We start from the raw sequence: 57,671 nt of genomic DNA, 5'->3' as shown, positions 1-57,671 counted from the left end.
CGAGCTGGAAAAGCACAAGGCCAAGACCATCATCGTGGTCGACGGCATGGGCCAGCACTCCGGTACCTGGTGCAGCGTGCTGCAGAAAGCCGGCTTTACCGCCGCCAAGCTCTCCGGTGGTATCGGCAGCTGGCGTGGCGACAACCTGCCCCTGGTGAAGTGAGATGCCGTCGATCTTGATCTACACCAGCGCGTGGTGCCCTTATTGCATCCGCGCCAAGGCCCTGCTGGACAAGAAGGGTGTCGCCTATGAGGAAATCTCGGTGGACGGCAAACCTGGCGTCCGCGCTGAAATGGCCCACAAGGCCGGCCGTACCTCGGTGCCGCAGATCTGGATCGATGGAACCCATGTCGGCGGCTGCGATGATCTTTACGCGCTGGAACGCGCGGGCAAGCTGGATACGCTGCTCACGGCGTGATCCCTCATTCTGAAACGATGCACAAGAAGGTTCCAAAATGACTGAACAAGCCACCGGCGCAGCCGAACAAGACAACAACCCGCAATTCTCGCTGCAGCGCATCTATGTGCGTGACCTCTCCTTCGAGGCGCCCAAGGCCCCGGAAATCTTCCGCCAGGAGTGGCAGCCGAACATTTCCATGGACCTCAATACCCGTCAGAAGCAGCTCGATGGCGACTTCCACGAGGTGGTCCTGACCGTATCGGTCACCGTGAAGAACGGCACCGAAACCGCTTTCATCGCTGAAGTGCAGCAGGCCGGTATCTTCCTGATCAAGGGCCTGGACGCTTCCAGCATGAGCCACACCCTGGGCGCGTTCTGCCCGAATATCCTCTTCCCCTACGCGCGCGAAACCCTGGACAGCCTGGTCGTTCGCGGCTCGTTCCCGGCGCTGATGCTGTCGCCGGTGAACTTCGATGCGCTGTACGCGCAGGAAATCGCCCGCATGCAGTCTTCCGGCGAGATTCCGTCGGTCCAGTGATCGCGGCGGTTGGAAAAAAGGCGCCTTCGGGCGCCTTTTTCTTTGCCTGCGATTCTTTCTGGTCGAAATTTGAACAGTTTCGAGCGAGCCATGCCCGCCTGGTTTCGCGTCGTTATCCACAGACGGTTCCGCTGTTTACTCAGGAGTGCTGTGGGTAAGCGGTGCGGCTCTTCGCAGGGGAAGATCGGTGTGCAGACGTTCAAGTTTGGTGCGTGCGCACTAGCAGGGCGCAGGCTGGGCGGCCCTCGGCAAGCTGCGAAATGGCCGGGGAATGGGGGCCTCAGTGCCTCTGATGCGCCGACTGAATATCGCTGAAAGCTGCGTACTGCAAGGTCTGTAGAGATTCTCTGGGCCTTGCCCGACTCCGTGTGGACGGCCCCGGGCTGATCTTGGCACGCCCTCTGCAATGCCCCTGGTAACAGCGATTTCAGGGGCCTCGGTACAGGCAGGCTGGGGAACCCCTCTTTTACACCTCGCGAGCGAGCCGTTCGAAGCAGCGGTCGTCGCAACCGGTTCGGGGGTCCTGGTACAGGCAGGCCGGGTAAGCCCCCCTTTTATGCCGCAGGCGCGCCCAGGCGCTCCTCGCACCCGTTAGGGGTCCTGGTACAGGCAGGCCGGGTAAACCCCTCTTTTATGCCTGCGAGCTTCCATCCGGAGGCTTCGCTTCCCGCTTCGGGGCCCCGGACCAGGCAGGCCGGGAAAACCCCGCTTTTATTCGGGCCGCGCGCTGACGCTCAGGCGCCACCGGCCCTCGACCTCGGCGCTGTCCCAGGCGCCTTGCAGACGGCGAGTCGACAGCAACGTCAGCTGCATTCCCTTCTCCGCAGGTTCCAGCTTCCAGCGCACCGGTGCATCGCCGGTCCGAAACTGACCTTGCTGCGCCTTGCCGACGGCCTCGATCTGTACCGCCAGCGCCCCCTCAAGATGGCCGGCGCGCACGGCCGGCTGGGCGTCGAGCGTGACAACCAGGCCATTTTCCGTCGGCTCGACGGACAGTATCGTCGGTGGGCCTTCGCGCGGCGGGTTCACCAGGCGGCCGAGCATCAATCCGACCAGCAGGCCCAGAACGCACAGCGAAACCATCACCTTCAACCATGGCCTGGGCCGCATTTGCGCCTGCGCGGGGGTAGAATGCCCGCCGTTCTCAGGCTCGGAGCGCTGCATGTTCCACGTAATCCTTTTTCAACCGGAAATTCCCCCTAATACCGGCAACATTATCAGGCTGTGCGCCAATGCGGGCGCCAGCCTGCACCTGATCGAGCCGCTGGGGTTCGAGCTGGATGACAAGCGCCTGCGCCGTGCCGGGCTGGATTACCACGAGTACGCCAGCGTGCGGCGCTACGCGAGCCTGGAGGAGTGCCTGGAACAGCTCGGCCAGCCGCGCCTGTTCGCCTTCACCACCAAGGGCTCGCAGCCGTTCCATGAAGTGGCCTACGAGCGCGGTGACGCGTTCCTCTTCGGCCCGGAGAGCCGTGGCTTGCCGGAGGAGATCCGTGACGCCCTGCCGCCGGAGCAGCGCGTTCGCCTGCCGATGCGCCCCGGCTGCCGCAGCTTGAACCTGTCCAACACCGTCGCAGTGACTGTTTATGAAGCCTGGCGTCAGCACGGCTTCGCCATGGATTGAGCGTTTTCTGTACGGCCCGCGCAAACCCGCGTGGGCCGTGAAGCGCAGCGGCTTGCCCCAAGCTTATCCACAGGCAGGCGCACAGCCGATGTGGGCAACCCGCAAATTCCTGCACAGAAACCGAGCAAACCCGCAGACCGCGCGTGCTCTGGGCTGTAGCACGTTCCTTCCCCGTTCCGTGCACAGTGTTATCCACAGGTTTTGGGGATGGATATTGCGGGGATGTGACCGTGTTCCCTCACCCTAACCCTCTCCCAGAGGGAGAGGGGACCGAACGGCGCGGGGCGAAGCTGCGCTCCCAGCCGGCACGAACGGCTCTCTCCCCGGGACCGAAAGGCACAGGATGAAGCTGCACTCCCAGCTGGCACGAACGGTTCTCTCCCCCGGAATCGAAAGGCACAGGATGAAGCTGCGCTCCCAGCCGGCACGCTCAACTCCCTCTCCCTCTGGGAGAGGGCGGGGGTGAGGGCAGTCAAGCGCACCGAAGCCCACCAGCGCCCGGCATTCCCGGGAGAAACGTTCCGGGAGCGCATGAAAAAGGGGCCTTGCGGCCCCTGTTGTCGTGCAGTGCTTCAGTCGTCGCCGTCCTCGTCCGGGCCGTCGATCTTCATGCCCAGTTCCTTGATCTTGCGCGTCAGCGTATTGCGGCCCCAGCCCAGCAACACGGCGGCGTCGCGGCGGCGGCCGGCGGTGTGCTTGAGCGCGGTCTCGATCATGATCCGCTCGAAGGCCGGCACGGCGGTATCCAGCAGGCTGGACTGGCCGCGGCCCAGGGCCTGGTCGGCCCAGTGGCGCAACGCCTGTTCCCAGTTGGCGGCGGGCAGGCTGTCCTGCGGCTGGGTCAGCAGCTCCGGTGGCAGGTCGTCGATGTGCACTTCGCGGCCGGATGCCATGACGGTGATCCAGCGGCAGGTGTTTTCCAGCTGGCGCACGTTGCCCGGCCAGCCGAGGTTCTTCAGGTAGTCCTCGGTTTCCGGCTTGAGCAGCTTGGGTTCCACCGCCAGCTCTTGCGCGGCGCGGGCGAGGAAGTGGCGGGCCAGCGCCGGGATGTCTTCGCGGCGGTCGGCCAGGCGCGGGATGTGGATGCGGATGACGTTCAGGCGATGGAACAGGTCCTCGCGGAACTTGCCCTCGCGCACCAGGTTTTCCAGATTTTGATGAGTGGCGGCAATGATCCGCACATCCACTTTCACCGGCGTGTGGCCGCCTACGCGGTAGAACTCGCCATCCGCCAGAACGCGCAGCAGACGGGTCTGTGTGTCGGCCGGCATGTCGCCGATTTCGTCGAGGAACAGCGTGCCGCCGTCGGCCTGCTCGAAGCGGCCACGACGCTGGTTGGCCGCGCCGGTGAAGGCACCTTTCTCGTGGCCGAACAGCTCGGACTCCATCAGGTCCTTCGGAATCGCCGCCATGTTCAGCGCGATGAACGGCGAGGCCGCGCGCGGGCTGTGGCGGTGCAGGGCATGAGCGACCAGTTCCTTGCCGGTGCCCGACTCGCCGTTGATCAGCACGGTGATGTTGGAGTGGGACAGGCGGCCGATGGCGCGGAACACCTCCTGCATCGCCGGCGCCTCGCCGATGATCTCCGGGGTGCGTGTCTGGTTGGCCGGCGCTTCCAGGCCCTGTTGTTCCTGAGCGTGCTGGTTGGCGCGCTTGACCAGGGAGACGGCTTCGTCGACATCGAACGGTTTGGGCAGGTACTCGAAGGCGCCGCCCTGGTAGGAAGCCACCGCGCTGTCCAGGTCCGAATGCGCGGTCATGATGATCACCGGCAGGCGCGGGTGCAGTTCGCGGATCTGGGCCAGCAGGTCCAGGCCGCTGGCGCCGGGCATGCGGATGTCGGAGATGATCACGTCCGGTTGCTGCCGGCCCAGGCGGCTCATCACGCTGTCGGCGCTGTCGAAGCTGACCGTGGTCATGCCTTCCTGCTGCAGGGCCTTTTCCAGAACCCAGCGGATGGAGCGGTCGTCATCGACGATCCAGACGGTCTCAGAGCGGCTCATGGTCAATGGACTCCTTGTTCCAGGGGCAGGAACAGACTGAACACGGTGTGGCCGGGATGGCTGTCGCATTCGATCAAGCCCTGGTGCTGGCTGATGATGTTCTGGGTGATGGCCAGGCCGAGCCCGGTGCCGTCGGCACGCCCGCTGACCATGGGATAGAAGATGGTGTCCTGCAGTTCGGCCGGGATGCCCGGGCCGTTGTCGATGATCTCCACCTTGCACACCAGGCGATGGCGCGTGTGGCCGATGGTGAACTGGCGCAGGGTGCGGGTACGCAGGGTGATGCGCCCCAGCTTGAGTTCGTTCTGTGCGGAGATGGCCTGCATGGCGTTGCGGACGATGTTGAGCACCGCCTGGATCATCTGCTCGCGGTCGATCAGCAGGTCCGGGATGCTCGGGTCGTAGTCGCGCACCAGCGGGATGCTGCCCTGGGTTTCGGCTTCCACCAGGCTGCAGACGCGCTCCAGCACTTCGTGGACATTGGTCACCGAGAGCTGCGGCAGCTTGTTCGAGCCGAGCATGCGGTCCACCAGGTTCCGCAGGCGGTCGGCTTCCTCGATGATGACGTTGGTGTAGTCCTTGAGCGATTCGTCCGGCAGCTCGCGAGACAGCAGCTGCGCCGCGCCGCGAATACCACCCAGCGGGTTCTTGATCTCGTGGGCCAGGCCGCGCACCAGCAGCTTGGTGGTTTCCTGCTTGGACAGCTGCGCCTCTTCCTTGGTGATCCGCAGCAGGCGGTCACGCGGGTGGACTTCCAGCAGCAGTAAGGTTTCGCGGCGATCGAGGATCGGTGTCACCGCGTAGTCCACGGTGATGGTCTGGCCGGTCAGCGAGGTCAGCGTCGCTTCGCGCTTGGTGAAGGGATGCGCCTCTTCCACCGCCTGGCGCAGCGACTGCAGTGCCTCCGGTGATTCGGTGAACAGCTCGCTGATGAACTGCCCGTGGCTGCGTTGACCGCTGACCGCCAGGAGCATTTCCGCCGCCGGGTTCATGTACTCCAGGCGCAGCTCGGCATTGAGCAGGATCACCGCCGTGGTGAGATTGTCGAGCAACAGGCGGAGCTGGGTTTCTGTAGGCATGGCGTAAGAGATGTCCCAAGACTGTGCGGGAAAATGCAAAAAGCAAACCAGGCCCTGAAAAGACGCGTAATTAGGCGCTTCGCGCTGATTTGCGGTGCGCAGGCAGGTAATCCGGCGGAGGAGAATGACCCGAAATGGGGAGAGTATAGAAAGTGGTGCAGGCGCTTGCACCGATATGGTGCATTTGTGCCCGCCAGCACGTCGGGGTCAGCGGCTGGCGCTTTGGAGGGCGTGACTGTCGTCGGCGTCGCCGAGGGAAACGCGGAACATGTGGAAGGGCTGATTGGGCGTCTGCTCCAGCGTCCGGCCCAGGGTATCGATGATTTCCACCGAGAGTTGGTGGGTGCCGCGGTCGATGTTGCTGAGTGGGAAGACCGGGCTGCGACCTGGTTCGCCCACCGGTTTGCCGTCCAGCAGCAGGCGGTACAGGTGGCCGGGCAGCAGGTTTGGATCGCTGGAGACGGATACGATCAGCCCGCCGTCGTTGGCGCGAACCGTCGCATCGGGCTCCGGCACGATGATGCGCAGCAACTGGTAAGCGGGCGGACCGGGCGGCAGCGCCGGCGTGGCAGGCGCGTAGAGCGGTGGCGGCATGCGCACGCCGTTGGGCGAGCCCGGCATCGCGTTGCGCGGTGTCAGTTCGAGTTTCTGCGCGTTGCCGCGCGGCGGCTGGTCGGTGAAGACGCGGTTGCCGTCCTTGTCGATGTAGGTGTAGACCTCGGCGCTGGCCGACAGGCAGCACAGCGCCGACAACAGGAAAATCACCAGGTGGCGCATGCTTAGCCGCCCGTCCTGGGTTGCACTTTCGGCCGCGCCGGGCTGTTGGTGCTGATGCGTTGCAGGGTGAAGCTCACTGGCGCACTGCTTTGCACGACATGGCTGCCTTGCAGCACCTGTACGGCAAGGGTGTGCTCGCCGCGATCGAGGTTCTGCATGGCGATGCTGGTGTCCCGCGCCGGTGTGCCGTAGGGCTTGCCGTCGAGAACCAGTTGCAGCAGGTGGTCCGGTTTCAGCCCGGGCTGCACCACCACGTCGACCTGGACGTTGCCGTTGTTGATGCGCAGTGCTTCGTCGTTGGGCAGGTTGCTCAGCGCGAGGATCGAATAGGCGCGGGCTGTCTGGTCCTGCGTACCGCTGGTAGGCGGCGCCGCGGCCGGTACCTGGGTGCCCACGGTGTTGGTCGGCGGCAGTTGCACCGGTTGGGCGCCGACATTGGTGGGCGGCTGATTGGTGAACACCGTCTTGCCGTTGGCGTCGGTGTACTTGTAGATCTGCGCGCTGGCTGGCAATGCGGCGGCGAGCAGCAGGGCGGTGAGGATCAGGCGCATGGGCAATCTCCGGATGGTCGTGGCAAGCCTTGCACTGCCGACGGCGGCTGGCAAGTTGCCTATTGTCTTTCAGTAGCGCTGCGCACGTTGTGCGCTGCTGCTCGCCGGGGGACCTTTCGGGCTGATCGTCGGTCCGAGCCAGGCGCTGGCGTCTGTATGATTGCGGACGAGTGTTCCTTCTTCCATTCCGGAGTGTGCCTGTGATTCCGATTCGTTACCTGCTTCGTCAGTGGCTGCTGCTGTGTTGTCTGGGCCTGGGCTTGTGCCTGGCCGGACCGGCGCTGGCGGCACTTCCCGGGCCGCTGGCCGGGGTGACGGGTAGCAGTGACGCGAAGGTCAGCGATGCCCAGTTGGAGCAGTCGCTGAACCAGGTGATCAAGACCCTGGAGAACGACCAGCAGCGCGCCGACCTTCTGAAGAAGCTCAAGCAACTGCGTGATGCGACCCAGAAAAGCTCGGAGGAACAGGGCGGGGTGCTTGGCCTGATCGGCGATACCCTGGGCAGCCTGGAGAAGCAGTTCGAGGGCGCCAACAGCCCGCTGGTGCGCTGGTCCGAGCTGTTCCAGGGGGCTGGTTACGAGCTGGAGGCCCGCACGCCGTCGCTGGCTGAGTGGCCGGGGATGATCCTCGATTTTGCGCTGGTAATTCTTGTCTGGGCCTGCGTCGCTATTGGCCTGCGCTGGGTCGCCGGACGCATGCGCAAGCGCTTCGGCCTCGAAGACGAGCTGCCGCAGCATCCCAAGACCCGCGACCTTCTGCTGTTCGCCCTGCGCAAGCTTGGCCCCTGGCTGGTCGCCTTCCTGATCACCGTTTACCTGTCCGTTGTGCTGCCCAGTTCGCTGGGCAAGCTGGTGGCGATGGTGATCGCTTACACCCTGGTGTGCGGCACGCTGTTCTCCGCACTGTGCGTGATCTGCCTGTCTCTGCTCAGTGGCCCGCATCGCATGCGCGCGCTGGATATCCTGCGCCGCCGTGCTTTCCGCCCGCTGTGGCTGATTGGCAGCCTGGCAGCGTTGGGCGAGGTGATGCATGACCCGCGTGTCATCGAAAGCCTGGGACAGAACATCTCGCTGTTCGTCGGCTCCATGGCCAACATCTGCGCAGCGCTGCTCACCGCGTTGTTCGTCCTGCAGTTCCGGCGGCCTATCGGCCACCTGATCCGCAACCAGCCGCTGGAGCGTCGCCTCAAGCGCCGGGGCCTGAGTGAGCTGGTCGAGCTGATCGGCTCGATCTGGTTCCTGCCGGTACTGGTGCTGGTCGGCATCTCGCTGTTCGCCACTATCGTCACGGCCGGCGACAGTAGCTACGCCCTGCGTCGCGCCCTGGTCTGTGCTGCCGTGGCGGTGGTGGCGATGACTGCCAACGGCCTGATCCGCCGCGCCCATCTGCGCTCGGCGAGACGCGGCGCGCGCCGCCATGCACCGTACGTCGAGCAACTGCAGAGCTTCGGCTATACCCTGTTGCACCTCGTGAGTCTGCTGTTCTTTCTCGAAGTCGGCCTGCGCGTCTGGGGTATGTCGCTGATCCGCTTCGCCGAGGGCGATGGCTCGCAGATCAGCCTCAAACTCTTCAGCTTCGGCACCACTCTGCTGGTCGCCTGGCTGGTCTGGATCCTCACCGACACCGCCGTACAGCACAGCCTCGGCCTGGGCGGCAAGAAGAGCGCCAACGCCCGCGCGCTGACCATGCTGCCGCTGATCCGCAACGTGCTGTTCGTGACCATCGCGGTGATCGCGCTGATCGTCGCGCTGGCCAACATGGGCATGAACGTCACGCCGCTGCTCGCCGGTGCTGGCGTGATCGGTCTGGCCATCGGTTTCGGCGCCCAGTCGCTGGTGGCGGACCTGATCACCGGCCTGTTCATCATCATCGAGGACTCGCTGTCCATCGACGACTACGTCGACGTAGGTGGCCACCTCGGTACGGTGGAGGGCCTGACCATCCGCACCGTGCGCCTGCGCGACCTGGACGGCGTGGTGCACACCATTCCGTTCAGTGAGATCAAAAGCATCAAGAACTACTCGCGGCAGTTCGGCTACGCCATGTTCCGCTGGCCGGTACCGGCGAGCATGCCGATCGACGACGCCCTGGCGCTGGTCAAGGAGGTTTCCGGCGAGTTGCGCAACGACCGCACGATCAACCGCGCCATCTGGTCGCCCCTGGAAATCCAGGGCATCGAGAGCTTCGACGCTGGCCAGGCGATCCTGCGTTTCCGCTTCAAGACCGCGCCGATTCGCCAATGGGAAGTGCAGCGCGCCTTCAACCTGCGTCTGCGCCAGAAGCTCGACAAGGCCGGCCTGGAGTTGTCCATGCCACGTCTCAACGTGCAGCTCTCGCGCATGCGCAAGTCGCGTCGTGAAGATGACGAGGAGCAAGGCGTACCGGCAGACGGCGGGATCTGATCCCGGCCTCACGTTGTGGGGACGAGCTTGCTCGCGAACCGTCTGCCACCGGAGTCGATGGAACATCCGTTCGCGAGCAGGTTCGCTCCAGCAGTGACGCCCGCACCCACCTGCAGGAGCGGCACTACCGTTGTTGCTGAGCCCATAAAAAAGGCCTCCCGAAGGAGGCCTTAATACTGAAGCTATTTATAGGTATTCGTGGATCAGACGCTGTAGTACAGGTCGTATTCCAGCGGGTGCACGAAGGTGCGCACCTTGATTTCTTCTTCCGACTTCAGCTCGATGTAGGCATCGATGAACTCGTCGGTGAACACGCCGCCCTTGGTCAGGAACGCACGGCCCTTGTCGAGTTCTTCCAGCGCCTCTTTCAGGCTGCCGCAAACCTGCGGGATTTCCTTCGCCTCTTCCGGCGGCAGGTCGTACAGGTTCTTGTCAGCAGCATCGCCGGGGTGAATCTTGTTCTGGATGCCGTCCAGGCCAGCCATCAGCAGTGCGGCGAAGCACAGGTAGGGGTTGGCAGCCGGGTCCGGGAAGCGCGCTTCGATGCGGCGGGCTTTCGGGCTGGAAACGTACGGGATACGGATCGAGGCGGAACGGTTACGGGCCGAGTAGGCCAGCATGACCGGGGCTTCGAAGCCCGGAACCAGACGCTTGTAGGAGTTGGTGGCCGGGTTGGTGAAGCCGTTCAGGGCCTTGCCGTGCTTGATGATGCCGCCGATGAAGTACAGGGCGGTATCGGACAGGCCGGCATAGCCTTCGCCAGCGAAGGTGTTCTTGCCATCCTTGGAGATGGACATGTGCACGTGCATGCCCGAGCCGTTGTCGCCGTACAGCGGTTTCGGCATGAAGGTCACGGTCTTGCCGTAGGCGTCGGCGACGTTGTGGATGCAGTACTTCAGGGTCTGAACTTCGTCAGCCTTGGCAACCAGGGTGTTGAACTTCACGCCGATTTCGTTCTGGCCGGCAGTCGCCACTTCGTGGTGGTGAACTTCGATGACCAGGCCCATTTCTTCCATGGCGTTGCACATGGCGGTACGGATTTCGTGGTCGTGGTCGACCGGCGGTACCGGGAAGTAGCCGCCTTTGACGCCCGGACGGTGACCTTTGTTGCCGGTCTCGATGTCAGCGTCGGTGTTCCAGGAAGCCTGCTCGGAGAAGATCTTGAACATCGAGCCGGAGATGTCGGACTTGAACTTCACTTCGTCGAAGATGAAGAACTCCGGCTCCGGGCCAACGAATACGGTGTCACCGATACCGGTGGACTTCAGGTATTCCTCGGCGCGCTTGGCGATGTTGCGCGGGTCGCGCTCGTAGCCTTGCATGGTGCTCGGCTCGATGATGTCGCAAACGATGATCAGGGTCGGCTCTTCGGTGAACGGGTCGAGCACGGCGGTGCTGTCGTCCGGGAGCAGGATCATGTCGGAGGCTTCGATGCCCTTCCAGCCTTCGATGGAGGAACCATCGAACATCTTGCCGGCTTCGAAGAACTCGTCGTCCAGCGCGTCGCGGGCGGGCATGGTGACGTGCTGCTGCTTGCCTTTGGTATCGGTGAAGCGCAGGTCAACCCACTTCACGTCATGATCTTTGATCAGTTGTTGCGACTTGTACGACATGCTGTCCTCCAGGAGGGATTAGAGCTGGGAGCTTTCTGTGCCCCAGTATCGGGTGATGCCGGCCGGAATACTCCGCCAGGGCAACCTGCCTCACAAGAGAGCAAGTTGCGTGCCAGTGCCCGTAATCGGGCAGAGGCCCTGATTTCAGGGCCCGCCGAAGGCGTAACGAGGAATTGCACGATATTAGTGCACCGTTTCGGTGCTTCGTCGTGGTGCGTCAGTCCATTTTGGTGCACGAAAAAGAAAGTGTCGGAAATCTGCTCAAGTCTTGAGCAATTTCGGATATAATTCCGCCCCTTTTTTTCTGTCCCATGGCAATCGCCCGGTCCGCATGAAACTCATCGTCAAGGTCTTCCAGGAAATCACCATCAAGAGCCGGCCAGTGCGCAAGCGCTTCATCCGGCAGCTGGCGAAGAACATTCGCACGGTGCTCCGTGACCTCGATCCCGAGCTGCTGGTGGAAGGCGAATGGGACAACCTCGAGGTCGAGACCAAGGTCACCGACCCCAAGGCCCTGCGCGAGATGATCGAGCGCCTGACCTGCACGCCGGGCATCGGCCACTTCCTGGAAGTGCACGAGTATCCGCTGGGCGACTTCGACGACATCCTCGAGAAGTGCAAACAGCACTTCGGCGACAAGCTGCCGGGCAAGATCTTCTCCATGCGCTGCAAGCGTGCCGGCAAGCATCCGTTCACTTCCATTGATGTGGAGCGCTACGTCGGTGGCGGCCTGCGCCAGCATTGCGGCGCGGCGGGTGTCTCGCTGAAAAACCCGGAAGTGGAAGTGCGCGTGGAAATCCGCCACGACCGCCTCTACGTGATCCACGCCCAGCACGACGGCCTCGGCGGTTACCCACTGGGTGCGCTGGAGCAGGTGCTGGTGCTGATGTCCGGTGGCTTCGACTCCACCGTGGCGGCCTACCAGATGATGCGCCGCGGCATGATCAGCCACTTCGTGTTCTTCAACCTCGGCGGCCGCGCCCACGAACTGGGCGTGATGGAAGTCGCGCACTACCTGTGGAAGAAGTACGGCAGCTCCCAGCGCGTGCTGTTCGTCAGCGTGCCCTTCGAGGAAGTGGTCGGCGAGATTCTCACCAAGGTCGACGACAGCTACATGGGCGTGACCTTGAAGCGCATGATGTTGCGCGCCGCCAGCCGCGTGGCCGAGCGCCTGGAGATCGACGCGCTGGTGACCGGCGAGGCGATTTCCCAGGTGTCCAGCCAGACCCTGCCGAACCTCTCGGTGATCGACCGGGTGACCGACACCCTGGTCCTGCGCCCGCTGATCGTCAGCCACAAGCAGGACATCATCGACACCGCGACCAAGATCGGCACCGCCGAGTTCGCCAAGCACATGCCCGAGTACTGCGGCGTGATCTCGGTGAACCCGACCACCCAGGCCAAGCCGCACCGCGTCGATTACGAAGAAACCAAGTTCGACATGGCCGTGCTCGACCGCGCCCTGGAGCGCTCCACCCAGATGACCGTCGACCGCGTGATCGACGAACTGGGCAAGGACCTGGCGGTGGAAATGGTCGACGAAGTGCTGGCCGGCCAGATCGTCGTCGACATCCGTCACCCGGATGCCCAGGAAGATGAACCGCTGGCCATCGATGGCATCGAAGTGCTGCCGATGCCGTTCTACGCGATCAACAGCAAGTTCAAGGAACTGGACCCCAACCGCCAGTACCTTCTGTATTGCGACAAGGGCGTGATGAGTCGCCTGCACGCCCACCACCTGGTCAACGAAGGGCACACCAATGTGCGTGTTTACCGTCCGCAATAAAGGCGCGGACCAACGCCGCCAGCCCGGACTGTTCGGCGGCAGTATCCGCCACCGACCTCCCGACACATTCGGTGCGTAGGCTAACGCCCAGACCTTTTGTACCGCCGCGCCACGGCCCGGCCCCCGCTGCCATGAGGCAGCCGAAGATTCACTATCGAGACTGACACTGTGATCGAAAAACTGCGCAATATCGCCATCATCGCCCACGTCGACCATGGCAAGACCACCCTCGTAGACAAGCTCCTGCGCCTGTCCGGCACCCTCGACCGCAAAGAAGCGGAAAACGAGCGCGTGATGGACTCCAACGACCAGGAAAAAGAGCGTGGCATCACCATTCTGGCGAAGAACACCGCGCTGAAGTGGAACGACTACAGCATCAACATCGTCGACACCCCCGGCCACGCCGACTTCGGTGGCGAAGTTGAGCGCGTAATGTCGATGGTTGACTCCGTACTGCTGGTGGTCGACGCCCAGGACGGCCCCATGCCGCAGACCCGTTTCGTGACCCAGAAGGCGTTCAAGGCCGGCCTGCGTCCGATCGTCGTGGTAAACAAGATCGACCGTCCGGGCGCGCGTCCTGACTGGGTCATCGACCAGATCTTCGACCTGTTCGACAACCTCGGCGCCACCGACGAGCAGCTCGACTTCCCGATCGTCTACGCCAGTGCCCTGAACGGCATCGCCGGCATGGACCACGAGAAGATGGACGACAACATGGACGCGCTGTTCCAGGCGATCATCGACCACGTCCCGTCGCCGAAAGTCGACGTCGACGGCCCGTTCCAGATGCAGATTTCGCAGCTGGACTACAACAGCTTCCTCGGTGTGATCGGCATCGGCCGTATCGCTCGCGGCAAGGTCAAGACCAACACCCCGGTCGTGGCCATCAGCGACGACGGCACCAAGCGCAACGGCCGCATCCTGAAGATCATGGGGCACTCCGGTCTGCAGCGCGTTGAAGTCGCCGAAGCCGAAGCCGGCGACATCGTCTGCGTCTCGGGCATGGACGAGCTGTTCATCTCCGACACCCTGTGCGACCCGCAGAACGTCGAAGCCCGCCCGCCGCTGACCGTCGACCAGCCGACCGTGAGCATGACCTTCCAGGTCAACGACTCGCCGTTCGCCGGCAAGGAAGGCAAGTTCGTCACCAGCCGCAACATCAAGGAGCGTCTGGACAAGGAACTGCTGCACAACGTGGCCCTGCGCGTCGAGCAAGGCGACAGCCCGGAGAAGTTCAAGGTTTCCGGCCGTGGCGAACTGCACCTCTCGGTTCTGATCGAAACCATGCGCCGTGAAGGCTTCGAGATGGCCGTCGGCCGTCCGGAAGTGGTGATCATCGAAACCGCTGATGGCGAGAAGCAAGAGCCGTACGAAAACGTCACCATCGACATCGAAGAGCAGAACCAGGGCTCGGTGATGGAGCAGATGGGCCTGCGCAAGGGCGATCTGACCAACATGATCCCCGACGGCAAGGGCCGCGTGCGCCTGGAATACACCATCCCGGCGCGTGGCCTGATCGGCTTCCGTAACAACTTCCTGACCCTGACCTCGGGCACCGGCATCCTGACCTCGACCTTCAGCCACTACGGCGCGATCAAGGCCGGCGAAGTGACCAACCGTCAGAACGGCGTACTGGTGTCCATGGCCACCGGCACCGCGCTGACCTACTCGCTGGAAACCCTGCAGAGCCGCGGCAAGCTGTTCCTCGGCCCAGGCGACGAGATCTACGAAGGCCAGCTGGCCGGCATCAACAGCCGCGACAACGATCTGGTGATCAACCCCACCAAAGGCAAGAAGCTCGACAACATGCGTGCTTCGGGTAAAGACGAAGTCATCGCCCTGGTTCCGCCGATCCGCTTCACCCTGGAGCAGGCGCTGGAATTCATCGCCGATGACGAGCTGGTGGAAGTGACGCCGAAGTCGATCCGTCTGCGTAAGAAGCTGCTGAACGAAAACGACCGCAAGCGCTACGAACGCGCCAAGGTCTGATTCGACTGGTAGCAAGGAAAAGCCGGGCATTTGCCCGGCTTTTTCGTTTTTTGAAGCCAGGAAGGCGGCAGGTTGTGTCTGGTCTGCTTATTTTTTCGTCAGATATTTCGTACGCGTGATGTCGAGCTGCGCCCGCTGAGGGGCGGTCGATATACTCAGGTTCCCGGACGTTGCCGTCCGGTTTGGGATGGACTCGCACAGAACCTCAAGGAATCGAAAGCATGCAATGGATTTTCATGCTGGTCGGCCTGGTCATCGGCGCCGCCGCGGGTGAGTCGATCACCGGGGCGGTGTTGGGCGCGGCCTTCGGGCTGGCGTTGGGGCAGACCTTCGCGCTGCACAGCCTGGCGCGGGAGAATGCCAGCCTTCGCAATGAGCTGAAGGTCTTTGGCGAACGTTTCGACCAGGGAACCAAGGTCCTGTACGAGCGCCTGCTGCAGGCCGAGCGCCGTGCCGAGCAAGCGCCGCCAGCGAGCGTCGAATTCGTTGCGCCGCCTGCCCCGGCCGCGCCATCCCAGCCGGAACCGCAGCCCGAAGTCGTGCAGGACGTGTCCGAGACGTCCGCGCCGGAGCTGGACTGGAACATCGAGCTGACCGCCGCTGAGCAAACGCCGACCCCGGCTGCCGCTGCGCGCGTGGAGGCGCCTATCGAGTGGTCCGATCTGGCCCTCGAGCCCCTTGAGCCCATCGAAACGCCCGTGGCCCAGGCCGAAGCGCCACACGCCCGTGTCGAACCGCCTCAGCCGCGGGTCGCTCCCAGCGCGCCGCCGCTGCCGCCCCGGCCACCGGAGCCGTCGCTGTTCCAGCGCGCCTTCGGTGCCGCACGCGATTGGCTTTTCGGCGGCAACACCGTGCTGCGGGTCGGTGTGCTGCTGCTGTTCCTCGGTCTGGCCTTCCTGCTGCGCTATGCCACCGAAGGCATGACCATGCCGCCGCAGGGCCCGTATATCGGTACCGCCGCTGCCGCCCTGGCGCTGCTCGGCCTGGGCTGGTGGCTGCGTCATCGCCGCCCGGCCTATGCGCTGGTCCTGCAGGGCACCGGCATTGCGGTGCTGTACCTGACGGTATTCGCCAGCATCAAGCTGTATCCGGCGATGAACCACGGTGAGGTGCTGATCGACCCGCAGGCCGGCTTCGTCCTGCTGGTCGCGGTCACGCTGTTCTCGGCGATCCTCGCCATCCTCCAGGATGCACTGGGCCTGGCCGCCGCGGCGGCGCTGGGCGGTTTCGCCGCGCCGATCCTGGCCTCCACCGGCGGCGGCAGCCATGTCGCGCTGTTCAGCTACTTTGCCCTGCTCAATGCCGGCATCTTCGCCATCGCCTGGTTCAAGGCCTGGCGGATGCTCAACCTGATCGGCTTCTTCGGCACCTTCGGTATCGGCCTGGCCTGGGGGCTGCGTTCGTACAAGCCTGAGCTGTTCGCCACCACCGAGCCGTTCCTGGTCCTGTTCTTCCTCACCTACGTCGCCATCGGCCTGCTGTTCGCCCGCCGTCGCCTGCGCGAAGCGGCTGGCGCGCCGGAGGACGACTCCCGCGAGGCGCTGCTGCGCTGGTCGGCGCGGCAGACCGACTACGTCGACGGCACCGTGCTGTTCGGCACGCCGTTGGTAGGCTTCGGCCTGCAGTACGGGATTATCCAGCACCTGGAATTCGGCGCTGCTTTCAGCGCCCTGGCGCTGGGCCTGTTCTACATGGTGCTCGCCCGCCTGCTGGCCGGGCGCACCGCCGGCCGCGCGTTGCTGCTGGTGGAAACCTGCCTGGCGCTGGGCGTGGTATTCGGCACCCTGGCGATTCCGCTGGGCCTGGATGCGCGTTGGACTTCCGCCGCCTGGGCGGTGGAGGGTGCCGGTATCTTCTGGCTTGGGCTGCGCCAACAGCGGCCGTTGGCGCGGATTTTCGCGCTGTTGCTACAGGTTGGCGCGGCGCTGGCGTTCCTCGCGGAATTGCGCGCCGATCCGTTGTCGCTGACGTTGCTGGAAGGCGCACCGCTGGGCGCACTGATGCTCGGTATCGCGTTGCTGTTCAGCTTCTGGAACCTGCGCCGGGCCGATCCTCAGACGCTACGCCGCTGGGAGCCCAACGCCCGCCCGGTGCTGGCGGCCTTCGGCCTGGCTTTCCTCTACCTGATCGCGCCGCTGCTGATGGGCGCGGACGGCACTGCCATGGCCTGGGCGCTGGCCGGGCTGGGCACGTTGTTCGCCGGCCTGCGCCTGCGTTCGCGCACCTTCCTGGCCTGCGCCTTCGCCGTGCAACTGCTCGGCGGGGCGGTCTTCCTCCTGCACCTGCACGGTGCGGAAGAGGGGGGCGGCGTGCTCGGTTCCGGCTGGCGCGGACTGGTCACAGCCTCGTTCATCGGCCTGGCGCTGATCGCCGGGATGCTGATCGCCGCGCGGGATTCGCTGGTGCGCGATGACCGCCGGCTGATGCTTGGCTTGAGCGTCGTCCTGCTGCTGGGCCTGGCGTTCATCAACCTGGCCGTGTTGTTCGTGCTGCCGTGGCAAACGGCGGCGGCGGTGTGGTCGGGCAGCGGTCTGCTGATTCTCTGGCTCAGCCTGCAATTGCAGCAGCGTGCGGCGTTCGTCTTCGGCCTCGTGCTGCAGGTGATCGGCGCGGGGGCGTTTCTGTTCGGTGGCTCGGCATTGTTCGGCGACCTTCCCAGCGCAGGCCTCAAACCATTGGCGCACATGGGCTTCTGGACCCCGGCGGTGCTGGCGCTGGCCGCGCTGGTCGGCGCCTGGCGCCTGCACCGGGCCAGCGAGCGCGAGCGTAGCCTCGCGCTGGGCGGACTCGGGCTGGAGCAGTTGTCGCAGTTGCTGCTGGTCTGGGGTGCCGGCTGGTGGGCGCTGACCGCGCTGTGGGAGATTGCCCGCTTCGTGCCTAGCGACATGCGCGAGCACGTGGCGCTGCTGGTCGCCGCAATCAGCGTCGGCCTCTGGTCGTTGCTGGCGCACCGCGAGCAATGGCGCGCGCTGGCGCTGCTGTGCCTGGCACTGGTGCCGCTGTCGTTGGTGGCGCTGGTCAGCGTCTGGTACAGCGCCTATGACCCGGTGGCGGAGATGGGCTGGCTCGGCTGGCTGGCGGTGTTCGCGGTGCACTTCTTCGTGCTGCGCCGTCTCGATGCTCTGCTGCCGCGCCTTGCCGCGCGAGCCGCCCACGTGCTCGGCTGCTGGCTGGTCATCGGTGTGCTGGCGCTGGAGCTGCGCTACCTGTTCCTCGCCCTGGCCGAGCACTACAACGCCTGGCGCTGGCTGGGCTGGGCGCTGGTGCCGAGCCTGTTCCTGATCCTCATGGGCGGCGTGCGCCGCCTGCCGTGGCCGGTGGCGGCGTTCGAGCGCGAGTACCGCGCCATCGCCGCCGCGCCGGTAGCGTTGGCGCTGCTGGGTTGGTTCTGGTTGGTCAATCTGTTCAGCAATGGCGCGGCCGATCCGCTGCCGTACCTGCCGCTGCTCAACCCGCTGGAGTTGGGCATGCTGATCGTACTGGCGGCCATCTTCCAGTGGACGCGCCTGGGACTGCCGCAATTTGGTCTGAGCGAATCCAGCCTGCGCCTGCCGGTGCAGGCCGTGCTGGGCGTTTCGCTGTTCGCCTTGCTGACCATGGCCGTGTGCCGCACCGCCCATCACTGGGGCGGCGTGCCGTTCGAGTTCGACTCCCTGAGCCAGTCCATGCTGGTGCAGGCCGGGCTGTCCATCGTCTGGGCGCTGATCGCACTGGGCCTGATGATCGTCGGGCACCTGCGCGGCCGCCGTGATTTCTGGGTGGTCGGCGTGGTGTTGCTGGCCGTAGTGGTGATCAAACTGTTCCTCGTCGACCGCGCCAGCGGCGGCAGCCTGGAACGCATCATTTCCTTCATCGGCGTCGGCGTGCTGATGCTGATCGTCGGCTACTTCGCACCGCTGCCGCCGCGCCGGCCAGCGGCCGAAGAACCATTGCAACAGGAGCAACCTTCCGCATGAAGCCCAACGCCCTTGTCCTGCTTGCCGGTGCCTGGCTGCTGAGCGCCAACGCCAGCGCCGCGCTGGCGCCGACGGACTTCTCCAATCGGGTACCGCTGGAGGTGTCCGGCAACGGCCCGTGGTACCGCGTGCAGTTGCCCATCGACGTACTGTTCGCCGCGCGCCATGGTGACCTGCGCGATGTGCGTGTTTTCAACGCCGAGGGTGAAGCGCTTCCCTATAGCCTGCGCAGCAGCGCGGCCAGCGAGAAGGAAGTGCGTAGTGAGCTGCAGGCGCGCATCTTTCCGTTGCGCGGGGCGGCCGGCAGCGCCGCGGCAGACAACCTGAAGATCGTTCGCAGCACCACCGGCACCATCCTTGAGATTTCCCCGAGCGCTCCCGCCCAGGACAAGACTCAGGTGCTACGCGGCTGGCTGCTGGAAACCGGCGCAGGCGACCTGCCGCTGGATCGCCTGCAGCTGGATTGGACCGCTGACAGCGACGGCTTCCAGCGACTGCGCATCGAGGCCAGTGACGATCTGGAACACTGGCGCTCGCTGGGTGAAGGGCAGCTGGCGCGGTTGGACTTCAACGGCCAGCGCATCGAGCAGAACGACATCGCGCTGCCCGGCGAGACGGCGCGCTACCTGCGCCTGTGGTGGGAGTCGCCCGAGCAGGCTGCGCAACTGGTGGGTGCCACGCTCAGTGGCAGTCGCAGCAGCACCGGTCCGGTGCCGATGCTGTGGTCCGAGCCGCTGGCGGCCAAGGCGGACAACAATGGCGACTTCACCTGGAGCCTGCCGCTGGCGTTGCCGGTGGAGCGCGTGCGCATCCCCCTGGTGCAGGACAACACTCTGGCGCCGGTGGTGATTTCCGGCCGCCACGACGGCAACGTGCAGTGGACGCCGCTGGCGCGTGGCGTGCTGTACCGGCTGCCCGGGCAGGGCGGCGAGATCACCCAGGAGGAACTGGAGCTGCCGGGCACCACGCTTGGCCAGTTGCGTCTGCAGGTGGATTCGCGCGGTGGCGGCCTGGGTGGCTCGACCGCCCACCTGAGCGTTGGCGTGCGCGCGACCGAGCTGGTGTTCCTGGCGCGCGGAGGAGCGCCCTATGAGCTGGCGGTGGGAAGTGCGTCGGCGACCGATGCGGGGCTGCCGCTCAGCACACTGGTGCCGGGTTATGAGCCCAAGCGCCTGGCGGCAATGGGCGACGCGCGCCTGAAGGGCACCTTGCAGGCACCAGCGCCGCAAGCGGCGGTGAGCGTGGCCAAGTCTGATACGCAGTGGAAACGCTATGGCCTGTGGGCCTTGCTGCTGGCCGGCGTCGGTCTGCTGGCGCTGATGGCGCTGAGCCTGCTCAAAGGCAATCGCCAAGCGAGCTGAATCGACGCTGATCGCCGCAAGATAGGGGTGCCGACTGTAGGAATTCTGTTACTGTCTTGTTGTTCTGATTGCCCGAATAACAACAAAGCATGGAGTAGCAGAATGATCAGACAGGCGCTCACCCCGCTGGCGGCCGCGTGCATCTTGGCCATTGCCTCGCAGGCCTCCGCAGCCCCCTCGCCGTATTCCACCATGGTCGTGTTCGGCGACAGCCTGAGCGATTCCGGCCAGTTCGCCGACGCCGGCGGTCCCGCTGGTTCCGGCACTCGCTTCACCAACCGAGTCGGCCCGACCTACGTCAGTGGCAATGGCGAAGCATTCGGCCCCACCGCCCCGATGATCCTGGGTGGCAAGCTGGGCATCAATGCCGCCGACCTGAATCCTTCGACTTCGCTGGTGCCCGGTGCCGTGGACGGTAATGACTGGGCAGTGGGTGGCTACCGCACGGACCAGATCTACGATTCGATCACCGCGCCGGGGGGCTCGGTGGTGACCTCCGGTTCCACCAGCCGGACCCGCGACGGCTATCTGGTGAACAACCGCGCCGACCCGAACGCGCTGTACTACCTCACCGGCGGCGGCAACGACTTCCTCCAGCTACGCATCACCAACGACCCCACCGCGCGTGCCGCGGCTGGCCGCCTGGTCGACAGCGTGGATGCACTGCACAATGCCGGCGCACGTTACATCATGGTCTGGCTGCTGCCCGACCTCGGCCAGACTCCGGCCACCAATGGGTCCGGGCTTCAGGCCATAGGCACTCAGCTTTCCGGCATCTTCAACCAGGAGCTGGTGACCCAGTTGGCCGCCTCCAACGCCAACGTGATTCCGCTGAACATCCCGGCGATGTTCAAGGAAGTGCTCGCCGATCCGGGCTCCTTTGGTTTGGCCACCGACCAGAACCTGGTGAATACCTGTTTCAGTACCTGCGCACCCGGTTCGACCAACCCGGTCTACGGCATCGGCGGAAGCAATCCTGATCCGACCAAGCTGCTGTTCAACGACGGCGTGCACCCGACCATCGCCGGCCAGATGCTGATCGCCGACTATGCCTACTCGGTGCTCTCCGCGCCGTGGGAAGCGACCATGCTGCCGGAGATGGCGCTGGGCACCTACAACGCCTACCAGGACCAGCTGCGCAGCCAGTGGCTGGCGGACTGGGAAAACTGGCAGGGCGTGAACCAGTGGCGCGGCTTCGTCACCGGCGGCGCGCAGCACCTGGACTATGACGACCAGGACAGCGCGGCAGACGGCTCCGGCTACGGCGCGAACCTGACCCTGGGCACCAGCTATCGTCTCGACGAGGCCTGGCGCGTGGGCGGGTCGCTGGGCTTCTACCGGCAGAAACTGGAGCTGGGCGCGGACGACTCCGACTACAAGCTCAACAGTTACCTGGGCAGCCTGTTCGTGCAGTTCCAGCAGAACCGCTGGTGGGCGGATGCTTCCGTGACCGGCGGCAAGCTCGACTTCGATGACGCCAACCGCAAGTTCTCCATCATCAACCACGAGGTCGAGGAGAAGGCCGACACCGACGGCAGCCTGCTGGCCTTCAGCGGTCGCCTGGGCTACGACATCGCCCAGGGCGGCGAGAACTGGCACCTGTCGCCCTTCGTCAGCGCCGACTGGGCGCGGGTGAAAGTGGACGGCTACGAAGAGGGCAGCGGTCGTTCCACCGCGCTGGCCTATGACGAGCAGAACCGCTACTCCCGCCGCCTCGGCGCCGGCCTGCAGGGCAAGCTGGACCTGTCGCAGGATACTCAACTGTTCGGTGAGATCGCCGTGGAGCGTGAGTATGCCGACGACACCCAGAACGTCGGGATGAACTTCACCAGCCTGCCGGACGTCGGCTTCAGCCTGCAGGGCTACACCCCGCAGAGCCACCTGCAGCGCGCCACCATCGGCTTCGCCCAGAAGCTGACCCCGGAGCTGTCGCTGCGCGGCGGCTACAGCGCGCACCGCAGCAGCGATGACCTGGCCCAGGGCGTGAACCTGGCACTGAGCCTGGACTTCTGATCGGCATGGAGTGATGGGCAAGGTCTGGTGCCAGGCGTTGCCCTCACCCCAACCCTCTCCCAGAGGGAGAGGGGGCTGATCGGAGCGCCTGGCGATAACGTGCGCAGCTTCGCTTCGACCGCTGTGGAGGAAGGGTCCCAAGCCGTGCTTTCGCTCCGGAGGGCGCCCTCTGCCTTGGGAGGAGGGCTGATCGGAGCGCCTGGCGATCACGTGCGCAGCTTCGCTTCGATCGCTGTGAAGGAAATGTCTCAAACCGTGCTTTTGCTCCGGACGGCGCCTTCTGCCTTGGGGGGAGGGCTGATCGGAGTTTCTGGTGATCACCTACGCAGCTTCGCTCCGACCGCTGTGAAGGAAGGCTCCCAAGCCAGGCTTTCGCTCCGGATGGCTCCCTCTCCCATGGGGAGAGGGCTGGGGTGAGGGGGTTGCTCTCGCTCCAGAGCCCGGCCGGTCCGCTCGTAATACCCCGCTGTTACCCCGCCTGATCTGCTCGCCGCTACACTGCCGGTCCGTTTCGCGAGGACCCGCCATGACCTTCACCACCGAGCTGCAACCCGGCGTCTGCGCCGAGCCTGAAGCCGTCACCCAGGACTACGTGTTCAACCACACCATGCTGCGGGTGAAGAACCCGGAGCCGTCTCTGGACTTCTACACCCGTGTGCTGGGCATGCGCCTGCTGCGCCGACTGGATTTCGAGGAAGGGCGTTTCTCGTTGTACTTCCTGGCGCACACCAAGGGCCGCGACGTGCCGGCCGACACCGGCGCGCGCCAGCGCTACACCTTCGGTCGAGAGTCGGTGCTGGAACTGACCCACAACTGGGGCACCGAGTCCGACGACAGCCAGTACCACAACGGCAACAGCGAGCCGCGCGGTTTTGGCCATATCTGCTTCAGCGTGCCGGATATCCACGCCGCCTGCGCCCGTTTCGAGGCGCTCGGGGTGCCGTTCGTCAAGCCGCTCACGCGCGGCATGAAGAACGTTGCCTTCATCGCCGACCCCGATGGCTACTGGGTGGAAATCGTCCAGGCCGATCTCAACGGCGAGCTGGGACGCGGCTGAAGGTCGCGGCGCCGGGCGCGGGTGGGGAACTGCCCACAGCCGGCGGGCTCCAAGCATTCGGCGAGGCTTCGTGCAAGGAGGCGTCGCCAGCGTTTCCACGCTAGAATGCGCCCTGATTTTTTCCATCTTCTCCCCTGGAGCCTTCCATGTCCCGCGTTACCCTGAGCCGCTACCTGATCGAGCAGACCCGCAGTCACAACACCCCGGCCGACCTGCGTCACCTCGTGGAAGTGGTGGCCCGCGCGTGCAAGGAAATCAGCCACGCCGTGTCCAAGGGCGCGCTGGGTGGCGTGCTGGGCAGCATGGAAACCGAGAACGTCCAGGGCGAGGTGCAGAAGAAGCTCGACGTCCTCTCCAACGAAATCCTCCTGGAAGCCAACGAGTGGGCCGGCAACCTGGCCGGCATGGCCTCCGAGGAAATGGACCATCCCTACCAGATTCCGGGCAAATACCCGAAGGGCGCGTACCTGCTGGTCTTCGACCCGCTGGACGGTTCCTCCAACATCGACGTCAACGTCTCGGTCGGCACCATCTTCTCCGTGCTGCGTTGCCCGCATGAGTACCTGAGCCAGAACGACAGCCTGCGTGAAGAGGCGTTCCTGCAGAAGGGCACCACCCAGGTTGCCGCCGGCTATGCCATCTATGGCCCGCAGACCATGCTGATCCTGACCCTGGGCAACGGTGTGAAAGGCTTCACCCTGGACCGCGAGCTGGGCAGCTTCGTGATGACCCACGACGACATCAAGGTTCCCACCAGCACCGCCGAATTCGCCATCAACATGTCCAACCAGCGCCACTGGGAAGCCCCCGTGAAGCGCTACGTCGACGAGCTGCTGGCCGGCAAGGAAGGCCCGCTGGGCAAGAACTACAACATGCGCTGGATCGCCTCCATGGTGGCCGACGTACACCGCATCCTGACCCGCGGCGGCGTGTTCATGTACCCGCGTGATTCCCGCGAGGCGGAGAAGCCCGGCAAGCTGCGCCTGATGTACGAAGCCAACCCGATGTCCTTCATCATCGAGCAGGCCGGCGGCGCCGCCACCAACGGCCGCCAGCGCATCCTCGACATCCAGCCCGACAGCCTGCACCAGCGCGTAGCGGTGTTCCTTGGCTCGAAGGAAGAAGTCGAGCGCGCTACTGCCTACCACCAGGAAGGCTGATGGCTACCGCGCCCTGGCAATCGCTGCTGGACTGGTGGTTCGGCACTGCGCTGGACGCCAACGAGGTGGCCGAGCAGCGCAACGCGCTGTGGTTCGGCAAGAGCGCCTGCCAGGACGTGGACTCGGAAAACCGTTTCGGCGGCCTGGTGCGCCAGGCCCTGGACGGTGGTCTGCAGGAGTGGGAGCGCGAGCCGCAGAGCTGGCTGGCGCTGATCCTGCTGCTGGACCAGCTGCCGCGCATGATCTTCCGCGACACCCCGCGCGCCTATGCCGGCGATGCCCGCGCCCAGCAATTGGTGCTCCAGGGTCTGGCAGCCGGCTTTGATCGCCAGTTGCCGCGCATCGAGCGGGTGTTCGTCTACATCGTGCTGGAACACGCCGAGGACCTGGCCAGCCAGGACGAGGCGGTGCGCCTGTACGAAGCATTGCAGAGCGAATCCAGCGACAGCGAGAAAGTGCTGTTCGCCGGTTACCTCGCCTACGCCCGCAAGCATCAGGTGGTAGTCGCTCGCTTCGGCCGCTTCCCGCACCGCAACCTCATCCTGGGCCGCGATTCCACGACCGAAGAAGCGCAGTTCCTCACGGAACCCGGCTCGCGTTTCTGACTCCAACCCGGCGGCCTTCCTGGCTGCCCTGTGCCAAGCTGTTGGCTGGGCCCCTCAAACAATGGAGTTGTCGATGTCCTTCCGCCGCCTCGCGCTCGTCGCGTTCTGTGTCGTCCTGGCCGCTTGCAGCAAAGTGAACCAGGAGAACTATTCCAAGATCAAAACCGGCATGACCAAGGCCGATGTGGAAAGCCTGCTCGGCAAACCCACCGAATGCTCCGGCGCGCTGGGCGTTTCCAGTTGCACCTGGGGCGATGAGAAAGCCTTCATCAGCATCCAGTACGCCGGCGACAAAGTGCTGCTGTTCTCCGCCCAGGGCCTGAAGTAATCGCCCGGGCAGGGCAGGCAGCCAAGGAGAAGCGAATGCGTCGATCCATCTGGCTGGCCTGCCTGGCCGCACCTTTTGCCATATTGTTGGGCGGTTGCGCGGGCTCGGCCCAACAACCGCCGCAAACCGTGCAGGTCGACCTCAAGCGCTACGGGGGCACCTGGTACGAGCTGGCGCGCAAGCCGATGTTCTTCCAGCGCCACTGCGCGCAGTCCGAAGCCCACTACCAGTTGCAGGCTGATTCGAGCATCGCGGTGACCAATCGCTGCCTGACCGCCGACGGTGAATGGGACCAGGCCACCGGCCGCGCCGAAGCCCAGGTGCCGGGCCGCACCGACAAGCTCTGGGTGCGCTTCGACAATACCTTCTCGAAGATTTTCCCCGGTCTCGCCAAGGGTGATTACTGGGTGCTTTACGTCGACGACGACTACCAGACTGCGTTGGTGGGCAATCCCAACCGTGAGTACCTCTGGCTGTTGTCGCGCAAGCCGGTGGTGCCGGATGCCACTCGCGACAAGCTGCTGGAACTGGCCCATGCGCGGGGTTACCAGACGGATGATCTGATCTGGCGGGCGGGGAACGCCTCCAGCACGCCGTAACGAAAAAACGCCCCGAGGGGCGTTTTTTCTTGCGCGACATTTCCCGTAGGAGCGGACCTTGTCCGCGATGCTCTCCTTCTTTCGCGGACAAGGTCCGCTCCTGCAAGGGCGATTACTCTCCTCAGTCGAGGAGTTCGCGCAGCACGCCAGCGAATTCGCAGGCGCTCTGTTCCTCCAGGGCGTGCCTGCCTTCGCGCACCCGCCATTGCCCGGCGACCATCACATCGCGCACCTGGCGGTCGCCACCGGCGAACAGCCAGCGGTTCAGGATCGCGTCACCGCGGGCGGTCTGCAGGTAAGGGTCGCCGCCATTGAGCACCAGCAGGTCGGCGCGCTTGCCAACCGCGAGTTCACCTGTAGGTTGGCCAAGGGCCTGGGCGCCGCCCGCGAGGGCAGCATCGAACAGGGTGCGGCCGACCATAGGTTGATCTTGCCCGTACAGGCGATTGCGGCGCTGGTCGCGCAGACGCTGGCCGTATTCCAGCCAGCGCAGTTCCTCGACCACGCTCAGTGACACATGGCTGTCCGAACCGATGCCGAAGCGGCCGTGTTGGGCGAGGTAATCCACCGCCGGGAAGATGCCGTCGCCCAGGTTCGCCTCGGTGGTCAGGCAGAGCCCGGCCACCGCGCCGCTACGGGCCATGGCGGTCACTTCGTCGGCCTCGGCATGGGTGGCGTGGACCAGGCACCAGCGCTCGTCCACTGCGACGTTCTCGTACAGCCACTGCAGCGGACGACGGCCGCTCCAGGCCAGGCAGTCGTCGACTTCCTTCTGCTGCTCGGCGATGTGGATGTGCACCGGGCAGCCGGTGGAATCAGCGCCCAGCACCTCGGCGATCTGCTGCGGCGTTACCGCGCGCAGGGAGTGGAAGCACAGCCCGAGGTCCTGCTGCGGCTGGCCTGCGAGGTGCGTACGCAGCCCAGCGATCAGCTTCAGGTAGCTTTCGGTACTGTTGATGAAGCGGCGCTGGCCTTCGTTCGGCGCCTGGCCGCCAAAGCCTGCGTGGGAGTAAAGAACCGGCAGCAGCGTCACGCCGATACCGGCATCCGTCGCTGCCTGGCTGACGCGCAGGGCCAGTTCAGCCGGGTTGGCGTAGGGCTGGCCGTCGACGTCGTGGTGCACGTAGTGGAATTCGGCGACGCCGGTGTAACCGGCCTTGAGCATCTCGATGTACAGCTGGCGTGCGATGACGCCGACCTGCTCGGGTGAGAGCCGGCCGACCAGGCGGTACATCAGATCGCGCCAGGTCCAGAAGCTGTCGTTGGGGTTGCCGGCGACTTCCGCCAGGCCCGCCATGGCGCGCTGGAAGGCGTGGGAGTGCAGGTTCGGCATGCCCGCCAGAACCGGCCCGGCGATGCGCTCGGCGCCTTCTGCGCTGGCGTCCGGGGTGATCGCGGTGAACAGGCCCGCGGCATCGATCTCGAAGCGGACATTGCGTGCCCAGCCGGAGGGCAGCAGGGCGGTTTCAGCGAACAGGACGGACATGCAGGGCCCTCGCAGGGTTCTTGTTAAGTAAGCGGGGAATTTGTATATACATATACAGACGTTTGCCGGGACCGTAAACTGCAAGGCAACCCGGCGGTCGTCAGAGGACTTGTATGCACGGGTCGAATCCGGTACATGCCGGAGTCAGACCGCAGTCGCTACGTACCGTCGCCACGACAAGGAGTTTCCCGTGCCCGCATCGCCCACGCCTACCTCGCCCGCCGAGGGTTCGTCGCTCGCCGCGCAGATGGGGGAAATTCCCGCGCCGCTGTACGCACGCGTCAAGCAGATGATCATCCAGCAGATCCAGTCCGGAACCTGGCCACCGCACCACCGCGTGCCGTCCGAGGCGGAGCTGGTCGCCGAGCTGAGCGTCAGCCGCATGACCATCAACCGCGCGTTGCGCGAGCTGACCGCCGACGGCCTGCTGGTGCGCATGCAGGGCGTCGGTACCTTCGTCGCCGAGCCCAAGGGCCAGTCCGCGCTGTTCCAGGTGCAGAACATTGCCGAGGAAATCACCGCTCGCGGGCACAAGCATCACCTCGTGGTGATCAGCCTTGTCGAAGAGCTGGCCAGTGCCGAGCGCGCTCTGGCGCTGGACGTGCGCGAAGGTCAGCGCATCTTCCATTCCATCATCGTGCATTACGAGAACGACATTCCGGTGCAGATCGAGGACCGCTACGTCAACGCGGCCGTGGCGCCGGACTACCTCAAGCAGGATTTCACCGGGCAGACGCCGTTCGCCTACCTGACCCAGGTCGCACCGCTGAGCGAGGGCGAGCACGTGGTCGAGGCGGTGTTGCCCAGCCCCGAGGAATGCAAGCTGCTGTCCGTCGACCGCCATGAGCCGTGCCTGCTGATCCGCCGGCGCACCTGGTCGGGACGCAATACCGTCACCAGCGCACGCCTGCTCTATCCGGGTTCGCGCTACCGCCTGGAAGGACGATTCAGTTCATGAGTGAAGTGCGAATTCTGCGCGCCGCCGACTACCCGGCGATGCCCTGGAAGAACGGCGCGGGCACGACCCGCGAGATCGTCCGCGATGCCGGCGATGGCCTGGAAGGTTTCGGCTGGCGCGTTTCCATCGCCGATGTCGGCGCGCCGGGGCCGTTCTCCGCATTCAGCGGCTACCAGCGCGTCATCAGCGTGCTGGAAGGCGAGGGTATGCGCCTGACGGTGGACGGCAGCGATTCCCGCGATCTGCGCCCGCTCGATGCCTTCGCTTTCGATGGCGCCAGCGCAGTGGAGTGCACCTTGCTGGGCGGCGCGATCCGCGACTTCAATCTGATCTATTCGCCGGCTCGTTACCGCGCTCGGCTGCAATGGCTGAAGCTGGATGGCGCGGCGCATTTCTTCAGCAGCGCCTCCACGGTATTGCTGTTCAGTGCGGGCGAGGGGGTTCACGTCAGCCTGCAAGGCAAGGCCAGCGGAGTGCTGGGACTGCATGACACGCTGATTGCCGAAGGCGACGGCGCGCTGCAGGAGTGGCGGCTGACAGTGGCGGGCAAGGCGGATATCTGCGTGATCGAACTCGATCCACGCTGAATAGAAAGGGCGCCTGCAGGGCGCCCTTGTTGTATCCGGCGGGACGGCGCCTGTCGGCGCTTTCGCGGATAAGATCCGCTCCTACCCATGGGCATGGTGTCGCTTTTTTGTAGGAGCGGACCTTGTCCGCGAATGGCGTAGAACGCCATCACCGTGGCGGGCAAGGCGGATATCTGCGTGATCGAACTCGATCCACGCTGAATAGAAAGGGCGCCTGCAGGGCGCCCTTGTTGTATCCGGCGGGACGGCGCCTGTCGGCGCTTTCGCGGATAAGATCCGCTCCTACCCATGGGCATGGTGTCGCTTTTTTGTAGGAGCGGACCTTGTCCGCGAATGACGTAGAACGCCATCACCGTGGCGGGCAAGGCGGATATCTGCGTGATCGAACTCGGTCCACGCTGAATAGAAAAGGGCGCCTGCAGGGCGCCCTTGTTGTATCCGGCGGGACGGCGCCTGTCGGCGCTTTCGCGGATAAGATCCGCTCCTACCAATGGACATGGTGTCGCTTTTTTGTAGGAGCGGACCTTGTCCGCGAATGGCGTAGAACGCCATCACCGCCCGATCATTCGTACAACCGCGAATAGCCAATCCACCGGCTCATCACTCCACCCTCCACCCACGCTCGCGCGGCGGCGATGTCCGGGGCGAAGTAGCGGTCCTGCACGTAGTGCGGCACTTCGCTGCGAATCAGCGTGCGCACTTCCTGCAGCTGCGGCGAGCTCTGCAGCGGCGCGTGGAAGTCCACGCCTTGCGCAGCGGCGAGCAGTTCGATGGCCACCACGCCAGCGCTGTTGGCGGCCATGTCCTGCAGGCGGCGAGCGGCGAAGGTGGCCATGGACACGTGGTCTTCCTGGTTGGCCGAGGTCGGCAGGCTGTCCACCGAGGCCGGGTGGGCCCAGGTCTTGTTCTCCGAGGCCAGGGCCGCCGACGTGACCTGGGCGATCATGAAGCCGGAGTTCAGCCCGCCTTCCTTGACCAGGAAGGCCGGCAGGCCGGACATCGCCGGGTCCACCAGTTGGGCGATGCGCCGCTCGGACAGCGCGCCGATCTCCGAAATCGCCAGCGCCAGTACATCCGATGCCATGGCCACCGGTTCTGCATGGAAGTTACCGCCTGACAGCACATCGCCGTCAGCGCTGAATACCAGCGGGTTGTCGGAAACCGCATTGGCCTCGCGCAGGAAAACGCCAGCAGCGAAGCGCAGGTGATCCAGGCATGCGCCCATCACCTGGGGCTGGCAGCGCAGGGAGTAGGGGTCCTGCACACGCTTGCAGTCGATGTGCGAGTGGTTGATCGGGCTGTCATGCAGCAACTCGCGGTACAGCGCGGCGACCGCGATCTGCCCCGGCTGGCCGCGCACTTCCTGGATGCGCGCATCGAACGGCACGAACGAGCCTTTCAGCGCCTCCACGGAAAGGCTGCCAGCGACCACTGCGGAGATGAACAGCCGCTCTGCCGCGAACAGTCCGCGCAGGGCCAGCGCTGTGGATACCTGCGTACCGTTGATCAGCGCCAGGCCTTCCTTCGGCCCCAGCACCAGGGGTTCGGCGCCGGCGATGGCGAGGCCTTCGGTGGCGTCGAGGATGCGCCCTTCATGGCGCACCTGGCCGACGCCCAGCAGGGTCGCGGACATGTGCGCCAGCGGCGCCAGATCGCCGGAGGCACCCACCGAACCCTGCGACGGAATGCACGGGTAGACGCGCGCCTTATAGAGCTTGAGCAGCGTCTCGATCACCGCCGGGCCGACGCCGGAGAAGCCACGCGCCAGGGAGCCGATCTTCAGCGCCATGATCAGCGCCACGCTGGCGTCGTCCAGCAGTGCGCCGGTGCCGGTGCAGTGGGAGAGGATCAGGTTGCGCTGCAGGGTGGCGAGTTGCTCCTCGGGAATCGAGGTGCGCGCCAACAGGCCGAAACCGGTGTTGATGCCGTAGACGGTACGCTGGTCGGCGATGATCTGGCTGACCGTTTGTGCACTGCGCAGGATGGCCTTGCGGCATTCGTCCGCGAGTTGCAGGTCGGGTTGGGACTGGTAGATGGCGCGCAATTGGCCGAGGTCGAACTGGCCGGGCGTCAGGAGCAGTGTTTCGGGCATGTCGGCATCCTGGATTCGGTGAAGTGTTACCGTGGATCGTTCCTGTATATACAGGTATAGCAATCGCTGTGCCATGGCGGGCCAGCGCCCGCTCCATGGTGGTTCACTCCGCTGTGCGGCGGTTCAGGGTTGAGTGAATGTCACCGCCGGTGGCATTTCCAGTCCGATGGTCGTGGGCAAAGCGCGGTTCGGCGGCTAAACCCTAAGGACACCAACGTGCCCGGAGACCGCCCCATGTCCGCCCCCCGTTGCCTGATCGCGCTGCTGCTGGCCTTCGGGCTCTGCGCCCAAACCCTCGCCGCCGGCTGCCCCTATCCCAAACCCGTGGTGTTCGCCGGGCTGAACTGGGAGAGCGGCATGTTCACCACCGAGGTACTGCGCTTCATCCTGGAGAAGGGCTACGGCTGTCAGACCGACGCCGTGCCGGGTAACACCGTGACCATGGAGAACGCGCTTAAGCAGAACGACATCCAGGTCACCGGCGAACAGTGGGCCGGGCGCAGCACCGTGTGGCAGCAGGCGGAGCAGGCCGGCCAGGTGTTCTCCGTAGGCGAGACGGTGAAGGGCGCCAGCGAAGGCTGGTGGGTGCCGGACTACGTGGTGCACGGCGATGCCAAGCGCGGGATCAAGGCCTCGGCGCCGGACCTGAAGTCAGTGAGCGACCTGCCCAACTACAAGGCCCTGTTCAAGGACGACGAGGAGCCCGGCAAGGGCCGCTTCTACAACTGCCCCACTGGCTGGACCTGCGAGATCGTCAACACGCAGAAACTCAAGGCCTATGGGCTGGACGGCAGCTATGTGAACTTCCGCACTGGCGCCGGCCCCGCCCTGGACGCGGCGATCACGTCGGCCATCGCCCAGGGCAAGCCGGTGCTCTTCTATTACTGGGCGCCGACGCCGCTGCTGGGACGCTTCAAGCTGGTGCAACTGGAGGAGCCGCCGTTCGACGAGGTGGCCTGGAAGACCCTGACCGACCCGAACAACCCCAATCCCAAGGGTTCGCGCTCGCTGCCGGCGAAGATCAGCATCGGCGTGTCGCGCGACTTCCACGACAAGGCGCCGCAACTGGTGCAGGTGTTCGAGAAGGTCGAGCTGCCGCTGCCGATGTTCAACGCACTGCTGGCGGACATGGCGCAGCATCATCGGGACGTGGCGGATGTGCGGGCGAAGTTCTTCCGCGAGCACCGGGAGTTGTGGTCGAAGTGGGTGACGGCGGAGGCGGCGGGGAGGATTGATGCGGCGTTGAAGTGAGCGTGTGCCAGATGGCTGGTAATTGAGCGGGGCGCGCAGCCAGGGCGGGGGAGAGGGTGTTGCAGGCTGTTCCCGTAGCCTGATGCTGGCAGATTTTCTTTCGCACTCATGCTTGTCTATACAACCTGTGTCCCTTCGTAGCGAGCGGTGTTACCGAACGCAACGAAACAGTGCAGCGAAGCCTTCTTCTGGTGCGGTTGTCTGAAAGGTGGCCGTTTCTGTCAGTCGACCAAGTTGAGCGTCCTTCAAGTTTTAATTCTTAAAAATCAATTAGTTAAATTTATTCAAAGGTGTGCTGATCGCCCCGTCAGTCAAGGTTGGCCTTTGCTTTGCTTATACTTGTACATACAAGCATAGACATGATGGATTCGAGCCTTTCGGAACCGTCGAACGAACCGCCAAAGCCCTCACCGGCTTACCGATCCGAGCAAGCGAAGGAGCCTTCCGTGACTAAATTCCGCGACGTCGAAATCCGTGCCCCGCGCGGCACCCAACTGAACGCCAAGAGCTGGCTGACCGAAGCGCCGCTGCGCATGTTGATGAACAACCTCGACCCGGAAGTCGCCGAGAACCCCAAGGAGCTGGTGGTGTACGGCGGCATCGGCCGCGCCGCGCGTAACTGGGAGTGCTACGACAAGATCGTCGAGACCCTGAAAGAGCTGAATGAAGACGAGACCCTGCTGGTGCAGTCCGGCAAGCCGGTCGGCGTCTTCAAGACCCACACCAACGCCCCGCGCGTGCTGATCGCCAACTCCAACCTGGTGCCGCACTGGGCCAACTGGGAGCACTTCAACGAGCTGGATGCCAAGGGCCTGGCCATGTATGGCCAGATGACCGCCGGCTCGTGGATCTACATCGGCAGTCAGGGCATCGTCCAGGGCACCTACGAAACCTTCGTCGAAGCCGGCCGCCAGCACTATGACGGCAACCTGAAAGGCAAGTGGGTGCTCACCGCCGGCCTCGGCGGCATGGGCGGCGCCCAGCCGCTGGCCGCGACCCTGGCCGGTGCCTGCTCGCTGAACATCGAATGCCAGCAGAGCCGCATCGACTTCCGCCTCGCCAGCCGCTACGTCGACGAGCAGGCCAAGGACCTCGATGACGCCCTGGCGCGCCTCGCCCAGTACACCGCCGAAGGCAAGGCCATCTCCATCGCCCTGCTGGGCAATGCCGCGGAGATCCTCCCGGAACTGATCAAGCGCGGCGTGCGCCCGGACATGGTCACCGACCAGACCTCCGCCCACGACCCGCTCAACGGCTACCTGCCGGCCGGCTGGACCTGGGAGCAGTACCGCGACCGCGCACAGACCGACCCGGCCGCCGTGGTCAAAGCCGCCAAGCAGTCCATGGCCGTGCACGTCAACGCCATGCTGGAGTTCCAGAAGCAGGGCGTGCCGACCTTCGACTACGGCAACAACATCCGCCAGATGGCCAAGGAAGAGGGCGTCGCCAACGCCTTCGACTTCCCCGGCTTCGTCCCGGCCTACATCCGCCCGCTGTTCTGCCGTGGCGTCGGCCCGTTCCGCTGGGCCGCACTGTCCGGCGACGCCGAGGACATCTACAAGACCGACGCCAAGGTCAAGGAACTGATCGCCGACGACGCCCACCTGCACAACTGGCTGGACATGGCGCGCGAGCGCATCAGCTTCCAGGGCCTGCCGGCGCGCATCTGCTGGGTCGGCCTGGGCCAGCGCGCCAAGCTCGGCCTGGCGTTCAACGAAATGGTCCGCAGCGGCGAGCTGAAGGCGCCGATCGTGATCGGCCGTGACCACCTCGACTCCGGCTCGGTATCCAGCCCGAACCGTGAAACCGAAGCCATGCGCGACGGCTCCGACGCCGTGTCCGACTGGCCGCTGCTCAACGCCCTGCTGAACACCGCCAGCGGCGCCACCTGGGTCTCGCTGCACCACGGCGGCGGCGTGGGCATGGGCTTCTCCCAGCATTCGGGGATGGTGATCGTCTGCGACGGCACCGACGAAGCCGCCGAGCGTATCGCCCGCGTGCTGACCAACGACCCAGGCACCGGCGTGATGCGCCATGCCGATGCGGGTTACCAGATCGCGATTGATTGCGCCAAGGAGCAGGGCCTGAACCTGCCGATGATCACCGGCAAATAATCGGATAGCAGCGTGTAGGGCGCATAACCTGGAACAGGTTATCCGCCGTTGTATCGGCGGATAACGCTGGCGCGTTATGCGCCCTACGTAGTTGCAGCGCGGTAGCAGAGACCAGGACCAGGGAGAGGGCCGCCGCACGGCGTGGTGCGACGGCCCGGTCCGTCAAGCAGCAGTACATCGACAGACAAGAATTCCCTTCGGGAGAACAATAACGATGTCCCAGGCCAGTGATAGCTCCAAACCCCTGATCGAGGTGCGCTCGATCAACTACATTCCCGAGGCCGAGCGCCACGGCAAGCTCTACAGCCAGTTCACCCTGTGGCTGGGTGCCAACCTGCAGATCACCGCCATCGTCACCGGCGCACTGGCCGTGGTGTTGGGAGGCGATGTGTTCTGGTCGCTGATCGGCCTGCTCATCGGCCAACTGCTGGGCGGTGGCGTGATGGCGCTGCACGCAGCCCAAGGGCCGAAGCTCGGCCTGCCGCAGATGATTTCCAGCCGCGTACAGTTCGGCGTCTACGGCGCGGCCATCCCGATCGTGCTGGTGTGCCTGATGTACCTGGGCTTCACCGCTACCGGCACGGTGCTTTCCGGCCAGGCGCTGGGCCAGCTGTTCGGCGTCAGCGACAGCGTCGGCATCCTGATCTTCGCCAGCGTCATCGTGCTGGTCACCGTGCTCGGATACCGGGTGATCCACGTCATCGGCCGTATTGCCAGCGTCATCGGAGTGATCGCCTTCGTCTACCTGTTCAGCCGCCTGATGAGCCAGACCGACGTCGGCGCGCTGCTGGAGATCCGTCACTTCAGCTGGAGCAGCTTCCTGCTCGCGGTGTCGCTGGCTGCATCCTGGCAGATCGCCTTCGGCCCCTACGTCGCCGACTACTCGCGCTACCTGCCAAGCAAGACGTCCTCGGTGAAAACCTTCCTCGCCGTGGGCGCCGGCTCGGTGATCGGCGCCCAGGTGGCGATGATCTTCGGCGTGTTCGCCGCGGCCGGTGCCAACGGGCAGTTCGCCGGCCATGAAGTGGCCTACATCGTCGGTCTGAGTGGCAGTGGCGCCGTCGCCGCGCTGCTGTACTTCACCATCGCCTTCGGCAAGATCACCATCTCGACGCTGAACTCCTACGGCAGCTTCATGTGCATCGCCACCGTGATCAGTGGCTTTCGTGGCCATCTGGAAGTGACGCGCCTGCAACGGCTGGTATTCGTGCTGGTCATCGTCGGCGCCGCGACCCTGATCGCGCTGCTCGGCCAGCATTCGTTCCTCGGTGCGTTCAAGTCCTTCATCCTCTTCCTGCTGGCCTTCTTCACGCCGTGGAGCGCGGTCAACCTGGTGGATTACTACTGCATCACCCGCGAGCACTACGACGTGCCGGCGCTGGCCGATCCCGATGGCCGCTACGGTCGCTGGAACATTCCGGGCATCAGCGTCTATGTGATCGGTGTCCTGGTGCAATTGCCGTTCATTTCCTCCAAGTTCTACACCGGCCCGCTGGTGGACGCCCTGGGCGGCGTGGATATCTCCTGGATCATCGGCCTCGTGGTTCCGGCCGTTCTCTATTACCTGGTCGCCCGGCGCGTTACGCGGGCAGTACCGGACCGGCTGATCCTGCCGGCCCGCGCCTGAACAGACCGGCCCGGCCGCGCAGCCACAAGCAGGCGCGGCCCTTGCACTGCCCAACCTCATTCACGTTTAGGAGCATCAGATGAACAACACCAAGAAGACGCTGCTGGGCCTGTTCCTGTCCGCCGGTCTGCTGGGCGGCACCATGGCATCGGCCCAGGCCGCCGGCTGGTGCGAGAGTGGCAAGCCGGTGAAATTCGCCGGGCTGAACTGGGAGAGCGGCATGCTGCTCACCGACCTCATGCAGATCATCCTGAAGAATGGCTACGGCTGCGAAACCGACAGCCTGCCGGGCAACTCCATCACCATGGAGCAGGCGCTGGCGAACAACGACATCCAGATTTTCAGCGAGGAATGGATCGGCCGCAGCGACGCCTGGAACAAGGCCGCCGCCGCGAACAAGGTGGTCGGCGTGGGCGCGCCCATCGTCGGCGCCACCGAAGGCTGGTACGTGCCGCGCTTCGTGATCGAGGGCGACAAGGCGCGCAACATCGAAGCCAAGGCGCCGAACCTGAAGGCCGTGACCGACCTGGCGCAGTACGCCGAGGTGTTCCGCGACCCGGAAGAGCCGGGCAAGGGCCGTTTCTACAACTGCCCGGCCGGCTGGACCTGCGAGCTGGAAAACTCCGAGATGCTGAAGAAGTACGGCCTCGAGGACAAATACACCAACTTCCGTCCCGGCACCGGCCCGGCCCTGGATGCCGCCGTGCTGTCGAGCTACAAGCGCAAGGAGCCTATTCTCTTCTACTACTGGTCGCCGACGCCGCTGATGGGCCAGGCCGACCTGGTGAAGCTGGATGAGCCGGGCGTGAACAAGGACGTGAAGATCCAGGTCGGCCTGTCCAAGGCCTTCCATGACCAGGCGCCGGAACTGGTGGCCGTGCTGGAAAAGGTCAACCTGCCCATCGACCTGCTGAACCAGAACCTGGCGAAGATGGCCAAGGAGAAACTGACCTCCGAACAGCTGGCCAAGGCCTTCCTCAAGGAACACCCGGAAGTGTGGACCACCTGGGTCAGCGAGGACGCTGCGAAGAAGGTCCAGGCCGCGCTCTGAGCGCCTGCGCCCTGATCGTCGCGAGCGACGGCCAGGCAAGGCGAAAGATGGCGAGGACGCGGAGTTTACACGCAGTAAATGAGCAGTCCGAGCCGGCTTTCAACGCCACCTGGCCGAGCGCAGCAGATCAGGGATAGGTGCTCGAGCCGCCGAACCCGGAAGGAGCCCGCTCCTTTCGGTGATGCCCACTCCTGACGAGTACGAGCCATGTTTCCCGAACGCTTCACCTTCTCCATCGCCGACTGGGTCAACGGTTGGGTCGATGCCCTGGTCACAAACTACGGCGACGTGTTCCGCCACATCTCCGACACCCTGCTGTGGGCCATCGTCAACCTGGAGAGCGTGCTGCGCGCGACGCCCTGGTGGCTGATGCTGGCCATCGTCGCCGGCATCGCCTGGCACGCCACGCGGCGCATCCTGCCGACCGTGGTGATCGTCGGGCTGCTGTTCCTGGTGGGTGCCGTGGGCCTGTGGGACAAGCTGATGCAGACCCTCGCGCTGATGATGGTCGCGACCATCATCTCGGTGCTGATCGGCATTCCGCTGGGCATCCTCGCCGCGCGCAGCGACCGCTTCCGGGCGATCCTGCTGCCGCTGCTGGACATCATGCAGACCATGCCCAGCTTCGTGTACCTGATCCCGGTGCTGATGCTGTTCGGCCTGGGCAAGGTGCCGGCGATCTTCGCCACCGTGATCTACGCCGCGCCGCCGCTGATCCGCCTGACTGACCTGGGGATTCGCCAGGTCGACCGCGAGGTGATGGAAGCCATCACCGCCTTCGGCGCCAACCGCCGCCAGCAACTGTTCGGCGTGCAGCTGCCGCTGGCGCTGCCGAGCATCATGGCCGGCATCAACCAGACCACCATGATGGCCCTGTCGATGGTGGTCATCGCCTCGATGATCGGCGCTCGTGGCCTGGGCGAGGACGTGCTGGTCGGCATCCAGACCCTCAACGTCGGCAAGGGTCTGGAGGCGGGTCTCGCCATCGTCATCCTCGCCGTGGTCATCGACCGCATCACCCAGGCTTACGGCCGCTCGCGCCACCATGAGGCCAGCAAATGAGCAAGATCCAGGTCAAGAACGTCTACAAGATCTTCGGCGCCAAGGCCGACGCTGCCCTGGCGATGATCCGCCAGGGCAAGAGCAAGGCCGAGGTGCTGGCCGCCACCGACTGCGTGGTCGGGGTGAACGACCTCTCGCTGTCCATCGAGGCCGGAGAAATCTTCGTCATCATGGGCCTGTCCGGTTCCGGCAAGTCGACCCTGGTGCGCCACTTCAACCGCCTGATCGACCCCACCAGCGGGCAGATCCTGGTGGATGGCGAGGACGTGCTCGGCTACGACGCGGCCGCGCTGGAAAACTTTCGTCGGCGCAAGATCAGCATGGTGTTCCAGAGCTTCGGCCTGCTGCCGCACAAGAGCGTGCTCGACAACGTCGCCTACGGCCTGAAGATCCGTGGCGAGAGCAAGGCGCTCTGCCAGGAACGCGCGCTGCACTGGATCAACACCGTGGGCCTGAAGGGTTACGAGAAGTCCTACCCGCACCAGCTCTCCGGCGGCATGCGCCAGCGTGTCGGCCTGGCCCGTGCCCTGGCGGCGGACACCGACATCATCCTCATGGACGAAGCCTTCAGCGCCCTCGACCCGCTGATCCGCGCGGACATGCAGGACCAGTTGCTGGAACTGCAGAAGACCCTGCACAAAACCATCGTCTTCATCACCCACGACCTCGACGAAGCGGTGCGTATCGGCAACCGCATCGCCATCCTCAAGGACGGCCAGCTGATCCAGGTCGGCGCGCCGACCGACATCCTGCACAAGCCCGCCGACGAGTACGTCGACCGCTTCGTCCAGCGCCGCGTCGCTGCGCTGTAAGGAGCCGCCTAAGATCGCATTACACGTGGGCCGCCCTCTCCCTAACCCTGGCTGCGCGCCCCGCTCCGAAGGGAGAGGGGACTGTCTGGCGCAGGATGAAACCAGAGCGTCAGCCGGCACGGGCAGCTCCCTCTCCCTTCGGAGCGGGGCGCGCAGCCAGGGCTGGGGAGAGGGGTCTTGTAGGCTTCATTGCCGTTCCGACCGTGGAAAGATGCTTCCACGGCTTTCACAGAAGGAGTTCTTCATGTCGTCCACCATCACTTTCGGCAACGGCCCACTGCGCTGGCAGGACCTGGTCGCGGTGGCGCGCCACGGCGCGCGCCTGCAACTGTCGCCGGCCGCCTGGGCGCGCATCGACAACGCCCACGGCATCGTCGAGCGCATCGTCAGCCGGGGTGAACGGGCCTACGGCATCAGCACCGGCCTGGGCGCGCTGTGCAACGTGGTCCTGCAGGGCGAGCAACTGGCGCAGCTGTCGCGCAACACGCTGCTCAGCCATGCCTGCGGTGTGGGGGAGCCGCTGAAGGACGAACAGACCCGCGCGATCATCGCTGCCGCCATCGCCAACTACAGCCACGGCAAATCCGGCCTGCACCGTCGCGTGGTGGAAGCGCTGGTCGCGCTGCTCAACCACGGCATCACTCCGCATGTGCCGTCGCAAGGTTCGGTCGGCTACCTGACCCACATGGCCCACGTCGGCGTGGCGCTGCTGGGCATCGGTGAGGTGAGCTATCGCGGTGAGATCGTTCCCGCTGCCCGCGCGCTGGCCGCCGAAGGCCTGGAGCCAGTGCAGCTGGGCGCCAAGGATGGGCTCTGCCTGGTCAACGGCACGCCGTGCATGACCGGCCTGAGCTGTCTCGCCCTGGATGACGCGACCCGCCTGACGCAATGGGCCGACGTGATCGGCGCCATGAGCTTCGAGGCCCTGCGCGGACAGATCGACGCCTTCGACGCCGAGATCATCGCGCTCAAGCCGCACCCGGGCATGCAGAAGGTCGGTGCCAACCTGCGCGCGCTGCTCGAAGGCAGCGAAGTCATCGCCAGCAGCAAGGGTATCCGTACCCAGGACGCGCTGAGCATCCGCTCCATGCCGCAGATCCACGGCGCTTGCCGCGATCAGCTGGAACACGCGGCGAAGCAGATCGAGACCGAACTGAATTCCGCCACCGACAACCCGCTGGTGCTGGGTACGCCGGACGACTACCGCGTGGTGTCCCAGGCCAACCCCCACGGCGAATCCGTGGCCATGGCCGCCGACCTGCTGGCCATTGCCGTGGCAGAGCTGGGCGGCGTGGCCGAGCGTCGCCTGGATCGCCTGATCAACCCGCTGGTCAGCGGCCTGCCGGCCTTCCTGGTGAGCCAGCCGGGCGTCAACTCGGGGATGATGATCGTGCAGTACGTCGCCGCCTCCCTGGCCGGCGAGAACCGTCAGCTGGCGCAACCGGCGGTGGTGGACAACTTCGTCACCTCCGGCCTGCAGGAAGACCACCTGAGCCTGGGTACCAGTGCCGCGCTCAAGCTCGGCCGCGCCATCGACAACACCCGGCGCATCTTCGCCATTGAATACCTGCTGGCCGCCCAGGCCTTCGAATTCCTCAAGCCGCAGCGATTCGGCGCCGGCACCGACTGTGCCTGGAGCCTGCTGCGCGAGCAGGTGCCGGCCTACGATAGCGACCGCTGGCTGGCGCCGGACATCGACCGCGCCACCGCGCTGCTGGCCGACCCGGCGGCGCTGGACGGCGTCGGTGCGAGCATCGGGAGACTGCAATGAAACACCTCTGGCACCACTGCCACGCGGCGACGATGAAGGATGGCCGCTACGCGATCATCGAGGACGCCGCAATCATCACCGAGGGCGAGCGCATCGCCTGGATCGGCCCGCGCGCCGAACTGCCTGAGCGCCCTGTGCAGAGCACCGATCTGGGCGGCGCCTGGGTCACGCCCGGCTTCATCGATTGCCACACGCACCTGGTGTTCGGCGGCGACCGTAGCGGCGAGTTCGAGCAGCGCCTGAACGGCGTCAGCTACGCCGAGATCGCGGCGGCTGGCGGCGGCATCGCCAGCACCGTGCGCGCCACCCGCGAGGCCAGCGAGGAGGAACTGCTGGCCAGCGCCATCAAGCGCGCCCGCCCGTTGTTGGCCGACGGCGTGACCGTGCTGGAAGTGAAGTCCGGCTACGGCCTGGACCTGGACAGCGAACGCCGCATGCTCCGTGTGGCCCGCCGCCTGGGGCAGGAGCTGCCGGTGACGGTACGCACCACTTGCCTGTCCGCCCACGCCCTGCCGCCGGAATACGCCGGGCGCGCCGACGAGTACATCGATCAGGTCTGCACCCACATTCTCCCGGCGCTGGCCGAAGAAGGGCTGGTGGACGCGGTGGACGCGTTCTGCGAACACTTGGCGTTCTCCCCGGCGCAGGTCGAGCGGGTGTTCCAGGCCGCCCAGCACCTGGGGCTTCCGGTGAAGCTGCACGCCGAGCAGTTGTCCTCGCTGCATGGCTCCAGCCTGGCGGCGCGTTACGGCGCGCTGTCCGCCGACCATCTCGAATTCATGGACGAAAGCGATGCCATCGCCATGGCCGAGGCCGGCACCGTGGCCGTGCTGCTGCCGGGCGCCTTCTTCGTCCTGCGCGAAACCCAGTTGCCGCCGATGGACGCCCTGCGCAAGCACGGCGTGAACATCGCCATCGCCAGCGACCTCAACCCCGGCACTTCGCCCGCGCTGTCCCTGCGCCTGATGCTGAACATGGCCTGCACCGCCTTCCGCCTGACCCCGGAAGAAGCGCTGGCCGGCGTCACCCTCAACGCTGCGCGAGCGCTGGGCATGGCCGACAGCCACGGCAGCCTGGAAGCGGGCAAGATCGCCGACTTCATCGCCTGGGACATCCAGCGCCCCGCCGAACTGGCCTATTGGCTCGGCGGCGACCTGCCCAAGCGTGTCATTCGTCATGGCGAAGAATTGTGAACTGCGACATTGCTCTTGTAGGAACGAGGGGGACGCCCAGTCCTTGCTCGCGAATAGCCTCCCTGTGAAAGCAAGAGCCCCTCACCCTAACCCTCTCCCGCAAGCGGGAGAGGGGACCGTTCGGTGCAGGATGAAACTGCAACATCAGCCGGCACGGACAGCCCCCTCTCCCTCGGGAGAGGGCTGGGGTGAGGGGGAAGCATTGGCACGGACTTTCAGCACGAAAATGAATTCATCTCGCTTGGTCTGGAGATAGCTACCCATGGATAACGTTCTCGAATTCAAACGCGGCCGTGTGCCGCTTCTGATCAGCATGCCGCACCCCGGCATCCGCCTGACTCCGGCCGTGGAAGCCGGCCTGGTGGACGAGGCCCGCGAGCTGGCCGACACCGACTGGCACATCCCGCAGCTCTACGCCTTTGCCGAAGAGCTGGGCGCCAGCACCTTGGCCGCTGGCTACTCGCGCTACGTCATCGACCTCAACCGCCCGGCCGACGACAAGCCGTTGTACAGCACCGCCACCACCGGCCTTTATCCGGACACCCTGTTCGACGGCCGCCCGCTGTTCAAGGAAGGGCAGACGCCTTCCACGGAAGAGCGTGCGCGTTACCTCAAGGAGGTCTGGACGCCGTATCACCAGACCCTGGCCGACGAGCTCGCACGGCTGAAGGCAGAATTCGGCTATGCGCTGCTGTGGGATGCCCATTCGATCGCCTCGGTGATTCCGCACCTGTTCGACGGCAAGCTGCCGGACTTCAATATCGGCACCAACAGCGGCGCGAGCTGCGACGCGGAGCTGGCCGAGCGGCTGGTCGCGGTGTGCGCCGATGCACCGGCTTACCGCCACATCCTCAACGGCCGCTTCAAGGGCGGGCACATCACCCGCCACTACGGCCAGCCGCAGGACAATGTGCACGCGGTGCAACTGGAACTCGCGCAGTGCAACTACATGGATGAGCACGCGCCCTTCGGCTACCGCGAAGACCTCGCCGCGCCGACCGCCCAAGTACTCCGACGCATGCTGGAAACCTTCATTGCCTGGGGCCGCGAACGCTACGGCCGCTGAGTTTTACACAGCCTCCTGCCGCGCCGGGGCTTGTCGGCGCGGCGCCGCCGGACCACGCATCCCGGCGGCGCTTCCCCGGTGCGGCAGGGGGCTGTCTTTTATTCGAAGCGGTGCTGCGCCAGTTGTCCTTCGGCATGCCGCACCAGCATCTCCAGCAGCAGCGCCTGGGTGTGCGGCGGTGTCTCATCGGCTCGGGTCAGGGCGTAGAGCGTGACCTTCACCGGAGGTGACAGCGGGCGCAGTGCGGTGAGTCTTTCGTCCGCGCCCAGTGCCGTGAAGGGATCGACCAGCGCCAATCCCGTTCCGGCTTCCACCAGCGTGCGCGCCAGTGCGTAGGTTTGTACCGAGATGCGCACGCGCGGCGGCGGTTCGACATTCGCCAGATGACTTTCCAGGCGCGCCGATAGTGGGTCGGACGTGGACAGCCCGATCATCGGCTCGCCGGCCAACTCGTCCAGCGTCAGCGCCTTGCCCAAACGGTCTTCCGGCCAGTGCCCACGCGGCGCCAGGGCCACCAGCGGGCCGGTGGCGATGACCTGCGAGCGCAGGCCGGGGTGGTCGGTCTGTTGCAGGGTCAGGGCGAGGTCCAGCTCGCGCATCAGCAGGTTCTGGATCAGCTCGCGGGAATGCTGGGTAGCCAGTTCGCAGCTGCTCTGCGGATAGCGGTCGGTCCATTCGCGGATCACTGGTGGCAGCAACGACAGCGCCAGGGCCGGCGTGGCGCCCACGCGCAGGCGGTTCTCCGGCTGGCCGCGCAGGCTCTGCGCCAGGCGGCGCACGCCCTGCAGGCTTTCCGTGACCTTGGCGACTTCGCGCTCCAGCTCCAGCGCCTCGGGGGTCGCCTGCAATTTGCCGCGTACGCGCAGGAATAGCGGAAAGCCAAGCTGCTGCTCGGCGTGTTGCAGCACCTTGGTCACCGCCGGTTGGGAGACGTGCAGCAACTGCGCGGCGCCGCTGACCGAGCCGGTCTCGCGGATGGCCTGGAACACTTCGATATGGCGCAGGCGCATGGCTTGCCTCCGTCAGCGGATTCGCCAAGGTATAACCCTGGTTTATGGGTTGCCCATGTTTATTCATTGTTCGCCAGCTGTCATCCGCACCTAAGGTCGAGGCCTGGAATCGTTTGGCGGTGAGACGGCAATGGCACAGCGGATTTGCATCATCGGCGCGGGCGTGGTCGGACTGGCCACGGCCCACGCGCTGGTCCAGGAAGGATTTGACGTGACCGTGCTGGAAGCGCGGGATGCGGCTGGCCTGGAAACCAGCTTCGCCAACGGCGGCCAGCTGTCCTACCGCTACGTGGCGCCGCTGGCCGACGCTGGTGTGCCGCAGCAGGCACTGGGCTGGCTGCTGCGCGGCGATTCACCGCTGCGCCTGCGCCCGCGCCTGGATCCGGCGCAGTGGCGCTGGCTGATGGAATTCACCGCGGCCTGTCGGCGCTCGGTGAACCAGGCCAATGCGAAACATTTGCTGCGCCTCGCGCTGTTCAGCCAGAGCACGCTGGCGCAGTGGCGCAACGATGGGCTGGACGATTTCGACTGGCGACGCAATGGCAAGCTGGTGGCCTTCCGTGAGGAAGGCAGTTTCCGCAGCGCGCGGCAGAACCTGTCGGACCCCTCGGTGCAGTGGGTGCTCGACGCTGAGCAGTGCCGGCAGCTTGATCCCGCCTTGGCAGCCGCGCCCTTCGTGGGTGGCGTCTACACGCCGGATGAGGAGGTCGCCGACTGCTTCCTGTTCTGCCAGCGGCTCGCCGAGAGACTTCAGGCATCGGGACGTTGCCGGCTGGTTTATGCCCGCCCGGCTTCCCGGCTGATCATTCGCAATGGCGTCGTGATCGGTGTGGAGGTGGGCGGGGAGAGCTTCGAGGCCGATCACGTCGTCCTCGCCGCCGGCTACCGCAGCGCGGCGCTGCTGCCGGGCGGGCCGCGCCTGCCGCTCTATCCGCTGAAGGGCTACAGCCTGACCGCGCCGATCCGCAGCAGCGACTTCGCGCCCGACGTGAGCCTCACCGACTACGACCGCAAGGTGGTCTATGCGCGCATCGGCGAGCGCCTGCGCATCGCTGCCATGGTCGACATCGTCGGCTTCGACCCGCGCCTGGAGCCTAAGCGCCTGGAGTTGATCCGCCAGCAGGCGGCGGACACCCTGCCCGAAGCCTGCGACTACGGCGCCGCCATCGAGTGGGCCGGCATGCGCCCGGCCACGCCCACCGGCGTACCGCTGGTGGGCGCCTGCGGGCCGCGAGGGCTTTGGCTCAACCTCGGCCACGGCGCGCTCGGTTTCACCCTGGCGTGTGGCAGTGCGCAATTGATCGCCGCGCAGATCGCCGGGCGCCGGCCGGGTATCGACACTTCCGGCCTGACGCCCGCGCGGCTGGCCGGCTGATTCCTTCGGATTGGGAGACTCACCATGCAACTCACACGCATCGCCACCAACGACCGCCTTTCCGGCGCTATGGTCTTCGGCTCGCTGGTGTTCCTCTCCGGGCAGGTACCCGGCCAGGCCACCGATATCCAGGGCCAGACCCGCGAAGTGCTGGCGAAGATCGACGCGCTGCTGGCTGACGCCGGCACCAAGAAGGCGAACCTCCTCAGCGCGACCATCTACCTGAAGGACATCGCCACCCATTTCGAGGCCATGAACGGCGTCTGGTCCGCCTGGCTGCCCGAAGGCTGCGCGCCGACCCGCACCACCGTGCAGGCGCTGCTGGCGCGCCCGTCTGTTCTGGTGGAAATCACGGTGGTCGCCGCGCGGCCCTGATCCTCAACCCGACTCACAACAACAAGAGGGATCGAACCCATGAAACGACTTGCACTGGGAATGCTGGCGGCGTCCAGCCTGGTCTGCGCGCTGGCGCAGGCGAACGAAGCGTTGGACGGCACGCTGAAGAAAATCGCCGACCGAGACACGATAACCCTGGGTTATCGCGACGCCTCGGTGCCGTTCTCCTACCTGGGCGATAACAGCGGCCAGCCCATGGGCTACTCGGTGGACCTGGCCGGCAAGGTGGTCGAGCGGATCAAGCAGAAGCTCGATAAGCCCGACCTCAAGGTGAAGTACAACCTGGTGACCTCACAGACGCGCATCCCGCTGGTGCAGAACGGCACTGTGGACCTGGAATGCGGCTCCACCGGTGTCACCGCCGAGCGGATGAAGCAGGTCGCGTTCTCCTACGGCTTCATCTACGTGAAGGGGCAACTGCTGACCGCCAAGGACAGCGGCATCAAGGACTTCGCGGACCTCAAGGGCAAGAACGTGGTGACCACCGCCGGCACCACCAACGAGCGCTATCTCAAGGCGTACAACGCCGAGCACAAGCTGGGCATGAATGTGGTCAGCGCCAAGGACCACGGCGAAGCCTTCCTGATGCTGCAGTCCGGCCGCGCAGTAGCCTTCTATATGGACGATGCGCTGCTCTATGGCGAGAAGGCCAAGGCCCGCGACCCGCACCAGTGGGTAGTGGTGGGCGAGCCGCAGTCGCGGGAAATCTACGCCTGCATGGTGCGCAAGGACGATCCGCAGTTCCTCGCCCTGGTCAACCAGACGCTGGCCGAGCTGTATTCCTCCGGCGAGATCAAGGGCATCTACCAGCGCTGGTTCGAACAGCCGATCCCGCCGAAGCACCTCAACCTGGAATTCCCCATGACCGCCGAGCTGCAGGCGATCATCGCCAAGCCGACCAGCGAACCGGTGCAGTGACCTAGCGCTGCAGGCCGAGGTGGCGGATCAGTGGCTGCGCCTCGGCCAGGCGCCCCCAGACATCGTCGAGCAACTCGGCGGGGTAGAAGGAGGGCAGGCGCGTGAGGTCCGCGCGCGGTATCCAGGCGACTTCGCGGATGTCGAACTCATCACCACCCAGGCCGCGCAGGTTGTCGAGGCTGACCCGCCCGTCCCAGGCATCGACGCGGTAGAACAGCTCCATGTGGAAGCGCCCGGCCACCGGTTCGGCGAATTCGCGTACATACACCAGCGGGCCGACATCCACGGTCAGCCCGGTTTCTTCCCGGCACTCGCGGCGCACGGTGTCGCGGGTGGATTGGTCCTTGTCCGACTCGAAGCCGCCGCCCGGTGGAATCCAGTACACATCGCCGGCCACCTCGTGGCGCACCAGCAGGATTTCGTCGTTGCGCACCAGCAGGCCGGCGGCGCGGATGCGGTGTTGCAGGGGAGACGTCATTGCCAGTCGAGCCTCGCGAGTTTCCATTCGGAGCCGTCGCGCCACCATTCCAGCTTCACGCTGTAATGCCCCGCGCTATCGGGGATCAGGTTCTCGGCGCCGGTGAGGGCGACCTGCGCGTCGGTACGGCCACGGCTGGGGGAGGCGGGATCAAGCTGGCTGTCGCTACTCAGAATGATCACCTTCACTTGCTGGTGGCGCAGGAACATCAGCGTCATGGTGCGCCGCGCCCAGTCACGGTCGAACTCGCCGTTGGCGCGGAAGTCGGCGTGCAGCTGCTCCATCACCGCGCCGCTACTCTTGGCTTCCAGGTTGTCCTGCAACTGCTTGACCGCGGCGTCGAGCTGCGCCCGTGGATCGTCCCGGCCACAGCCGGCCAGCAGGAAGATCAGCAGATAAAGAGAAAGAAACAACTTCCGTGGCATGGCGCACTAACTCCTTTATGGGTTTTCCGCTGGCCCGAGTATCATGCCCGACACCGTGAGGGCCTGAGACCCTTGATCGAAGTCGCGCTACGGCAACGCGACTTTCGACAAGCCGGCAACAGGCCCTAGGATGGTTACTGGTCCGGGAGCGACCGTACGCACTGATCCAGGAGCGAGCCATGCAATCTTTGTATCCGGAAATCAAGCCTTACGCCCGTCATGAACTGGCCGTCGAAGAGCCGCACGTCCTCTATGTGGATGAGAGCGGTATGCCCGACGGACTGCCGGTGCTGTTCATCCATGGTGGCCCGGGCTCCGGTTGCGATGCCATGTCGCGGCGCTTCTTCGATCCCAACATCTACCGCATCGTCACCTTCGACCAGCGCGGCTGTGGCCGCTCCACGCCTTACGCGAGCCTGGAGAACAACACCACCTGGCACCTGGTGCAGGACATCGAGCGTATCCGCGAGCACCTGGGTATCGACAAGTGGGTGCTGTTCGGCGGCTCCTGGGGCTCGACCCTGTCGCTGGCCTACGCCCAGACCCATCCCGAACGCGTGCTGGCGCTGATCGTCCGCGGCATCTTCCTGTGCCGCCCGCAGGAAATCCGCTGGTTCTACCAGGAAGGCGCGAGCCGCCTGTTCCCCGACTACTGGGAAGACTACCTGGCGCCGATTCCCGCCGACGAGCATGACGACCTGCTGCACGCCTTCCATCGCCGCCTGACCGGACCGGACCAGATCGCCCAGATGCACGCCGCGCGAGCCTGGTCCACCTGGGAAGGCCGCACCGCCACGCTGCGACCCAACCCGGCGGTGGTGGAGCGTTTCTCCGATCCGCACCGTTCACTGTCCATCGCCCGCATCGAGAACCACTATTTCGTCAACGACGGCTTCCTCGAGCCCGACCAGCTGCTGCGCGACATGCACAAGATCGCCCACCTGCCGGGCGTGATCGTGCATGGCCGCTACGACGTGGTCTGTCCGCTGGACAATGCCTGGGCACTGCACAAGGCCTGGCCCAACAGCGAATTGCAGATCGTCCGTGATGCTGGCCACGTGGCCGGCGAGCCGGGCATCACCGATGCGCTGATCCGCGCCACCAATGAAATCGGCCGCCGCCTGCTGAACCTGCCGCCGGAGGCTGAATGAAGGGGCTGATCCAGCGTGTGCGCGGCGCCCGCGTGGAGGTCGAGGGCGAGATCGTCGGCGCCATCGATCACGGATTGCTGGCGTTGGTGGGCGTCGAGCCTCAGGATGATGAAGACTCGGTGAACCGTTTGTTGCACAAGCTGCTTAACTATCGAGTGTTTGGCGACGATGAAGGTAAAATGAACCTTTCATTGAGCGATGTCGGCGGCGGACTGCTGCTGGTATCGCAGTTCACCCTGGCCGCGGACACCCGAAAGGGCTTGCGGCCAAGCTTTTCCAGCGCGGCGCACCCTGAAAAGGGCGCCGCGTTGTTCGATCTACTCGTGGAACAGGCGCGAGCCCGTCATCCCCTGGTCGCCACTGGCCGTTTTGGCGCCAACATGCAGGTCCACCTGGTCAATGACGGGCCAGTGACCTTTCTTCTGGAGGCTTGAACGCGCGGCAGCTTGTCATATCGCCGTGGGATGATGGTTAGGGCTTATGCATCTAGAACAATGTGTCTCCGGGAACCGGAATTACCCGCGGAAAAAATCGGGGAATCATTCAGGCTCACCGGGGTCGGAATTCAATCGCCGGCAAATTGGCATCGCCTTTGCTGGCTTTAATCGTTTTGTGTTCACGGACGAGGGGGACTCGTGATTTTCCGTTCCGTTCAACAACCGCTTTCGCGCCAAATCCTTCGCGGACTGGTCGGCTCCGCCCTGTTGGCGTTGAGCGCTACCCATGCCTGGGCCTTCAATCTCGACGACGTTGGCGAACAGGCCAAGGCGCTGGCTGCTGAAAAGTACAGCGCACCGACGAGCAACCTGCCATCGGAATTCAGCGAAATGAAATTCGCCGACTACCAGCAGATTCGCTTCCGTAACGAGAAGGCCTATTGGGCCGACGAGAAGACCCCCTTCAAGATCAGCTTCTATCACCAGGGCATGCACTTCGACACCCCGGTGAAAATCAATGAGGTGACGGCGACCGACGTCAAGGAGATCAAATACGATCCCTCGCGTTTCGACTTCGGATCGCTGAAGTTCGACTCCAATGCCACCAAGGATCTGGGCTACGCCGGCTTCCGCCTGCTGTACCCGATCAACTCGCCCGACAAGCAGGACGAGATCGCCACCTTCCTGGGCGCGAGCTACTTCCGCATCATCGGCAAGGACCAGTGGTGGGGCCTGTCCGCCCGCGGCCTGGCGCTGGACACCGCGCTGCCGTCGGGTGAAGAGTTCCCGCGCTTCCGCGAGTTCTGGATCGAGAAGCCCAAGCCCAAGGACAAGCACCTGGTGATCTTCGCGCTGCTGGACTCGCCCCGTGCGACCGGTGCCTACCGTTTCACCATCCGTCCGGGCAACGACACCGTGGTCGATGTGAAGGCTCGCGTGTTCCTGCGCGACAAGGTTTCCAAGCTGGGCCTGGCGCCGCTGACCAGCATGTTCCTGTTCGGCTCCAACCAGCCGTCCGCCGAGCACAACTTCCGTCCGGAGCTGCATGACTCCACCGGCCTGCAGATCCATGCCGGCAATGACGAGTGGATCTGGCGCCCGCTGAACAACCCGAAGCACCTGTCCGTCAGCGCCTACAGCGTCGAGAATCCGAAAGGCTTCGGTCTGCTGCAGCGTGGCCGCGAATTCTCCCGCTACGAGGACCTGGACGACCGCTACGACCTGCGTCCGTCCGCCTGGGTAGAGCCGCAGGGCGACTGGGGCAAGGGCACCATCGAGCTGGTGGAGATCCCGACCCCGGACGAGACCAACGACAACATCGTCGCCTTCTGGAACCCCGAGAAGCGCCCGGAAGCCGGCGAGCCGCTGGACTTCGCCTACCGCATGCGCTGGACCAAGGACGAGGAAGCGCTGCACGATGCGAAGAACGCCTGGGTCATGCAGACCCTGCGCTCGGTGGGTGATGTGAAGCAGAAGAACCTGATCCGTCAGCCCGATGGCAGTGTTGCCCTGGTCGTCGATTTCGTCGGCCCGACCCTGAAGGCGCTGGCCGGCGATGCCCCGGTGAGCACCCAGGTGAGCACCGACGACAATGCCGAGGTGAAGGAGAACAGCCTGCGCTACAACGCGGTGACCCAGGGCTGGCGCCTGACCCTGCGGGTCAAGGTCAAGGATCCGAAGAAGCCGACGGAAATGCGTGCCGCGCTGGTCAACGGTGGCCAGACCATTTCCGAAACCTGGAGCTACCAGCTGCCTGCCGATGAATAACTCCACCGCTACCACCGCGCCGGTGGCCGACTATCTCGCGCACCTGCCCCTTTCGGCGCAGGAGCGTGAGCGGCTGGCCAAGGCCGGTTCCATCAGCGAGCTGCACGAGCAGCTCGCTGGCGATGTACAGGGCGAAGACGCCGCGCTGGCCTCGGTCGGCGCGCGTCTGCGCCACAGCTACGGCCAGGAGCTGGACGACGCCCAGATGCTGGGCATGGACGACAACGGCCGCACCTACCTCAAGGCCGCGCCGCCGATCCAGCGCACCAAGGTGATTCCTGAGCCTTGGCGCACCAACCCGATCATGCGCGGCTGGCGCCGCCTGACCGGCCGCAGCAACCCGGCCAAGCCCGCCCGCGACCTGCCCAAGGCGCGCTGGCAGCGGGTCGGCTCGCTGCGCCGGTTCATCCTGGTCCTGCTCATGCTCGGCCAGACCAGCGTCGCCACCTACTACATGAAAGGCATCCTGCCCTACCAAGGCTGGGCCTTCGTCGACCTGGAAGAGATCAACCGCCAGACCTGGCTGCAGACTCTGGAACAGGTACTGCCCTACGCCATCCAGTTCGGCGTGCTGGCGCTCTTCGCCATCCTCTTCTGCTGGGTTTCGGCAGGTTTCTGGACCGCCCTGATGGGCTTCTGGGAACTGCTCACAGGCCGCGACCGCTACCGCATCTCCGGCAGCAGCGCGGGCAGCGAGCCGATCGCCGCCGATGCGCGCACCGCCATCGTCATGCCGATCTGCAACGAGGACGTCCCGCGCGTCTTCGCTGGCCTGCGGGCAACCTACGAGTCGGTGGCGGCCAGCGGCGAGCTGGACCGCTTCGACTTCTTCGTGCTCAGCGACACCAACCAGGCGGACATCGCCGTGGCCGAGGAAAAGGCCTGGATCGAGCTGTGCAAGGAAGCCCTGGGCTTCGGCCGCATCTTCTACCGCCGCCGTCGGCGCCGGGTGAAGCGCAAGAGCGGCAACATCGACGACTTCTGCCGTCGCTGGGGCGGCCAGTACAAGTACATGGTCGTCATGGACGCTGACAGCGTGATGAGCGGCGATTGCCTGACCAAACTGGTGCGCCTGATGGAGGCCAACCCCGAGGCCGGCATCATCCAGACCGCGCCCAAGGCGTCGGGCATGGATACCCTCTATGCGCGCATGCAGCAGTTCGCTACCCGCGTGTACGGCCCGCTGTTCACCGCCGGCCTGCACTTCTGGCAGTTGGGCGAATCCCACTACTGGGGTCACAACGCGATCATCCGGGTGAAGCCTTTCATCGAGCACTGCGCCCTGGCGCCGCTGCCGGGCAAGGGTTCCTTCGCTGGTGCGATCCTCTCCCACGACTTCGTTGAAGCCGCGCTGATGCGCCGCGCCGGCTGGGGCGTGTGGATCGCCTACGACCTGGAAGGCAGCTACGAGGAATTGCCGCCCAACCTGCTGGACGAGCTCAAGCGCGATCGCCGCTGGTGCCACGGCAACCTGATGAACTTCCGCCTGTTCCTGGTCAAGGGCATGCACCCGGTACACCGCGCGGTGTTCCTCACCGGCGTGATGTCCTACCTGTCGGCGCCGCTGTGGTTCTTCTTCCTGGTGCTGTCAACCGCGCTGCTGGCGGTGCACCAGCTGATGGAGCCGCAGTACTTCCTGGAGCCGCGCCAGCTGTTCCCGATCTGGCCGCAGTGGCACCCGGAAAAGGCCATCGCCCTGTTCTCCACTACCCTGACCCTGCTGTTCCTGCCCAAGCTGCTCAGCGTCATGCTGATCTGGGCCAAGGGCGCCAAGGGCTACGGTGGCGTGATCAAGGTGACCCTGAGCATGCTCCTGGAGATGTTCTTCTCCGTGCTGCTCGCCCCGGTGCGCATGCTCTTCCACACCCGCTTCGTGCTGGCCGCGTTCCTCGGTTGGGAAGCGCAGTGGAAGTCGCCGCAGCGTGACGACGACGACACCCCGTGGAGCGAGGCGATCCGTCGCCACGGTCTGCAGACCCTGCTGGGCCTGTGCTGGGCGCTGCTTGTCGCGTGGCTGAACCCGCGCTTCCTGTGGTGGCTGTCGCCCATCGTCGGCGCGCTGATGCTGTCTATCCCGGTCTCGGTGATCAGCAGCCGGGTCAAGCTGGGCCTGGCCTCGCGTGACGAGAAGCTGTTCCTCATCCCTGAGGAATACGACACCCCGCGCGAGCTGCGTGCCACCGACGAGTACACCTACCAGAACCGCTGGCAGGCGCTGAAGGACGGCTTCGTCCGTGCCGCCGTGGACCCGGTGCTGAATGCCCTGGCCTGCGCCATGGGCACTGCGCGCCACGGCCAGTCCGAGCCCATCGAGGCCACCCGCGCCGCCCGTGTCGAGAAGGCACTGGAAGCCGGCCCCGAGCAGCTCGACGGCAACCTGCGCCTGGCACTGCTGAGCGACCCGGTGGCGCTGTCGCGTCTGCACCTGGCGCTCTGGCAGGGCGACAAGGAGCAGTGGATCGGCCCTTGGCGACACTCGCTGAAAGCCGATGCCCACGCCCCGGCCGTGCCCCTGGCTCCGGTCGCGGAGCAGAGCGCACTGGCCATGCCCGCCGCGCAATCCTGACCCCGTGCCGCCCTCATCCCGCTCGGGGTGAGGGCGACTCGCCGGTTTCCCCTGTTTTCCCCGCGCACCGCTGCTGGTACCCTGCGCCAGCTATCCAGAAAAGATTGAGATATCCGGCGTATGGGGTACGCTTCGCACCCTTCCGACGCCCGGTGCCGCTTTGCGCCCGTGATGGCGCGCGACTCGATCGCTGGTCAAATACAAGAAGTTCTTTCACTTGCTTGGGAGTATGGGGATGAAAAAGTACCTGGCATCGCTGGTGATGGGCGTCTGCGCCCTGGTCAGCGTGAGCGCGGCTCAGGCCGGCGCCATCGATGAAGCGGCCAAGCGCGGCACCCTGCGCGTGGGCATGGACCCGACCTACATGCCGTTCGAGATGACCAACAAGCGCGGTCAGATCGTCGGCTTCGAAGTGGACCTGCTCAAGGCCATGGCCAAGTCCATGAACGTCAAGCTGGAGCTGGTCTCCACCGCCTATGACGGCATCATCCCGGCCCTGCTCACCGACAAGTTCGACATGATCGGCTCGGGCATGACCCTGACCCAGGAACGCAACCTGCGCCTGAACTTCTCCGATCCCTTCATCGTGGTTGGCCAGACCCTGCTGATCCGCCAGGAACTGCAAGGCGAGATCAAGTCCTACAAGGACCTGAACGACGCCAAGTACCGCATCACCTCGAAGATCGGTACCACCGGCGAATTCGTTGCCAAGAAGCAGCTGTCCAAGGCCCAATACCACGGCTTCGACAACGAGCCTGAAGCAGTCATGGACGTGGTCAACGGCAAGGCCGACGCCTTCATCTACGACTCGCCCTACAACGTCGTGGCAGTCGGCAAGTTCGGCGCCGGCAAGCTGGTTCACCTGGACCAGCCATTCACCTACGAGCCGCTGGCCTTCGGCCTGAAGAAGGGTGACTACGACTCGATCAACTTCATCAACAACTTCCTCAAGCAGATCCGTGAAGACGGCACCTACGATCGTCTGCATGACAAGTGGTTCAAGAGCACCGACTGGCTCAAGGACATGGAATAATCCACGTCTGACCCATGTCGACCCGACGCGCAGGCCCCGGCCTGCGCGTTCGCATTTTCACGGTAGAGATTCGTGGCTAGAACGAAACGCGCAACCTGGCCCTGGCACGGGCTGACCGGACTGATCCTTCTGCTGATCGGCCTGGCCATCTGGTACTCCACCTCGCTGATCTCCTACGAGTGGCGTTGGAACCGCGTCCCGCAGTACTTCGCCTACCAGGCCGAGGAACCGCTGCGAGCAGACAGCATCTCGCGGGTGGAGAAGATCGAGCCGCAGGGCAGCGATGCCCGCGTCACACTGGTGGACGAGGGCGGCAAGCAGCAGGTACTGACGGTCGCCGCCGACAGCCTGCAGTTCTCCGAAAACGACGATGTCGCCGAAGGCGATGTGGTCGGCGCGACCCGCCACTGGGCGGCCGGCCCGCTGGCCTGGGGCCTGTGGACCACGCTGTGGATCTCCTTCGTTTCCGGCGCGTTCGGTCTGTTCATCGGCCTGTTCACCGGTCTTTGCCGTTTGTCGAAGAATCCGACGCTGCACGACCTCTCGACCCTGTACGTCGAGCTGGTGCGCGGCACGCCGCTGCTGGTGCAGATCTTCATCTTCTACTTCTTCATCGGCACCGTGCTGAACCTCTCCCGCGAGTTTGCCGGCGTGGCGGCGCTGGCGCTGTTCACCGGCGCGTACGTGGCCGAGATCGTCCGTGCCGGCGTGCAGTCCATTGCCCGTGGCCAGGACGAAGCTGCGCGCTCCCTGGGTCTGAACGCCGCGCAGTCGATGCGCCACGTGATCCTGCCGCAGGCTTTCAAGCGCGTGCTGCCGCCGCTGGCCGGGCAGTTCATCAGCCTGGTCAAGGACACTTCCCTGGTCTCGGTGATCGCCATCACCGAACTGACCAAGAGCGGCCGCGAGGCGATCACCACCTCGTTCTCCACCTTCGAGATCTGGTTCTGCGTCGCCGCCCTCTACCTCGTGATCAACCTGCCGCTGTCGCATCTGGCGGGGCGCCTGGAGCGGAGGCTCGGCCAAAGTGATTGAAGTCCGTAACCTGACCAAGGTCTTCGATACCCGCGGGCAGGTCGTGCGCGCGGTGGATGACGTCACCACTGGCGTCGCCAAGGGTGAAGTGGTGGTGGTGATCGGGCCGTCCGGCTCGGGCAAGTCCACCTTCCTGCGCTGCCTGAACGGCCTGGAAGAGTTCGATGAAGGCTCGGTGAGCATCGACGGCCTCGACCTCGCCAACCCGAAGACCGATGTAAACGCCTACCGCCGCGAAGTCGGCATGGTGTTCCAGCACTTCAACCTGTTCCCGCACATGACCGTGCTGGAGAACCTGTGCCTGGCGCAAAAGGTCGTGCGCAAGCGCGGCAAGGCCGAGCGCGAGGCCAAGGCCCGTGCGCTGCTGGAGAAGGTCGGCATCGGCCAGAAGGCCAATGAGTACCCGTCGCGCCTCTCCGGCGGCCAGCAGCAACGCGTGGCGATTGCCCGCGCGCTGTGCATGGACCCGAAGGTGATGCTGTTCGACGAGCCTACGTCGGCGCTGGACCCGGAAATGGTCGGCGAGGTGCTGGACGTGATGAAGACCCTGGCGCTGGAAGGCATGACCATGGTCTGCGTGACTCACGAGATGGGCTTCGCCCGCGAAGTGGCGGATCGTGTGCTGTTCTTCGACCACGGCAAGCTGCTGGAGGATGCCGCCCCGGCGGAGTTCTTCGCCCAGCCCAAGGATGCGCGTGCTCAGAGCTTCCTGCGACAGGTGCTGTGAGGCCTCTGCATCGCTGAAAAGGCCGCCTGCGGGCGGCTTTTTTGTGCCCGGCCGGTGACGTACGGCTCTCGTAGGAGCAACTGTCTTTCCCTGCGTGATTCCGCTCTTGCGACTTCCCCTTCACCCCAGCCCTCTCCCTCAGGGAGAGGGGGCAGATTGTGCCGGCTGATGTCACGGGTTCATCTTGCACCGTACGGTCCCCTCTCCCCCTGGGAGAGGGGGCAGATTGTGCCGGCTGACGTCACGGGTTCATCCTGCACCGTACGGTTTCCTCTCCCCGTGGGAGAGGGGCAGATTGTGCCGGCTGACGTCACGGGTTCATCTTGCACCGTCCGGTTCCCTCTCCCCCCTGGGAGAGGGGACAGATTGTGCCGGCTGACGTCACGGGTTCATTCTGCACCGTCCGGTCCCCTCTCCCCCTGGGAGAGGGGCAGATTGTGCCGGCTGACGTCACGGGTTCATCCTGCACCGTACGGTTCCCTCTCCCCCTGGGAGAGGGGGCAGATTGTGCCGGCTGACGTCACGGGTTCATCTTGCACAGTCTGTCCCCTCTCCCCCTGGGAGAGGGGACAGACTGTGCCGGCTGACGTCACGGGTTCACCCTGCACCGTACGGTCCCCTCTCCCTCTGGGAGAGGGTTAGGGTGAGGGCTGGGCCGAGCGCTGAAATACCACGTAGGAGCACACCGGCGACAAATCCCGGGCAAAAAGAAACCGCCCCGAAGGGCGGTTTCTCTTGCTGCATCAGTCGCGGTTGCGGGTCAGCAGCGCCGGGCGCTCGGTCTTGCGGCGCGGTTCCAGTTCTTCCAGCTGCTCGGCAGTGGGGAAACGGTCCGTGCGGACGAGGTCGCGCTTGTTGATCACAACCGGCTGGCGGGTCGGCTTGGCGGCGCCGTACTCGCTCGGCTCGCGCAGCGGGGCGTCGTTCATGCGGGAAGCCGGAGCCTTGCCACCGCGTTTGCGCTGGCCTGGCTTGCCCAGGCCGTTGCCGCCCTGGCCTTGGCCCTGACCGCGACCGCCGCCGTTAGGCTTCTTGGCGGCCTTGCCCTGGCCTTGCCCCTGGCCACGGTTCTGACCGTTGCTGCCCTGGCCACTGCCCTGGCTGCCTTGGCTGCTCTGACCGCCTTGGCCACGGGCGCGCTGTTGGCCCTGGTTCTGGCCTTGGCCCTGCCCCTGAGCGCCACGGCGACGCTGGCCGCGTTGCTGGTCCTTGTCCGGGAACGGGCTGACGTAGTCGGCGCGGTTGCCGAAGTTGTCGAAATCGTCGTCGAGGAACTCTTCCGGGTCGCGGTTACCGTCGGCCTCGGCCTTTGGTGCGCGAGCCGGCTTGGGCTGCTGCTGGCGGGCCTGGCCCTGCTGGTCCTGCTGCCGGGGCTGGCGAGGCTCGCGCGGCTCACGAGCCTGGGCGTTGGCGTTCGGCTGAGCGTCGCCGCCCTGACCGT

General features: G+C 65.2%; 47 protein-coding genes and 1 pseudogene (2 of these 48 only partly in view). 36 read left to right on the top strand and 12 right to left on the bottom strand.

What is annotated here, in order from left to right; genetic code table 11:
• The 3 genes in view from JVX91_RS02900 to secB are tightly spaced (at most 37 nt apart) and all read left to right on the top strand, a layout consistent with a single transcriptional unit that may run on beyond the window.
• Positions 1–163: the 3' end of a rhodanese-like domain-containing protein gene (locus tag JVX91_RS02900; protein WP_205337947.1), read on the top strand. 260 nt of this gene lie to the left of the window's left edge; 163 of the gene's 423 nt are visible here — the last part of the coding sequence; the start codon falls outside the window, past its left edge; it ends in the stop codon at positions 161–163.
• 1 nt (position 164) lies between these two features.
• On the top strand, positions 165–419 hold the full coding sequence (gene grxC, locus JVX91_RS02895) for a glutaredoxin 3 (protein WP_205337946.1): 255 nt from the start codon (positions 165–167) through the stop codon (positions 417–419).
• A gap of 37 nt (positions 420–456) precedes the next feature.
• Positions 457–939 carry a protein-export chaperone SecB gene (gene secB / locus JVX91_RS02890; RefSeq protein WP_205337945.1) on the top strand — a complete coding sequence of 161 codons (483 nt, stop codon included), beginning with the start codon at positions 457–459 and terminating at the stop codon, positions 937–939.
• 711 nt (positions 940–1,650) lie between these two features.
• On the opposite strand, the gene JVX91_RS02885 is transcribed toward secB, so the two are convergent.
• Complete coding sequence (locus JVX91_RS02885; RefSeq protein WP_205337944.1) at positions 1,651–2,103, bottom strand: hypothetical protein; 453 nt, start codon at positions 2,101–2,103, stop codon at positions 1,651–1,653.
• Here JVX91_RS02885 and trmL point away from each other — a divergent pair.
• Positions 2,102–2,563 carry a tRNA (uridine(34)/cytosine(34)/5-carboxymethylaminomethyluridine(34)-2'-O)-methyltransferase TrmL gene (gene trmL / locus JVX91_RS02880; RefSeq protein WP_205337943.1) on the top strand — a complete coding sequence of 154 codons (462 nt, stop codon included), beginning with the start codon at positions 2,102–2,104 and terminating at the stop codon, positions 2,561–2,563. The two genes, JVX91_RS02885 and trmL, sit on opposite strands and share 2 nt — an antisense overlap.
• Positions 2,564–3,135: 572 nt before the next feature.
• Here the strand turns inward: trmL and ntrC are convergent.
• From ntrC to JVX91_RS02860, 4 genes are all read right to left on the bottom strand, one after another.
• Complete coding sequence (gene ntrC / locus JVX91_RS02875) at positions 3,136–4,566, bottom strand: two-component system response regulator NtrC (protein WP_205337942.1); 1,431 nt, start codon at positions 4,564–4,566, stop codon at positions 3,136–3,138.
• Between the two features lie 2 nt (positions 4,567–4,568).
• Positions 4,569–5,645 carry a nitrogen regulation protein NR(II) gene (gene glnL / locus JVX91_RS02870; protein WP_205337941.1) on the bottom strand — a complete coding sequence of 359 codons (1,077 nt, stop codon included), beginning with the start codon at positions 5,643–5,645 and terminating at the stop codon, positions 4,569–4,571.
• Positions 5,646–5,852: 207 nt separating this feature from the next.
• A complete protein-coding gene (locus JVX91_RS02865; protein ID WP_205337940.1) occupies positions 5,853–6,422 on the bottom strand; it encodes a DUF4124 domain-containing protein in 570 nt (189 codons plus the stop codon).
• Between the two features lie 2 nt (positions 6,423–6,424).
• On the bottom strand, positions 6,425–6,973 hold the full coding sequence (locus JVX91_RS02860; RefSeq protein WP_205337939.1) for a DUF4124 domain-containing protein: 549 nt from the start codon (positions 6,971–6,973) through the stop codon (positions 6,425–6,427).
• Positions 6,974–7,206: 233 nt separating this feature from the next.
• On the opposite strand from JVX91_RS02860, the gene JVX91_RS02855 reads away from it, so the two are divergent.
• On the top strand, positions 7,207–9,375 hold the full coding sequence (locus tag JVX91_RS02855; protein WP_240201748.1) for a mechanosensitive ion channel domain-containing protein: 2,169 nt from the start codon (positions 7,207–7,209) through the stop codon (positions 9,373–9,375).
• A 203-nt stretch (positions 9,376–9,578) separates the two neighbouring features.
• Here JVX91_RS02855 and glnA read toward each other — a convergent pair whose 3' ends face one another.
• On the bottom strand, positions 9,579–10,988 hold the full coding sequence (gene glnA, locus JVX91_RS02850; protein WP_045215805.1) for a glutamate--ammonia ligase: 1,410 nt from the start codon (positions 10,986–10,988) through the stop codon (positions 9,579–9,581).
• 331 nt (positions 10,989–11,319) lie between these two features.
• Between glnA and thiI the strand changes: the two genes are divergently transcribed.
• From thiI to JVX91_RS02800, 10 genes are all read left to right on the top strand, one after another.
• Positions 11,320–12,774: a tRNA uracil 4-sulfurtransferase ThiI gene (thiI, locus tag JVX91_RS02845; protein ID WP_205337937.1), complete on the top strand. Its 1,455-nt coding sequence runs from the start codon at positions 11,320–11,322 to the stop codon at positions 12,772–12,774.
• 168 nt (positions 12,775–12,942) lie between these two features.
• On the top strand, positions 12,943–14,763 hold the full coding sequence (gene typA, locus JVX91_RS02840; RefSeq protein WP_205337936.1) for a translational GTPase TypA: 1,821 nt from the start codon (positions 12,943–12,945) through the stop codon (positions 14,761–14,763).
• Positions 14,764–14,984: 221 nt separating this feature from the next.
• Positions 14,985–18,719: a DUF2339 domain-containing protein gene (locus JVX91_RS02835; protein ID WP_205337935.1), complete on the top strand. Its 3,735-nt coding sequence runs from the start codon at positions 14,985–14,987 to the stop codon at positions 18,717–18,719.
• Positions 18,716–20,080 carry a DUF3999 domain-containing protein gene (locus JVX91_RS02830; RefSeq protein WP_205337934.1) on the top strand — a complete coding sequence of 455 codons (1,365 nt, stop codon included), beginning with the start codon at positions 18,716–18,718 and terminating at the stop codon, positions 20,078–20,080. The genes JVX91_RS02835 and JVX91_RS02830 overlap by 4 nt, the downstream gene beginning before the upstream one ends.
• Positions 20,081–20,182: 102 nt before the next feature.
• Positions 20,183–22,093 (top strand): esterase EstP, encoded by a 1,911-nt coding sequence (estP, locus tag JVX91_RS02825; protein WP_205337933.1) that lies wholly within the window; start codon positions 20,183–20,185, stop codon positions 22,091–22,093.
• Positions 22,094–22,619: 526 nt separating this feature from the next.
• Positions 22,620–23,150 (top strand): lactoylglutathione lyase, encoded by a 531-nt coding sequence (gloA, locus tag JVX91_RS02820; protein ID WP_205337932.1) that lies wholly within the window; start codon positions 22,620–22,622, stop codon positions 23,148–23,150.
• A gap of 146 nt (positions 23,151–23,296) precedes the next feature.
• Positions 23,297–24,310, top strand: coding sequence for a class 1 fructose-bisphosphatase (locus tag JVX91_RS02815; protein WP_205337931.1), 1,014 nt, complete (start codon positions 23,297–23,299; stop codon positions 24,308–24,310).
• Positions 24,310–24,915 carry a DUF924 family protein gene (locus tag JVX91_RS02810; RefSeq protein ID WP_205337930.1) on the top strand — a complete coding sequence of 202 codons (606 nt, stop codon included), beginning with the start codon at positions 24,310–24,312 and terminating at the stop codon, positions 24,913–24,915. The genes JVX91_RS02815 and JVX91_RS02810 overlap by 1 nt, the downstream gene beginning before the upstream one ends.
• 73 nt (positions 24,916–24,988) lie before the next feature.
• A complete protein-coding gene (bamE, locus tag JVX91_RS02805; protein ID WP_205337929.1) occupies positions 24,989–25,243 on the top strand; it encodes an outer membrane protein assembly factor BamE in 255 nt (84 codons plus the stop codon).
• Positions 25,244–25,278: 35 nt separating this feature from the next.
• A complete protein-coding gene (locus tag JVX91_RS02800; protein WP_205337928.1) occupies positions 25,279–25,842 on the top strand; it encodes a lipocalin family protein in 564 nt (187 codons plus the stop codon).
• A 121-nt stretch (positions 25,843–25,963) separates the two neighbouring features.
• On the opposite strand, the gene JVX91_RS02795 is transcribed toward JVX91_RS02800, so the two are convergent.
• Entirely contained in the window at positions 25,964–27,328 is a 1,365-nt protein-coding gene (locus JVX91_RS02795) for a formimidoylglutamate deiminase (RefSeq protein ID WP_205337927.1), read from the bottom strand.
• 247 nt (positions 27,329–27,575) lie between these two features.
• Here JVX91_RS02795 and hutC point away from each other — a divergent pair, with 247 nt between their 5' ends.
• Together hutC and JVX91_RS02785 are read left to right on the top strand one after the other, a co-directional pair.
• The gene (gene hutC / locus JVX91_RS02790) at positions 27,576–28,286 is read left to right on the top strand and encodes a histidine utilization repressor (protein ID WP_205339914.1); all 711 of its coding nucleotides are present in this window, start codon (positions 27,576–27,578) and stop codon (positions 28,284–28,286) included.
• A complete protein-coding gene (locus tag JVX91_RS02785; protein ID WP_205337926.1) occupies positions 28,283–28,873 on the top strand; it encodes a HutD family protein in 591 nt (196 codons plus the stop codon). The genes hutC and JVX91_RS02785 overlap by 4 nt, the downstream gene beginning before the upstream one ends.
• A 562-nt stretch (positions 28,874–29,435) precedes the next feature.
• Here JVX91_RS02785 and hutH (JVX91_RS02780) read toward each other — a convergent pair.
• Positions 29,436–30,965: a histidine ammonia-lyase gene (gene hutH / locus JVX91_RS02780; protein ID WP_205337925.1), complete on the bottom strand. Its 1,530-nt coding sequence runs from the start codon at positions 30,963–30,965 to the stop codon at positions 29,436–29,438.
• A gap of 234 nt (positions 30,966–31,199) precedes the next feature.
• On the opposite strand from hutH (JVX91_RS02780), the gene JVX91_RS02775 reads away from it, so the two are divergent.
• From JVX91_RS02775 to hutG, 9 genes are all read left to right on the top strand, one after another.
• The gene (locus JVX91_RS02775) at positions 31,200–32,216 is read left to right on the top strand and encodes an ABC transporter substrate-binding protein (RefSeq protein WP_205337924.1); all 1,017 of its coding nucleotides are present in this window, start codon (positions 31,200–31,202) and stop codon (positions 32,214–32,216) included.
• Positions 32,217–32,662: 446 nt separating this feature from the next.
• Positions 32,663–34,330: a urocanate hydratase gene (gene hutU, locus JVX91_RS02770; protein WP_205337923.1), complete on the top strand. Its 1,668-nt coding sequence runs from the start codon at positions 32,663–32,665 to the stop codon at positions 34,328–34,330.
• Between the two features lie 214 nt (positions 34,331–34,544).
• Positions 34,545–35,957 carry a cytosine permease gene (locus JVX91_RS02765; RefSeq protein ID WP_205337922.1) on the top strand — a complete coding sequence of 471 codons (1,413 nt, stop codon included), beginning with the start codon at positions 34,545–34,547 and terminating at the stop codon, positions 35,955–35,957.
• Between the two features lie 79 nt (positions 35,958–36,036).
• Positions 36,037–37,008, top strand: coding sequence for an ABC transporter substrate-binding protein (locus tag JVX91_RS02760; RefSeq protein ID WP_205337921.1), 972 nt, complete (start codon positions 36,037–36,039; stop codon positions 37,006–37,008).
• 207 nt (positions 37,009–37,215) lie between these two features.
• Complete coding sequence (locus JVX91_RS02755) at positions 37,216–38,070, top strand: proline/glycine betaine ABC transporter permease (protein ID WP_038803328.1); 855 nt, start codon at positions 37,216–37,218, stop codon at positions 38,068–38,070.
• Positions 38,067–38,882, top strand: coding sequence for a glycine betaine/L-proline ABC transporter ATP-binding protein (locus tag JVX91_RS02750; RefSeq protein ID WP_205337920.1), 816 nt, complete (start codon positions 38,067–38,069; stop codon positions 38,880–38,882). The genes JVX91_RS02755 and JVX91_RS02750 overlap by 4 nt, the downstream gene beginning before the upstream one ends.
• Positions 38,883–39,126: 244 nt before the next feature.
• Positions 39,127–40,653, top strand: coding sequence for a histidine ammonia-lyase (gene hutH, locus JVX91_RS02745; protein ID WP_205337919.1), 1,527 nt, complete (start codon positions 39,127–39,129; stop codon positions 40,651–40,653).
• On the top strand, positions 40,650–41,846 hold the full coding sequence (gene hutI, locus JVX91_RS02740; protein ID WP_205337918.1) for an imidazolonepropionase: 1,197 nt from the start codon (positions 40,650–40,652) through the stop codon (positions 41,844–41,846). Before hutH (JVX91_RS02745) ends, hutI begins: the two co-directional genes overlap by 4 nt.
• A gap of 262 nt (positions 41,847–42,108) precedes the next feature.
• On the top strand, positions 42,109–42,912 hold the full coding sequence (gene hutG / locus JVX91_RS02735; RefSeq protein WP_205337917.1) for an N-formylglutamate deformylase: 804 nt from the start codon (positions 42,109–42,111) through the stop codon (positions 42,910–42,912).
• 98 nt (positions 42,913–43,010) lie between these two features.
• On the opposite strand, the pseudogene JVX91_RS02730 reads toward hutG, so the two are convergent.
• A pseudogene (locus JVX91_RS02730) lies at positions 43,011–43,989 on the bottom strand (LysR substrate-binding domain-containing protein).
• Positions 43,990–44,052: 63 nt separating this feature from the next.
• On the opposite strand from JVX91_RS02730, the gene JVX91_RS02725 reads away from it, so the two are divergent.
• The 3 genes from JVX91_RS02725 to JVX91_RS02715 are packed head-to-tail and all read left to right on the top strand — an operon-like array spanning position 44,053 to position 46,611.
• Complete coding sequence (locus JVX91_RS02725; protein ID WP_205337915.1) at positions 44,053–45,297, top strand: D-amino acid dehydrogenase; 1,245 nt, start codon at positions 44,053–44,055, stop codon at positions 45,295–45,297.
• Between the two features lie 24 nt (positions 45,298–45,321).
• On the top strand, positions 45,322–45,672 hold the full coding sequence (locus JVX91_RS02720) for a RidA family protein (RefSeq protein ID WP_205337914.1): 351 nt from the start codon (positions 45,322–45,324) through the stop codon (positions 45,670–45,672).
• 39 nt (positions 45,673–45,711) lie between these two features.
• A complete protein-coding gene (locus JVX91_RS02715) occupies positions 45,712–46,611 on the top strand; it encodes a transporter substrate-binding domain-containing protein (RefSeq protein WP_205337913.1) in 900 nt (299 codons plus the stop codon).
• Between the two features lies 1 nt (position 46,612).
• On the opposite strand, the gene JVX91_RS02710 is transcribed toward JVX91_RS02715, so the two are convergent.
• Together JVX91_RS02710 and JVX91_RS02705 are read right to left on the bottom strand one after the other, a co-directional pair.
• The gene (locus tag JVX91_RS02710) at positions 46,613–47,089 is read right to left on the bottom strand and encodes an NUDIX domain-containing protein (RefSeq protein WP_205337912.1); all 477 of its coding nucleotides are present in this window, start codon (positions 47,087–47,089) and stop codon (positions 46,613–46,615) included.
• Positions 47,086–47,514 (bottom strand): hypothetical protein, encoded by a 429-nt coding sequence (locus JVX91_RS02705; protein WP_205337911.1) that lies wholly within the window; start codon positions 47,512–47,514, stop codon positions 47,086–47,088. The genes JVX91_RS02710 and JVX91_RS02705 overlap by 4 nt, the downstream gene beginning before the upstream one ends.
• A gap of 179 nt (positions 47,515–47,693) precedes the next feature.
• Between JVX91_RS02705 and pip the strand changes: the two genes are divergently transcribed.
• From pip to JVX91_RS02670, 7 genes are all read left to right on the top strand, one after another.
• The gene (gene pip, locus JVX91_RS02700; RefSeq protein WP_205337910.1) at positions 47,694–48,665 is read left to right on the top strand and encodes a prolyl aminopeptidase; all 972 of its coding nucleotides are present in this window, start codon (positions 47,694–47,696) and stop codon (positions 48,663–48,665) included.
• On the top strand, positions 48,662–49,099 hold the full coding sequence (gene dtd, locus JVX91_RS02695; protein ID WP_205337909.1) for a D-aminoacyl-tRNA deacylase: 438 nt from the start codon (positions 48,662–48,664) through the stop codon (positions 49,097–49,099). The genes pip and dtd overlap by 4 nt, the downstream gene beginning before the upstream one ends.
• 240 nt (positions 49,100–49,339) lie before the next feature.
• Positions 49,340–50,869 (top strand): glucan biosynthesis protein G, encoded by a 1,530-nt coding sequence (locus tag JVX91_RS02690; RefSeq protein WP_240201747.1) that lies wholly within the window; start codon positions 49,340–49,342, stop codon positions 50,867–50,869.
• Positions 50,862–53,435, top strand: a complete 2,574-nt coding sequence (gene mdoH, locus JVX91_RS02685) for a glucans biosynthesis glucosyltransferase MdoH (protein WP_205337907.1) — start codon at positions 50,862–50,864, stop codon at positions 53,433–53,435. Before JVX91_RS02690 ends, mdoH begins: the two co-directional genes overlap by 8 nt.
• A gap of 235 nt (positions 53,436–53,670) precedes the next feature.
• Entirely contained in the window at positions 53,671–54,468 is a 798-nt protein-coding gene (locus JVX91_RS02680) for a transporter substrate-binding domain-containing protein (protein WP_054910848.1), read from the top strand.
• Positions 54,469–54,540: 72 nt separating this feature from the next.
• The gene (locus tag JVX91_RS02675; protein WP_205337906.1) at positions 54,541–55,503 is read left to right on the top strand and encodes an amino acid ABC transporter permease; all 963 of its coding nucleotides are present in this window, start codon (positions 54,541–54,543) and stop codon (positions 55,501–55,503) included.
• Positions 55,496–56,230: an amino acid ABC transporter ATP-binding protein gene (locus tag JVX91_RS02670; RefSeq protein WP_205337905.1), complete on the top strand. Its 735-nt coding sequence runs from the start codon at positions 55,496–55,498 to the stop codon at positions 56,228–56,230. Before JVX91_RS02675 ends, JVX91_RS02670 begins: the two co-directional genes overlap by 8 nt.
• A gap of 743 nt (positions 56,231–56,973) precedes the next feature.
• On the opposite strand, the gene JVX91_RS02665 is transcribed toward JVX91_RS02670, so the two are convergent.
• On the bottom strand, positions 56,974–57,671 hold the 3' portion of the coding sequence (locus JVX91_RS02665; protein WP_205337904.1) for a DEAD/DEAH box helicase. Its footprint extends 1,381 nt past the window's final position; the window shows 698 of its 2,079 coding nt (coding positions 1,382–2,079); its start codon lies off the right edge, out of view — the gene reads right to left on this strand; the stop codon is at positions 56,974–56,976.

Source organism: Pseudomonas sp. PDNC002 (assembly GCF_016919445.1).
Classification (GTDB): Bacteria; Pseudomonadota; Gammaproteobacteria; order Pseudomonadales; family Pseudomonadaceae; genus Pseudomonas.
Note: the sequence above shows the minus strand (reverse complement) of the source record. Positions and strands in the feature narration are given on the sequence as shown.

What these genes read in the sequence shown, in the direction of transcription:
- grxC (WP_205337946.1), top strand. Translation starts at nt 165, where the DNA reads ATGCCGTCGATCTTGATCTACACCAGCGCGTGGTGCCCTTATTGCATC.
- secB (WP_205337945.1), top strand. Translation starts at nt 457, where the DNA reads ATGACTGAACAAGCCACCGGCGCAGCCGAACAAGACAACAACCCGCAA.
- trmL (WP_205337943.1), top strand. Translation starts at nt 2,102, where the DNA reads ATGTTCCACGTAATCCTTTTTCAACCGGAAATTCCCCCTAATACCGGC.
- JVX91_RS02885 (WP_205337944.1), bottom strand. Translation starts at nt 2,103, where the DNA reads ATGCAGCGCTCCGAGCCTGAGAACGGCGGGCATTCTACCCCCGCGCAG.
- ntrC (WP_205337942.1), bottom strand. Translation starts at nt 4,566, where the DNA reads ATGAGCCGCTCTGAGACCGTCTGGATCGTCGATGACGACCGCTCCATC.
- glnL (WP_205337941.1), bottom strand. Translation starts at nt 5,645, where the DNA reads ATGCCTACAGAAACCCAGCTCCGCCTGTTGCTCGACAATCTCACCACG.
- JVX91_RS02865 (WP_205337940.1), bottom strand. Translation starts at nt 6,422, where the DNA reads ATGCGCCACCTGGTGATTTTCCTGTTGTCGGCGCTGTGCTGCCTGTCG.
- JVX91_RS02860 (WP_205337939.1), bottom strand. Translation starts at nt 6,973, where the DNA reads ATGCGCCTGATCCTCACCGCCCTGCTGCTCGCCGCCGCATTGCCAGCC.
- glnA (WP_045215805.1), bottom strand. Translation starts at nt 10,988, where the DNA reads ATGTCGTACAAGTCGCAACAACTGATCAAAGATCATGACGTGAAGTGG.
- thiI (WP_205337937.1), top strand. Translation starts at nt 11,320, where the DNA reads ATGAAACTCATCGTCAAGGTCTTCCAGGAAATCACCATCAAGAGCCGG.
- JVX91_RS02835 (WP_205337935.1), top strand. Translation starts at nt 14,985, where the DNA reads ATGCAATGGATTTTCATGCTGGTCGGCCTGGTCATCGGCGCCGCCGCG.
- JVX91_RS02830 (WP_205337934.1), top strand. Translation starts at nt 18,716, where the DNA reads ATGAAGCCCAACGCCCTTGTCCTGCTTGCCGGTGCCTGGCTGCTGAGC.
- estP (WP_205337933.1), top strand. Translation starts at nt 20,183, where the DNA reads ATGATCAGACAGGCGCTCACCCCGCTGGCGGCCGCGTGCATCTTGGCC.
- gloA (WP_205337932.1), top strand. Translation starts at nt 22,620, where the DNA reads ATGACCTTCACCACCGAGCTGCAACCCGGCGTCTGCGCCGAGCCTGAA.
- JVX91_RS02815 (WP_205337931.1), top strand. Translation starts at nt 23,297, where the DNA reads ATGTCCCGCGTTACCCTGAGCCGCTACCTGATCGAGCAGACCCGCAGT.
- JVX91_RS02810 (WP_205337930.1), top strand. Translation starts at nt 24,310, where the DNA reads ATGGCTACCGCGCCCTGGCAATCGCTGCTGGACTGGTGGTTCGGCACT.
- bamE (WP_205337929.1), top strand. Translation starts at nt 24,989, where the DNA reads ATGTCCTTCCGCCGCCTCGCGCTCGTCGCGTTCTGTGTCGTCCTGGCC.
- JVX91_RS02800 (WP_205337928.1), top strand. Translation starts at nt 25,279, where the DNA reads ATGCGTCGATCCATCTGGCTGGCCTGCCTGGCCGCACCTTTTGCCATA.
- JVX91_RS02795 (WP_205337927.1), bottom strand. Translation starts at nt 27,328, where the DNA reads ATGTCCGTCCTGTTCGCTGAAACCGCCCTGCTGCCCTCCGGCTGGGCA.
- hutC (WP_205339914.1), top strand. Translation starts at nt 27,576, where the DNA reads ATGGGGGAAATTCCCGCGCCGCTGTACGCACGCGTCAAGCAGATGATC.
- JVX91_RS02785 (WP_205337926.1), top strand. Translation starts at nt 28,283, where the DNA reads ATGAGTGAAGTGCGAATTCTGCGCGCCGCCGACTACCCGGCGATGCCC.
- hutH (WP_205337925.1), bottom strand. Translation starts at nt 30,965, where the DNA reads ATGCCCGAAACACTGCTCCTGACGCCCGGCCAGTTCGACCTCGGCCAA.
- JVX91_RS02775 (WP_205337924.1), top strand. Translation starts at nt 31,200, where the DNA reads ATGTCCGCCCCCCGTTGCCTGATCGCGCTGCTGCTGGCCTTCGGGCTC.
- JVX91_RS02765 (WP_205337922.1), top strand. Translation starts at nt 34,545, where the DNA reads ATGTCCCAGGCCAGTGATAGCTCCAAACCCCTGATCGAGGTGCGCTCG.
- JVX91_RS02760 (WP_205337921.1), top strand. Translation starts at nt 36,037, where the DNA reads ATGAACAACACCAAGAAGACGCTGCTGGGCCTGTTCCTGTCCGCCGGT.
- JVX91_RS02755 (WP_038803328.1), top strand. Translation starts at nt 37,216, where the DNA reads ATGTTTCCCGAACGCTTCACCTTCTCCATCGCCGACTGGGTCAACGGT.
- JVX91_RS02750 (WP_205337920.1), top strand. Translation starts at nt 38,067, where the DNA reads ATGAGCAAGATCCAGGTCAAGAACGTCTACAAGATCTTCGGCGCCAAG.
- hutH (WP_205337919.1), top strand. Translation starts at nt 39,127, where the DNA reads ATGTCGTCCACCATCACTTTCGGCAACGGCCCACTGCGCTGGCAGGAC.
- hutI (WP_205337918.1), top strand. Translation starts at nt 40,650, where the DNA reads ATGAAACACCTCTGGCACCACTGCCACGCGGCGACGATGAAGGATGGC.
- hutG (WP_205337917.1), top strand. Translation starts at nt 42,109, where the DNA reads ATGGATAACGTTCTCGAATTCAAACGCGGCCGTGTGCCGCTTCTGATC.
- JVX91_RS02725 (WP_205337915.1), top strand. Translation starts at nt 44,053, where the DNA reads ATGGCACAGCGGATTTGCATCATCGGCGCGGGCGTGGTCGGACTGGCC.
- JVX91_RS02720 (WP_205337914.1), top strand. Translation starts at nt 45,322, where the DNA reads ATGCAACTCACACGCATCGCCACCAACGACCGCCTTTCCGGCGCTATG.
- JVX91_RS02715 (WP_205337913.1), top strand. Translation starts at nt 45,712, where the DNA reads ATGAAACGACTTGCACTGGGAATGCTGGCGGCGTCCAGCCTGGTCTGC.
- JVX91_RS02710 (WP_205337912.1), bottom strand. Translation starts at nt 47,089, where the DNA reads ATGACGTCTCCCCTGCAACACCGCATCCGCGCCGCCGGCCTGCTGGTG.
- JVX91_RS02705 (WP_205337911.1), bottom strand. Translation starts at nt 47,514, where the DNA reads ATGCCACGGAAGTTGTTTCTTTCTCTTTATCTGCTGATCTTCCTGCTG.
- pip (WP_205337910.1), top strand. Translation starts at nt 47,694, where the DNA reads ATGCAATCTTTGTATCCGGAAATCAAGCCTTACGCCCGTCATGAACTG.
- dtd (WP_205337909.1), top strand. Translation starts at nt 48,662, where the DNA reads ATGAAGGGGCTGATCCAGCGTGTGCGCGGCGCCCGCGTGGAGGTCGAG.
- mdoH (WP_205337907.1), top strand. Translation starts at nt 50,862, where the DNA reads ATGAATAACTCCACCGCTACCACCGCGCCGGTGGCCGACTATCTCGCG.
- JVX91_RS02680 (WP_054910848.1), top strand. Translation starts at nt 53,671, where the DNA reads ATGAAAAAGTACCTGGCATCGCTGGTGATGGGCGTCTGCGCCCTGGTC.